Annotated in this window: 45 protein-coding genes, 1 other RNA gene and 1 pseudogene (2 of these 47 running past the window's edge); 14 read left to right on the plus strand and 33 right to left on the minus strand. The window is 50.9% G+C overall.

Annotated elements, in window-relative coordinates:
- The 16 genes from SK35_RS05925 to SK35_RS06000 form a co-directional block, all read right to left on the minus strand.
- A protein-coding gene (locus SK35_RS05925; RefSeq protein WP_032642912.1) for a DUF932 domain-containing protein crosses the window boundary here: on the minus strand, positions 1 to 805 show its 5' portion. It extends 17 nt beyond the left edge of the window; only the first 805 of its 822 coding nucleotides appear in the window; its start codon is at positions 803 to 805; the stop codon falls past the left edge of the window.
- Between the two features lie 220 nt (positions 806 to 1,025).
- Entirely contained in the window at positions 1,026 to 1,466 is a 441-nt protein-coding gene (locus tag SK35_RS05930; protein WP_135695985.1) for a YgiW/YdeI family stress tolerance OB fold protein, read from the minus strand.
- A 160-nt stretch (positions 1,467 to 1,626) separates the two neighbouring features.
- Positions 1,627 to 2,769, minus strand: a complete 1,143-nt coding sequence (locus SK35_RS05935; protein WP_029602872.1) for a nickel/cobalt efflux protein RcnA — start codon at positions 2,767 to 2,769, stop codon at positions 1,627 to 1,629.
- Between the two features lie 12 nt (positions 2,770 to 2,781).
- Positions 2,782 to 3,051, minus strand: coding sequence for a metal-sensing transcriptional repressor (locus SK35_RS05940; protein ID WP_009653703.1), 270 nt, complete (start codon positions 3,049 to 3,051; stop codon positions 2,782 to 2,784).
- Positions 3,052 to 3,154: 103 nt separating this feature from the next.
- Positions 3,155 to 4,453: an MFS transporter gene (nirA, locus tag SK35_RS05945; protein ID WP_029602873.1), complete on the minus strand. Its 1,299-nt coding sequence runs from the start codon at positions 4,451 to 4,453 to the stop codon at positions 3,155 to 3,157.
- A gap of 235 nt (positions 4,454 to 4,688) precedes the next feature.
- On the minus strand, positions 4,689 to 5,447 hold the full coding sequence (locus SK35_RS05950; RefSeq protein ID WP_029602874.1) for a hypothetical protein: 759 nt from the start codon (positions 5,445 to 5,447) through the stop codon (positions 4,689 to 4,691).
- A gap of 151 nt (positions 5,448 to 5,598) precedes the next feature.
- Positions 5,599 to 6,420, minus strand: coding sequence for a class I SAM-dependent methyltransferase (locus SK35_RS05955; RefSeq protein ID WP_232079140.1), 822 nt, complete (start codon positions 6,418 to 6,420; stop codon positions 5,599 to 5,601).
- A gap of 63 nt (positions 6,421 to 6,483) precedes the next feature.
- On the minus strand, positions 6,484 to 6,846 hold the full coding sequence (locus tag SK35_RS05960) for a hypothetical protein (protein ID WP_232079141.1): 363 nt from the start codon (positions 6,844 to 6,846) through the stop codon (positions 6,484 to 6,486).
- 149 nt (positions 6,847 to 6,995) lie between these two features.
- A complete protein-coding gene (locus tag SK35_RS05965; RefSeq protein ID WP_029602877.1) occupies positions 6,996 to 7,685 on the minus strand; it encodes a hypothetical protein in 690 nt (229 codons plus the stop codon).
- A 13-nt stretch (positions 7,686 to 7,698) separates the two neighbouring features.
- Complete coding sequence (locus SK35_RS05970; protein WP_009654087.1) at positions 7,699 to 8,436, minus strand: HupE/UreJ family protein; 738 nt, start codon at positions 8,434 to 8,436, stop codon at positions 7,699 to 7,701.
- A 44-nt stretch (positions 8,437 to 8,480) separates the two neighbouring features.
- Positions 8,481 to 8,846 (minus strand): hypothetical protein, encoded by a 366-nt coding sequence (locus SK35_RS05975; protein ID WP_029602878.1) that lies wholly within the window; start codon positions 8,844 to 8,846, stop codon positions 8,481 to 8,483.
- 343 nt (positions 8,847 to 9,189) lie between these two features.
- Positions 9,190 to 9,552 (minus strand): hypothetical protein, encoded by a 363-nt coding sequence (locus SK35_RS05980; RefSeq protein ID WP_032642906.1) that lies wholly within the window; start codon positions 9,550 to 9,552, stop codon positions 9,190 to 9,192.
- Between the two features lie 35 nt (positions 9,553 to 9,587).
- Positions 9,588 to 10,028 (minus strand): hypothetical protein, encoded by a 441-nt coding sequence (locus SK35_RS05985; RefSeq protein ID WP_032642904.1) that lies wholly within the window; start codon positions 10,026 to 10,028, stop codon positions 9,588 to 9,590.
- 8 nt (positions 10,029 to 10,036) lie between these two features.
- On the minus strand, positions 10,037 to 10,723 hold the full coding sequence (locus SK35_RS05990; RefSeq protein WP_032642901.1) for a WYL domain-containing protein: 687 nt from the start codon (positions 10,721 to 10,723) through the stop codon (positions 10,037 to 10,039).
- Positions 10,724 to 10,742: 19 nt separating this feature from the next.
- Positions 10,743 to 11,480 carry a DUF3944 domain-containing protein gene (locus SK35_RS05995; RefSeq protein ID WP_048215744.1) on the minus strand — a complete coding sequence of 246 codons (738 nt, stop codon included), beginning with the start codon at positions 11,478 to 11,480 and terminating at the stop codon, positions 10,743 to 10,745.
- 141 nt (positions 11,481 to 11,621) lie between these two features.
- Positions 11,622 to 12,200, minus strand: a complete 579-nt coding sequence (locus SK35_RS06000) for a hypothetical protein (protein ID WP_032642897.1) — start codon at positions 12,198 to 12,200, stop codon at positions 11,622 to 11,624.
- A 483-nt stretch (positions 12,201 to 12,683) separates the two neighbouring features.
- On the opposite strand from SK35_RS06000, the gene SK35_RS06005 reads away from it, so the two are divergent.
- A complete protein-coding gene (locus SK35_RS06005) occupies positions 12,684 to 13,316 on the plus strand; it encodes an inovirus Gp2 family protein (protein ID WP_048215745.1) in 633 nt (210 codons plus the stop codon).
- A gap of 135 nt (positions 13,317 to 13,451) precedes the next feature.
- Here the strand turns inward: SK35_RS06005 and SK35_RS06010 are convergent, their stop codons facing one another.
- Positions 13,452 to 14,891 (minus strand): YfjI family protein, encoded by a 1,440-nt coding sequence (locus SK35_RS06010; protein WP_045370402.1) that lies wholly within the window; start codon positions 14,889 to 14,891, stop codon positions 13,452 to 13,454.
- A 92-nt stretch (positions 14,892 to 14,983) separates the two neighbouring features.
- Positions 14,984 to 15,199 carry an AlpA family phage regulatory protein gene (locus SK35_RS06015; protein WP_032642895.1) on the minus strand — a complete coding sequence of 72 codons (216 nt, stop codon included), beginning with the start codon at positions 15,197 to 15,199 and terminating at the stop codon, positions 14,984 to 14,986.
- 156 nt (positions 15,200 to 15,355) lie between these two features.
- Here SK35_RS06015 and SK35_RS06020 point away from each other — a divergent pair, with 156 nt between their 5' ends.
- Complete coding sequence (locus tag SK35_RS06020; RefSeq protein ID WP_032642893.1) at positions 15,356 to 16,609, plus strand: hypothetical protein; 1,254 nt, start codon at positions 15,356 to 15,358, stop codon at positions 16,607 to 16,609.
- Positions 16,610 to 16,918: 309 nt separating this feature from the next.
- Here the strand turns inward: SK35_RS06020 and SK35_RS06025 are convergent, their stop codons facing one another.
- On the minus strand, positions 16,919 to 17,674 hold the full coding sequence (locus tag SK35_RS06025) for a hypothetical protein (RefSeq protein ID WP_127348427.1): 756 nt from the start codon (positions 17,672 to 17,674) through the stop codon (positions 16,919 to 16,921).
- A gap of 391 nt (positions 17,675 to 18,065) precedes the next feature.
- Positions 18,066 to 20,690, minus strand: coding sequence for an AAA family ATPase (locus tag SK35_RS06030; RefSeq protein WP_032642889.1), 2,625 nt, complete (start codon positions 20,688 to 20,690; stop codon positions 18,066 to 18,068).
- Between the two features lie 474 nt (positions 20,691 to 21,164).
- Between SK35_RS06030 and SK35_RS06035 the strand changes: the two genes are divergently transcribed.
- Positions 21,165 to 22,250, plus strand: coding sequence for an SIR2 family protein (locus SK35_RS06035; RefSeq protein ID WP_032949838.1), 1,086 nt, complete (start codon positions 21,165 to 21,167; stop codon positions 22,248 to 22,250).
- A 1-nt stretch (position 22,251) separates the two neighbouring features.
- Complete coding sequence (locus tag SK35_RS06040; RefSeq protein WP_048215746.1) at positions 22,252 to 23,997, plus strand: ATP-binding protein; 1,746 nt, start codon at positions 22,252 to 22,254, stop codon at positions 23,995 to 23,997.
- A 326-nt stretch (positions 23,998 to 24,323) separates the two neighbouring features.
- Here SK35_RS06040 and SK35_RS06045 read toward each other — a convergent pair whose 3' ends face one another.
- The gene (locus SK35_RS06045) at positions 24,324 to 25,361 is read right to left on the minus strand and encodes a restriction endonuclease (protein WP_032642883.1); all 1,038 of its coding nucleotides are present in this window, start codon (positions 25,359 to 25,361) and stop codon (positions 24,324 to 24,326) included.
- 477 nt (positions 25,362 to 25,838) lie between these two features.
- Here SK35_RS06045 and SK35_RS06050 point away from each other — a divergent pair.
- Positions 25,839 to 26,947 (plus strand): IS3 family transposase gene (locus tag SK35_RS06050; RefSeq protein WP_101677551.1). Its coding sequence is split into 2 segments (ribosomal slippage): positions 25,839 to 26,100 and positions 26,100 to 26,947, totalling 1,110 coding nucleotides; the frame shifts between segments, so codons are not numbered across the junction.
- Positions 26,948 to 27,054: 107 nt separating this feature from the next.
- On the opposite strand, the gene SK35_RS06055 is transcribed toward SK35_RS06050, so the two are convergent.
- From SK35_RS06055 to smpB, 7 genes are all read right to left on the minus strand, one after another.
- The gene (locus SK35_RS06055; RefSeq protein WP_032642877.1) at positions 27,055 to 28,296 is read right to left on the minus strand and encodes an integrase; all 1,242 of its coding nucleotides are present in this window, start codon (positions 28,294 to 28,296) and stop codon (positions 27,055 to 27,057) included.
- Positions 28,297 to 28,500: 204 nt separating this feature from the next.
- Positions 28,501 to 28,864, minus strand: a transfer-messenger RNA (tmRNA) gene (ssrA, locus tag SK35_RS06060).
- Between the two features lie 72 nt (positions 28,865 to 28,936).
- Complete coding sequence (locus SK35_RS06065) at positions 28,937 to 30,100, minus strand: HlyD family efflux transporter periplasmic adaptor subunit (protein ID WP_156174806.1); 1,164 nt, start codon at positions 30,098 to 30,100, stop codon at positions 28,937 to 28,939.
- Between the two features lie 7 nt (positions 30,101 to 30,107).
- Complete coding sequence (locus tag SK35_RS06070) at positions 30,108 to 32,294, minus strand: type I secretion system permease/ATPase (protein WP_048215748.1); 2,187 nt, start codon at positions 32,292 to 32,294, stop codon at positions 30,108 to 30,110.
- Positions 32,291 to 33,700, minus strand: coding sequence for a TolC family outer membrane protein (locus SK35_RS06075; RefSeq protein ID WP_048215749.1), 1,410 nt, complete (start codon positions 33,698 to 33,700; stop codon positions 32,291 to 32,293). Before SK35_RS06075 ends, SK35_RS06070 begins: the two co-directional genes overlap by 4 nt.
- Before the next feature lie 100 nt (positions 33,701 to 33,800).
- Positions 33,801 to 44,990 (minus strand): BapA/Bap/LapF family large adhesin, encoded by an 11,190-nt coding sequence (locus tag SK35_RS06080; protein ID WP_048215750.1) that lies wholly within the window; start codon positions 44,988 to 44,990, stop codon positions 33,801 to 33,803.
- 583 nt (positions 44,991 to 45,573) lie between these two features.
- Positions 45,574 to 46,056 carry an SsrA-binding protein SmpB gene (smpB, locus tag SK35_RS06085; RefSeq protein ID WP_003031211.1) on the minus strand — a complete coding sequence of 161 codons (483 nt, stop codon included), beginning with the start codon at positions 46,054 to 46,056 and terminating at the stop codon, positions 45,574 to 45,576.
- A gap of 154 nt (positions 46,057 to 46,210) precedes the next feature.
- Here smpB and ratA point away from each other — a divergent pair, with 154 nt between their 5' ends.
- Together ratA and SK35_RS06095 are read left to right on the plus strand one after the other, a co-directional pair.
- On the plus strand, positions 46,211 to 46,654 hold the full coding sequence (gene ratA / locus SK35_RS06090; protein ID WP_003826396.1) for a type II toxin-antitoxin system toxin RatA: 444 nt from the start codon (positions 46,211 to 46,213) through the stop codon (positions 46,652 to 46,654).
- Complete coding sequence (locus SK35_RS06095; RefSeq protein ID WP_008785525.1) at positions 46,638 to 46,934, plus strand: RnfH family protein; 297 nt, start codon at positions 46,638 to 46,640, stop codon at positions 46,932 to 46,934. The genes ratA and SK35_RS06095 overlap by 17 nt, the downstream gene beginning before the upstream one ends.
- Positions 46,935 to 46,984: 50 nt before the next feature.
- On the opposite strand, the gene bamE is transcribed toward SK35_RS06095, so the two are convergent.
- From bamE to nadK, 3 genes are all read right to left on the minus strand, one after another.
- The gene (bamE, locus tag SK35_RS06100) at positions 46,985 to 47,329 is read right to left on the minus strand and encodes an outer membrane protein assembly factor BamE (protein WP_008785524.1); all 345 of its coding nucleotides are present in this window, start codon (positions 47,327 to 47,329) and stop codon (positions 46,985 to 46,987) included.
- Between the two features lie 149 nt (positions 47,330 to 47,478).
- Positions 47,479 to 49,140 (minus strand): DNA repair protein RecN, encoded by a 1,662-nt coding sequence (recN, locus tag SK35_RS06105; RefSeq protein WP_048215751.1) that lies wholly within the window; start codon positions 49,138 to 49,140, stop codon positions 47,479 to 47,481.
- An 85-nt stretch (positions 49,141 to 49,225) separates the two neighbouring features.
- Positions 49,226 to 50,104: an NAD(+) kinase gene (gene nadK, locus SK35_RS06110; protein WP_032944608.1), complete on the minus strand. Its 879-nt coding sequence runs from the start codon at positions 50,102 to 50,104 to the stop codon at positions 49,226 to 49,228.
- Between the two features lie 122 nt (positions 50,105 to 50,226).
- Here nadK and grpE point away from each other — a divergent pair, with 122 nt between their 5' ends.
- Positions 50,227 to 50,820 carry a nucleotide exchange factor GrpE gene (gene grpE / locus SK35_RS06115; RefSeq protein ID WP_003826408.1) on the plus strand — a complete coding sequence of 198 codons (594 nt, stop codon included), beginning with the start codon at positions 50,227 to 50,229 and terminating at the stop codon, positions 50,818 to 50,820.
- Between the two features lie 49 nt (positions 50,821 to 50,869).
- Here grpE and SK35_RS06120 read toward each other — a convergent pair whose 3' ends face one another.
- Together SK35_RS06120 and SK35_RS06125 are read right to left on the minus strand one after the other, a co-directional pair.
- Positions 50,870 to 52,159, minus strand: a complete 1,290-nt coding sequence (locus tag SK35_RS06120) for an HlyC/CorC family transporter (protein ID WP_008785520.1) — start codon at positions 52,157 to 52,159, stop codon at positions 50,870 to 50,872.
- Positions 52,160 to 52,177: 18 nt separating this feature from the next.
- The gene (locus SK35_RS06125) at positions 52,178 to 52,969 is read right to left on the minus strand and encodes a cytochrome C assembly family protein (RefSeq protein WP_003031224.1); all 792 of its coding nucleotides are present in this window, start codon (positions 52,967 to 52,969) and stop codon (positions 52,178 to 52,180) included.
- Between the two features lie 165 nt (positions 52,970 to 53,134).
- Between SK35_RS06125 and ffh the strand changes: the two genes are divergently transcribed.
- The 6 genes and pseudogenes from ffh to SK35_RS06155 all read left to right on the plus strand — a co-directional run.
- Positions 53,135 to 54,496 carry a signal recognition particle protein gene (ffh, locus tag SK35_RS06130; RefSeq protein ID WP_003031226.1) on the plus strand — a complete coding sequence of 454 codons (1,362 nt, stop codon included), beginning with the start codon at positions 53,135 to 53,137 and terminating at the stop codon, positions 54,494 to 54,496.
- Positions 54,497 to 54,745: 249 nt separating this feature from the next.
- Complete coding sequence (gene rpsP, locus SK35_RS06135; protein WP_003031228.1) at positions 54,746 to 54,994, plus strand: 30S ribosomal protein S16; 249 nt, start codon at positions 54,746 to 54,748, stop codon at positions 54,992 to 54,994.
- An 18-nt stretch (positions 54,995 to 55,012) separates the two neighbouring features.
- On the plus strand, positions 55,013 to 55,561 hold the full coding sequence (gene rimM / locus SK35_RS06140; protein ID WP_003031230.1) for a ribosome maturation factor RimM: 549 nt from the start codon (positions 55,013 to 55,015) through the stop codon (positions 55,559 to 55,561).
- A 44-nt stretch (positions 55,562 to 55,605) separates the two neighbouring features.
- Entirely contained in the window at positions 55,606 to 56,373 is a 768-nt protein-coding gene (trmD, locus tag SK35_RS06145; protein ID WP_003031232.1) for a tRNA (guanosine(37)-N1)-methyltransferase TrmD, read from the plus strand.
- A gap of 39 nt (positions 56,374 to 56,412) precedes the next feature.
- A complete protein-coding gene (gene rplS / locus SK35_RS06150) occupies positions 56,413 to 56,760 on the plus strand; it encodes a 50S ribosomal protein L19 (RefSeq protein WP_048215752.1) in 348 nt (115 codons plus the stop codon).
- 710 nt (positions 56,761 to 57,470) lie between these two features.
- A pseudogene (locus SK35_RS06155) lies at positions 57,471 to 57,671 on the plus strand (tyrosine-type recombinase/integrase) (its annotated part continues 219 nt past the right edge of the window); the annotation flags it as partial.

The raw sequence follows: 57,671 nt of genomic DNA on the forward strand, positions 1-57,671 counted from the left end.
GCATATTTTCAGCCATCACCCACAGAGCGCGATTGAGCTTTACGTCTCCGTCGATACCTTTGACAGCACGGGTTTGAGCACGCTGACCTTTCGTCGTTCGTCCTGACAGTCCGCCTTTTATCAAGTTCTCCTGAATGCGTTGGTAAGTGGTCCATAGGTCGTTGCTATCATCCTGCCAGCGGCGCGGGGAAAGGATTTGCGATTCCGTCACCGGCTGATGCTCTTCACCAAAGCGATAGGTTAATGCCGCTTTTGCCATCGCCTGCTGTGCTGGTGGAGGTAACAAAAGCGACTGCATGGCATCCCGCTTCTCCTCCACCCGGTCAAATATCCCCAGCACTTCGTAAGCCCCTTCAATGACTTTCTCCACCACATTGCCTTTATGTGGCACACGTACCTCACCAAAACTCTCACCGCAAATCAGCCCGTTCTGGCAGACTGCACGAAATAGCCCCGGCAACATCTGATATGAGCTGGAGCCGTCATGGCTGTTGAGCAGAATGATTTCCGGTACCTGCTTACCGGTTATTTGCCCTACCCGGCGCAGGCGCAGCATGTGTTTCGTGTGCTCTCGCTTGCTCTGGTCACGCACTCGGGTCTGGCAGGCAAAGAACGGCTGAAAGCCTTCACGCTGGAGGCTATCAAGCAGGGTAATGGTCGGGATGTAGGTGTAGCGATCCGAGCGGGATTCGTGCTTGTCAGTACTAAATACACTGGGTACATGGACCATCAACTCGTCATTTGTCAGTGGGCGGTCGCGGCGAATCTGGTTAATCCGTCCGAAGCGGCTGGCTAATTTCATGATAAAACTCCTTTGTGGTTAATGGCATAAATGCAGAAAGGCCGCGCTTCCGGTAAAGAAGCGCGGCCTTTCTGCATTGATTTGGTGTTGCAGGGGAAAACTCTTTGTTGTTGGGGGATGCAACAGCTAGCTAATGTCTGCTATGAGCGATCAACGGACATTCAAATGACGAACTACATATGAACTGGACAATGTAGTTCGTCATACTCATGATCCTTCAAATTTAAGGCTTTTTGATCACCTCAACGTTCAGGCTCGTAGTGCCATTCTCACGGCTTATCTGCCCGCTCACACGCACCAAATCCTGCGCATCGAAGTGCTGCCCGTTCCAGACTTTCTGTGGAATACGAACTTTGATGGTTCCGGTTGGATCGCGGAACGTATACCACTCTTCCTGCTGCTGGCTGATGACATTGCCTTCCAGTGTGATCCACGCCCCTTCGTGCATCGACGGCACGGCCTGAATGCGGCTTTGACTGTTTTCCTGCTGAACCTTATGACCGGCATACATGCGTTCAGTGGCGACTGGCTCTTTCTCTGCGGAGAAACCGCCTTGCGCTGCCAGGGCTGGAATGACGATGAATGAAGCGAGCAACACGCCGGTGACGTTGACGAGCTGGCGACGAATCTGACTGAAGTATTGTTTTTGCATAGCAGGTTCCATTTATGATTTCACATCCTCCCAGGGGGGATGCCTTTATAATAAATGAGCGGCTATAAAAGCTCAATTGCAATCCCCTGTGGGGGATGAAAATGTGACAGGCTTCAGAGATAAAAAACCCACCAATTGGTGGGTTCAGGCATGTGGCTTTTACAAGAGAAAATCAGCGGGTAACGCCGATCCAGCCATGGTAGCCCATGTAAATGCCGACCAGGGCTATCAGTACGCTTGAGAAGTATGGGGCACGGCGTGCCAGAGTATCCAGGCCACTCCAGCGTTTGGTTGCCTGGCGAACGCTAAACGCCGCAGCTGCACCCACAGAAACCAGCGTAATTGCTAAGCCGATGCTGAAACACAGTACCAGCGCGGCACCGAGCGTAAATTCCTTCACCTGGATGCAGAGCAGCAGAACGGTGATGGCCGCCGGGCAAGGAATAAGTCCGCCGGTCAGCCCAAACAGGATAATCTGCCCGGTGGTTACGCTGCGATTGGCAAAACGTTTCTTGATGTCGTTCGCATGGGCTTTTTCGTGAGCGTCCTGGTATTCGCGGGAATTAACATCCAGCCCCTCCAGTGCGGAGTGATCGTGGTCATGGTCGTGACCGTGCTCATGCTCGCGAAACTCCACATCATAATCGTGTACATGCCCACGATGGCCTAAAGACAGGCGCACATCAAAACTGTGTGGCTCAGGGATCGCCAGGGCTGATTCCATAAACCCGTCTTTTTCAACGAAGTCGAAAACCTGAGAATAGGTTCCATTGCCCCGCCTTGTGGCTACAGAAATGTTGCTGGCTTCCCACTTTCTGCCGCTGAGCGTACGTAAACGCCAGTGAGGTGGCTGTCCTTCCTCGAAAATAGAGAGTTCAACGCTGCCGTGGCCGGTATCTATAATCCGGGTTTCATCATGTTCGTGATGACCGTGGGAATGCTCCTCTTCCTGCTCCATTTTCCATAGCTTCTCACCGCGCCAGGTACGCCAGAACATCCATGCTGCCGTGGCAAGAATGATGATGGCCGAAATTAACTGGAACCAGGGCTCCGCAGATTCAGCGGTGAATTTCTGACTGACATACATCCCACCCATGGCAATGAGCCAGACCACAGAGGTGTGCGAAATGGTCGCCGCCAGTCCCAGCAGAACCGCTTGTTTCACCGTTCCACGAATAGCCACAATAAACGCCGCCATCATCGTTTTGGAGTGTCCTGGCTCCAGTCCGTGCAGCGCACCCAGCAGGATAGCGCTGGGAATAAACAGCCAGGCATTGGCTACGCCTTGCTGCAGAAGAGCAGAAAAATCAGTCATGTTTCGCTTGCCTTAAAGATATTTGGTGATCTCTTTAAATTCGCTTAGCGTTGTTTCAGTTCCGGCATGATCGGCATGAAGCGCATCCTCCAGGCAGTGATCAAGATGGTCATGAATTAAGGTACGCTTTGCATTCGTTATCGCTTTTTCAACCGCATGCAGCTGTTGGGCGATATCCAGACACGCTTTTTCATCTTCGAGCATCTGGATGGTACTTTTCAGGTGCCCGGCGGCACGCTTAAGTCTTTTAATAATGTCAGGGTGTGATGCGTGAACAGTCATATCTTATCCTCTCCAGGTGGAGGGGATAAGATAATGTGTATCATCGCTATGGTCACATTTTTTATCGGCTTATCCTCTCCTGCCTGGTTGTCTTTCAGGGAAATTACTTCTCTTTCTTCGGCCATGACGGATGTTCATCGTCGATGACGAAATCATGTTCATGAGTGGATGCATTATTCGTTTCGGCGTCGGTATGGCTGTGCAGCTGAACATATTCTTCATGCTCAGGACGCCAGATAAGCACGGCGGTGAGCAACGACAGCGCCGCTACGATGGTCAACGCGATGAACGAAGCCTGTGTGCCCCATGTCGCGCCGACCCATCCGGCCAGCGGATAAGTCACCAGCCAGCATGAATGCGACAATGCAAATTGAGCGGCAAATAGCGCGGGTCTGTCTTCCGCCGTTGATGAGCGGCGCAGCAGGCGGCCACTGGGGGTTTGAGAAAGTGAATATCCGACGCCCAGCAATGCCCAAAGCACAACCAGAGTGAAGTAATCCATCAGGAAAATACCCAGCCCCAGGCCAATCACCAAAAGCGCGGCCCCCACAAGCATCGGCATGCGGTCGCGCATTTTGTCGAGGAGTCTCGGGAGAACCAGTGCAGACACCATCGACCCGACACCGAAGAAGGCCAGCGCAATGGCAGTCGAGCGCTGTGATAAACCAAAGTCAGCCTGTACCAGAACAACGGTATTGACGATAACCATCGCGCTTGCCGCTGCCACGGCCATATTGAGTGCCAGCAGACCACGCAGCCTTGGTGTTTTCAGGAAGATGCGCATGCCTCGCGTCGTTTTGTCATAGACGCTGCGTTTGACGGTTAACGCTTTCATTTTTGGCAACGACACGGAAACAACCAGAGCCGCAGAGGCGAGGAATCCGACTGCCGTACCGGCAAACAAATTATGGAAACTCATGACTGTCAGCAGCGCCGCCGCCAGCATCGGGCTGATAACGCTTTCAAGATCGTAGGCCAGGCGTGACAGAGACAGCGCCCGGGTATATTCACGTTCGTCAGGGAGAATGTCCGGGATCGTCGCCTGGAAAGTCGGTGTAAACGCTGCCGAAGCAGACTGCAGGAAGAAGATCAAGATGTAGATTTCCCAGATCTGAGTGACAAAAGGCAGCGCGATCGCCACCAGAGCGCGGACTAAGTCCAGCGTCACCAGCATGGTGCGACGCGGGAATTTATCGGCAAAGGCCGCCGCTACCGGCGCAACCAGAATGTAGGCGCTCATCTTGATAGCCAGCGCGGTACCCAGCACAGCACCAGCCCTGTCTCCGGCCAGATCATAAGCTAGCAACCCCAGCGCGACGGTCGCCAGACCGGTGCCGATAAGGGCGATAACCTGTGCCATAAACAGGTGGCGATAGGTACGATTAGAAAGAATATTGAGCATCAGGAATTCTCTTGGCTTAAATTTACATCCCCCCCGGGGGGATGATGAAAGCATAGAGGGACCTGGAAAAAATGACAAGCATTATCCTGGTGGGGAGGATGAGTGATTTACCAACCAACTGATATGTTGAATAAAAAAAGCTTCAGGTATCCCAGCGTTATACCTGAAGCAGCATAAAAAGTGTCGAAGGTGTTATCACCGCTTCCTTGCGAAGCCCCTTCTGACGAGAAAGGTGTTAACTCAGAAGTCCCAGGCAGGTTTTCAGACTCAGCCGTGTGGCTTCAACATCGCTATGGACGATGGTGCACCAGTCATCACGGTTAGCCCGAACGTCGTCCAGCCAGCTATTCAGCGCCTGATTGAAGGCCATGGTTTTCTCGCGCTGAGGCCAGCTCATCTGGTTAGCGCTGTAAATATCCTGCCCGGGCTGTGGCATCTGTACGGTTTGCTGCGTCGACATCCGGGAAGTCACCGACCAGGTATCAGAGTTGCCATCCCAGGAAGGCATCACCGGGAAGCCCGCGCCGCGCAGGGCTATATCCCAGGTGGCATCAAACAGGCATGTTTTCCCGTTTAACTCAAAAGTCACGGTGTCATGAAATCCCTGGGTTTGCGGCAAAATAGCCAGTATTTCCGGAGGAACGGGCAAGTCAGCCCAGTCAAACTGCACCAGTTTTCGCCTTGCTGTAATCCCACCGGCAACCAGCAATCGTTCGGCCGCGGCGGCTTTATGACGACAGTCGCCAAAACCCTGCTCAAACAGGCTCATGCTTTGGTTATTCCATGACCCAAGCTGATAGGGCATTCGCCTGACCAGTTCAAAAATGGCTCTCCGCAGTTCCGTTGAGCCCGGTTGAAGCCCGAGCGACTGTAAAATCCAGCCCGGCGTTATCGTCTCCTTAGCAGTGCGGCGAGCGATAATTCTTTGCCATGTATCACTGACTTTTTCGGCCAGAGAGGCTGCCAGGGTTTCCCCCGGCAGTAATGTTGTCATCAGCAACGCTCCTGTGGTGGTGAGAAAATGTCTGCGCGTCAACATATCGGGCGTTACACCTCCACGCTGCGACGAAGTGCCGACATAACCAGTGATTCACAGACCACTTCATCGTCCTGTTCACGGTTTACCCCAGGGAAAACCATTTGACTCACCGGGGTGAACGAAGCCGGTGATAACGGGCAATCGCGCCATTCATTCCGCCCATTTGCTTACGTCGAACCAGCCGGAGTCCTTGCTCCCACGCGACTTCATCCATCGCGCTCGCCAGAACAGGATCATGATTGAAGATTAAGACGCCATCCCCTTTCAGCAGACGGGCTGCGCTGCGAAGGAATGCCGTGTAATCCTGTTCGAAATAGGCTGCGGCCTGAGAGTAGATAATATCGACCTCACCGGCCCAAACTCCCTGCTTCTCCAGTACGCACAGCCCGGCAGCCGTCACGTAGGGATGCTCAGTCACCCCCTTTGGCAGCGATTCGTGCCATGGCGTGAGATTGGTGAAATGCAGGAATGCGCTCTCCCCGAGCTGCTCCCTGAAGCTCTGGGCAAGTCCGGAAATTGCCGCCTGATGGCTGGTCGCTTCTTCAGCACGAAAACCTGCCCAGGCAGCACCAATTTCAAGGAAGGTGACGGTACCGTTTTTGTGATGAATGTTTTTTGCATGGTGGGCAATATCGAACCCAATTTCTCGCGCCAGACGAAACGAACCACCGCTGGAGGTCCAGGGGCCATCGAAACCAAAGGCAAGAATGGCTTTCAACATCGAGCCCGTTTCTTTGTGCATCATTTTCAGGAACGGAATGACCTTACGTCGTGAAGGAACAGGGACGTTCGGACGCAGTTTTTTGGCCTGGAGATCGCGATTAACGCCCATGCACAGTGTCTGCCAGTGCAGAGGGGTAATTCGATAATTAAGTTCAGTAAAATTACGCGCAATCTCGCGACGCGCCTGTATGGAGTCTGTGTACATAGCCTCTCCGCTAAATCTGAAGTTGGTAAACGCCAGGCAGCAAACTGCTACCGGCAACAGCCATCAGATCTGGCGGGTGCTTGGAGGGCGGTAAATGATGTCCGTGGCCTTAACCGGGCTGTGAAGATCGGCAAGCGGCAACCATCTGTCTGCTACAGGAGAGAGGGAGATCTCCACAGAGGGCGGCTGCTGAGGGGTTTCATGGAAATGGTCTGTCTGATGATGGCCTGCGTGACCAGACTGAGGGATATCCGAGTCGTGGGAGTGATCCTGCACTGTCATGGTGACTTCTGCATCATGCAGATTCATCTCGTAACCAGTCAGGCCGTTGGTACCGTGTGACGCAAACGTGCCCATCGACGACATCATCATGCCAACGGCCATGATGACAATCATCAGAATATAACGGGGTGAACGTTTAAACATCAGATACATCGCTGGCGTTTCTCTCAGGCAGTCTTCATAACATAGAGAAAAGATTAGCATCCCCCCGGGGAGGATGTAAGAGGCGAAAGTGTAAAGTCTTGTATTGCCGGAATGAATAAGATGGGCCCGCATTATACGGGCCCGATTAATCAGATTACGCGCTTAATGCTCTGGTATTCGCCATTGGTATCAAGCTGGATAGTAATCGTCTTTGAACCACGATTTCGCCAGAACCAGCCATGCTTACCGTCAAAGGCCGCCTGCAACACACCATCCTTTGAGGTTATCTGGCGGCCCTTACCATAGCCGTGGTAAAACCCTTTCGGTGCGTTAACCGGATCGCCGTGTGCATCCACGTTGACAGGTCCAGAGCTTGTCCACTGGTAAGTCACCCGGGCATCCTTACGCATTTCCATCTTAACTTCAGCCGCTTCATTCGGTTTCAGAGTAATTAACAGCTGATTGCGCTGAGAACCGGCAGTTGGGGCTTCTGGCGCACGAGTTGTCGCCGGAACGCTCAGCTCCGGGTAGTTGTTTTGCGTGATTGTCGGCGGGTTATCCGCCACCGGGCGCTCATTCGTCGGAGTGGTTGACTGCCCCCACTGGCTCGTACTCGCCTGTTTGTCCGTGGCGGCTTCCTCCGCCAGCTGCGTTTTGATTTCGCCCATCTGTTTAAGGCCCAGCAGGCGGCCAACGCCCGTTGGATCGATACCATATTCTGAAGGCATCACGATGGTTATCAGCAGCGTTAAAGCAACAATAGCCGCCAGGATAGTGGACTGCATCAGCTTCATCGCAGATGGCAGCTCTGCGCGGGTCGGTAAATCGGTGTTATACATTCTCTTTTCTCCCTCAGGCTAAAACGTAGCCACAAATCTGGTAACTCATTAACAGGAAACCGGCGCTCATCATCACCACATTGGCGGTGTAGGCATGGCGGAAAAAGCTCGCCGTCTGCCGCCAGTAACTCATGATGATAAGGATGGCGCTCAGCGCCAGAAGCTGACCTATCTCGACCCCGACATTGAAGGCAATCAGGTTGACGAACAGGCCATCGGGGGAAATTTCGAACTCCTTGATTTTGGTCGCCAGGCCAAAGCCGTGGAAGAAACCAAAGATAAGCGTCGCCATCTTCGTATTAGGCTGAAAGCCAAACCAGCGCTGGAACGCGCCAAGGTTATCAAGGGCTTTGTAGACCACAGACAGTCCGATAATGGCATCAATGAGATAAGCGCTTACGCTGATGTCAAAGAACGTCCCAATGAGCAGCGTTGTGGAGTGTCCGATAGCAAACAGGCTGACGTACAGCCCGATATCGCGCATTTTGTAGAGAAAGAAAATCACGCCGAACAGAAACAGCAGGTGATCGTAGCCGGTCACCATATGCTTCGCGCCAAGGTAGATAAACGGGATGATGTTAATCCCGGTGATTTCCTGGATGTACCCTTTGTCGCCTTCGGCTACGCCATGTGCGGCCGCACCCTGGCTGTAGAAAAGCAATAACAATATGAAAAACAGACAAGCCGAACGCGCCTGAGTCGAAAACAGGCCACCGCTCAACCGGCCTTGTAAATTAAGGCAGGTGTTCATACAAAATCCTTACAGTTTGAATAATAACGAATTAACAGCAGTTATTACGCAAACAGGGATCTCGGAGGGCGTTCGGGGGTGGCCTGTGGCATTCGCAGAATTTGTTCTGAACTCAGCGCAAAGGTCGCCCGTATGCCCGCGTTCCAGGCCTGCAAAGCAGTCAGGGTGAAGAGTTTGTTCAGATCGTGGGAATGATCGGCATTGAGGTGGTGCACATTACCGTGCGAGTGGAACAGCAGCGGATCGTGCTCATTCAGCGGTTCATCGCTATCGTGCTGATGGTCACTGATGGTCGTTGTATCCTGGACGTTGTAGACAGCCTGTGGTTTTGCCATAAGCGAACTGCTCAGCACGGCAACAGCCATGATGATAAGCACGATTCTGGAAATGACTTCACGGCTAAAAAACACAGTCAACGGCATCCTGATGATACAAGGTAACAACGTGCGTAATGTATCTGTTTTGCTGACCCCATTTCAACAGGTCTTTTGGGGTTGGGGGTTTAATCACTGCGGAATCGTAGCGTCCGCTTTTGGCACAAAGCGGTCAGACAAGCAGTGGCAGGACGCTAACATAATGAAGTAATGAGATATATAGTATGGCGAATCCTTCATAAGGGGAGGGACCTTACGGGGGAGGGGTTTATAATGGCTATTAATACGCAGTATTAATACCTGATTTTTTTGATATTACGACTGATAGCACAACAGGGTCTGACAACTGATTGTCAGACCAGATATTGTTCAGACGAAACTAGTACTTCATCAGCCAGTCCCCCTGACTGGTGATGACGTTAATCTCCGCCACACTGCATGGGCCTTTAATGTAGACGGCAATCTCTTTCCCGTAAGGCAACGTTGACGGTACCAGCGGGACAGGCTTACTACCTGCGTAGACCGTGGGCATCTTCTGAATCGGGCAGTTCCCCCGGTTAACGACAACATCCTTAATGGTGACGCTGTCCGTGAGCGACTGAACGTGAACACGCTGCTGATGCAGATTCGGGTAATACGGATTTTTAACCTGCTCCAGACCAATCCTGACCGGGGCCTCTGCTGCGTGCAGCAGAGGTGAAATTATCAGTGCCACGGCGAGGGCACTCATTGCTGTTTTCATTATTTTTTCCTTATATTTGCTGGAGTCGTAAAGGTTCACATACGGGTCAGACAGCCTGATTTATCAAACTCAGGCAGGGTCCGGGCGGCATTGCTGAAGGTGAACGTTGTGGAGGTCAGGCCGGTCGCAGTGATATGAATCCGCTGTGATTTTCTGACTGCATTCCAGAAGGCCTCGAAGTTACTCCCCCCTGCATCAGACAGTGTGTCGTTTATAAGAAACGTGTCGCTGTTGTCTGTCTGCGCCTCAAGACTGCGACCATCATCATTGCCGCTGGTGAGCGTTTTGCCATCAGGCGCGGTGTACCGGACGAACACATTGTCGTGCGGTGAACAGGTCAGAAGCAGTTCAGCACTCTGTTTATTCTGTATCCGGTATTCCGTGCCCCCCTGAACCCAGGTACGGGTCCACTGGTTTACGGCTGCGCTGGCCTGCGCTGAAGAAAGCAGCGCCAGTAAAAATGCGATTTTTTTCATGATTATCCTTAATTTTCCGTTTCTGCCAGTACAGTGCGGATGTACTGGAAGTGCGGCAGTGAGTGAATGAAATGTGGGTCGGCGGTCAGGGCATCGATGTGTTTTCTGCGCAGAAACTGCCTGGGTGTCAGGCAGACATCGGTAATGCTTTCCAGCAGAAAGACCTGCAGTTGCCGGGCGTACTCTCCGACCAGATACCAGCCGTTCTCGAAATAAATCAGGCGATAAGGTGCGAACCAGCGGTACTGCTGCCCCTCTGCGGTCAGATCCAGCAGAGTTCGCTCCAGAATGGCCTGTGTGATACGCCAGAAACTGCCGAAGGGACCGGGCTTGCGCTCCGGTGGAGACTGCCAGACGATAAAAGGTGGCTCTACGGAGCTGTCAGTCAGCACAGATATCAGACGATTATCCATCGCCGGGAACAGCTGCTCCGTGCGGGTTACTCGTGCAAAGTGCAGAATATGCCGGTTGGTGCGCAGGCCTTCGTGCTGGTGGGCCAGTGACCAGCACCCCTGCTGGTATGTCAGTTCCAGGCAGCTCAGGCGTTCACGAAAATCCCGGCGCAGAGTGCGCTCCGAGATACGAAACTCCTGAGACAACCCACTAACTGACAACCGTTCCCCCATCAGCAGGCGACTGATGATGATCGCCAGCCGTGATGCCATGCGATCGTGCTGTTTTTCTTCCGCAGACATATTGAAGGGTTTCCGTTGATTACATTGATTTGTACAGATACTGCTGACGCAGACAAGCAATCAGCAGGCAGGCCGGAACCGTAACCCGCCGTGCCGGGCCTGCCATATCGGCAATCAGCCAGCCGGTGCTCAGGGCGATACCAACCGGCCCGGCCAGTACACTGATAGAGCGGGTCAGGGTCAGATAAGTCACGATGGGGAGCGTGCGCCCCAGTACAACCTTCGCAAGCGTACTGAGCATCACGACCGACAGACGGTAGGCTGCAAAACCGGAAGACCGGACGGCAGTCTGTATGGCCATTAAAATCAGCGGTGCTGTCGGTGCGGTCAGTTCCGTACCCATGCTGTCAGCAAACTCCTGCAGCTCAGTCGGGGACATTTCGCTGAGGCTTTTTTCGAGCATCTTCATCAGCAGGGAGAGCTCAACGGTTTCGGTTGCCTCCTCCTTCCTGTATTTCACGCCCGTATGGTCACAGACATCGCATAACACTTCCCGATACAGCACGCCTTTCCCACCCCTGAATACACTGGCGATACTGCTGGCACCAAAGGTCTGGATTTCAGCGGCAATCTCCTGCCAGTAATTACGGTGCGCTGGATAAAAACGTTTGTAGTTGTCGCTGCCGGACAGCGTTTCCGTCCAGCGTAGGGTTTTGTCCCGTGGGTCATGGGTAATGAGGCTGACCAGTAAATCCAGGTCCTCATTCTCACAACGCCCCAGAAACCGCAGGTCAGCATCTTCGCGATAAACGGCCATTAGCCCTCCATTCAGGTCTGTATCGTCAGGACAAAAACGATAACAAACCCGCCTGTAAGGACATGGCCGATGCGTCAGGAAAATCAGCGTGTTATACGAGTAATGACGGACAGGTGATGTCCGAAAATGAAATACAGAGGATTATGCTGCACAGGGCGGAGTTACCGGTGGAATAAACAGACGAATGGCGAGTTGCCCCGTCAGGCGGGTGACGAGCCAGGCGGCACCACCGTTGATTACCCCGCCCAGTAACGGGAGCAGCAGGCTTTCCCTGAGTAACACTTGACTGCTTTTCAGCAGTAATGCGTCGCGAACCACTGTCAGCAGAGCGGTCTCGGCCTGAGACTGGCTCAGTGCGCGGGTCAGTAACCGGGTGATGATGCCACTGATGGCATCCGAGCAGGCATCCCCGGCCAGCGCGCCCCAGCAAAGCAGGCGTACCCGTGGGTCTGCAGTGTCATGGCCTCCGATGATGGCAACGGCCGCACACAGCCGCATCTGGATGAACAGCGAAGAGCAGACGTCGGCGGTGACGGTCAACGGCAGCAGCGCGCCACCGGTAAGACCACAAGAAAAGCCGGAGCCGCAGGCTTTCAGGGACTCGTACAGCACCAGCGATTCAGCCGCATCATTACGACTCATGTCGTTCTGAAGGTAACTGTCGGCCAGCACTGCGGCAGAGTCCGTGACGGCGGTACCTTCCACCGCCAGGGCATACATCCCGTCAAAGAGATGCTGTAATACAGTAATATCCAGACTATCCTCCTTATCGACAACTCCAGATGGTTGTCGTTAAGGTGATATATATCTGTATTTTTTTATTTTCAGTTTTTGCCGCAATCTCATAGTAACCGACTGTGTATTCTTTATGTAATTTTTTACGTGTCTTGCATATGAGATGAGTTAGTATCAAAAAAATGCCTATGAGTAAATGGTTAGCTTTCTCTTGTGATTTATTTTATTTAAGAAATAACTCCAGAAAATAAAATGATGTGTTCTACGATGGTTTTGCTTGCTTCTATTGCCTCCGGTGGCGGTGTTGGGTAATAAGTCGCTCCGTATTGGTATTATTAAATAAAAAGAAGGTGAGTGTGTAATGCAGAAAATATATTGAATTCCGTTGGGGGTTGTTATTATAAAATGAATGATATTTGTCTCTAACTTATTCGGGATACAGATGTAAATTATACTAAGGCTAAAGTTATGAATTCGAAATATACATACGATCCGCGATACACTGATGGCGTAGAACGAACACTGGCAGCAGCGACTGATCAATACCCCAGGCTTTCTACATTTCGTTTTGATTTGCGGTTTCCGACTGACGGTACTGGTCGTCGTGATGAGCGCGTTATCTCGCGCTTCTTTGATTCGCTGAAATACCATGCAAATGCTCAGATGACTGCCCGAAGGCATGCAGGACTTACCTGTAAGAATCTGACGTCCATACGTTATATTTGGTGCAGAGAATATGGCCTGGTGGATGGCAACCGGCATTACCATGTGATGCTATTGGTAAACAAGGACACCTTCCATACGCTGGGAGATTATCAGCCTCAATGCAACGATGGTATAGATTCACTGGCGAATGTTATCCAGAAAGCCTGGTGCAGTGCGCTGAAATTACCCTGGGAGGCCTATGCTGGCCTGGTTCATTTTCCGGAACACCCATGTGGCTGGATAGAAGGTAAACGTCCTGAGCATGAAGAGCAGTATGTTACAGCACGTCAGAGAGCAATGTACCTGGCAAAAGAGTACACAAAGCACTATGGAGATGGACGTTCTTTTGGATGCAGCCAACGGAATCCGTCAGTGATTGGAACCGGCCAAATGTAACGCAGGCAGAGGGCTCGTCCCTCTGCCTTTCATATAGTTTAACCTTAGGTCTTAGTTAATGCAGGTCCTGGCCGGTAAGGCCATATAACACGCAAGAAAAATATATAATACCTGCCTTTCCTTAACCAAAAAGAGTCAGAAGCGGCTGAAGGTTTGACCTGTATAGTTGGGGGTGGATGCCCAACTCGGGTAAACCAAAGTTTTATTATCTTGCTTAAAGATAATTATTTTACGCTGACTTTGAAGCCAGTCCAGTAACATGTAAATTTTCCCTCCAGTCCTAAGTCTGTTAGGGCCATAGCGACGAATAAAGTTTTTATCAAGAGCAACTGAAAGGCGCTCGCGATACTTAACCTCAATCCAGGTCAGAAGTTCCATTGCATCCTGTTCTGGTGTTTCAGCAGTATCTACTTTGGTAAAGAGGCGCTGATGCTCAAAGCCATACCAGCTAAAAATTTCTATGGCTGATTGAGTTGCACATTCAGAAATATCTCCCGTATTGCCCTCAAAGTAATGTATTAATGCAGCAATACGCGCAATATTTTCAGCTGACTTTGACGCAAAATCCTTGAAGTCACTCAGCCCATTTTTGCCCTGAATACCGATACTGGTTTCAATTTGATTATAATAATTGATCCAACTTTTTTCAGCTTCAGGTGAAAATTTAAGAGAAAGGCGCTCGCTAATGTTAGTGGCCAGGCTTTCGTTAATAATTTCCATGAGACGGTCGTGAAATTTAGGAATGTGTTCCTGCGATGTCACTGGTACGGTGATCAGGCGTGAACCCTGTGTGGATGTCGGAAAACTAATCAGACACCGGGCAAAAAAGCCGACACCTTTAGCCATGCTGCCTTTACGCTCAAGGTAATCACGGAAGGCTTCAGGCTGAACCATCAATGATAACGTCATACGGGCGTCGCTAATAACCGCGTCGGGTTCGTTTTTACGTTCGACGCTAAATCTCTCGCCATCCCACATTGTGTTGATAAACGGCAATTCGCTAAGTGCATGACCACCAAAAATTGTTCCTGCCTCATCGGACATCACACCCACAGCATTCCAGCCACCGCAAAGGAATGCTTTAATGGCAGCCGGTGTGGCATCGTTGAACGTCAGTTTGCGTCTGACAGGGGGGGCCGGAGACTGAAGGGCCATTATTGCTGATTTTATTTCAGTAATATCTTTATCCCGATTAATATGTGCTTTAAGCTTGTTTTCCAGCGCTTTTCTTACTGAGACAGCTATCTGGTTTTGTTTGTAATAAATCTGATATTCCCGATTATGAATATTTTCTAGCTGTTCTTCTTTCGCGCGCAATGGTTTTAGCAACAGTTTGTCAACGGTGCTTTTGCGCTCACCTGATTCAGCGATAGTCAGGACAAAAAGTGATACGGGGCCACGATGGTTCCCTGGGCGTATAACATCAATACGATTCTGGCAGGCCAGAGAAATTGCCCCCAGAGCGGACGCCGCAATCAGAGCGATTGGGGCTTTTGTTACCTCGTGTGCTTCACAGATTGCGTTTTTGATGAGTGGCGGAAACGCATCAACAGGAAAATCATCATGTTTTGGCATTGGGGGGCTCCAGAATGCACAAAAAAGTTAAATTTTCCGCATCAGTCGTGACTCTCTGTCATAGCTGATGCAGAGTCAGAATAAAGGCGCTATTAAACCTGAGGGCAATTCTCCTCTATCCATTTATCAAGTTCAGATTCCACCCAGCCGACAGATTGCATACCCAGGCGGCGTTGTTTAGGAAACGTGGCGTCATAGCGTGGTGACTTTGGGTTAAGCCAGTCGTAGATGGTGGCACGGGCGATACCGAGTTTGCGCACCACAGCAGGCATACGCAGGATTTTCACTGTCTGAATAGTTGTATTCATTTTTCCTCTCTTAACTATATGAAATTACTTTTTGATTAAGTTATCGATTACTACTGCTCGGTGATTGCCTGCAGTCTGGTAAGAGGAATTGATTGTAAGTGAGTATTTTGGTGTAATCTAAGGTCATTAATATATTACTTTTTTTGACATTGACATATGCCTGCGATAACTCCGATACAAAAAGCCGCGTTTGATGCCATTGATAATCTTCACTTTAGTCAGATTGTGATGAATGAGGTTTGCAAAGATCCCATCGCAGAGTGGTATTCCCGCATTATTCTCAAAATCAATAAGATCTTACGGGAAGCCAACATGTCGGAAAAAAAGACTGCGATAGCAAAGCACTACCTGCTGGGAGCGCTGGAAATTATTCTGTCTGTTGATGGCAAACTTTCTTTAGCGATGACTGAGTATGCTGAACAGTCCGGAGTAAGTACGTTTTTTGATGAGGGGACTGACTATGGCGAGAGTACTCAAACAGCGAGCAATTTTGGTCTCACATTGCTTTACACTGCTGCGGAGAACAATGGTGTGGAGGGGGAATTCATTGATCAAACCATTAAAGATCTCATGAATGATGAAGATCTGGCATTATCAGCAACACCGTATCTTATCCGGTATCGTCTGACCGAATGCTGCTATGCACTGGAGTATGCAGATGCTCCTCTTGAGTTTTATCGGGAGCTGGTAGGTTATGGGGTCATTTCATGTGGGAAATACTCTCGAAATATTGATAAGCATGCGAAGGAATCTGGACCTGGAGAATTGTTACAGCTTATACGCACTGGTTTGCTTTTCGAATTTAAGATGCTGCAACGAGTAGTGGCGGTAATGCTGTCACTAAAAAACAATAATACGATTACTTTACCCACGCCTGACCTAAAAATGTCCGCCGTAGAACAAAAAAATATTTCTGATTACTATAAAAGATTAGTCGATAACTGGTTTATGGGAGCGGAACGGAAAGTTTTTGTAAGCTTTCAATGCAAAAACGGTGTTTCTCGGGAGAATGTTATAGCCCTTCTTGAAAATATAAATAAATACTATCTTCATAAACGCATGTTTAGTGGTACCCAGGGCAGTTGGCTGGGAACCCTGGGGGCCTTTGATATTGCATGCGAACATGATGAAGACCCTGTAATTGCAATTTATAATGAGGAGAGTAATAGTCATACCATTTCAGAAAAAATAAGGTTGAAGTATTTGGGGCTTGGTTTTAGTGTATCAGCTAGGAGCCTTTATCTCCGCTATAAATCTGTAAAAAAAGAACGTTACTCTCAAGTGAGGTATTATTGCTTTCTTTTATTGAATCAGGGGTTTATCATCCCTTGGCATCTTGATAATAATTATTATTACGATATGGCTTTGAGATTCTGTAGTACAGGAACTAACGAATGTAATTATCCATAAAGCAGAGGTGGCAGGTATAGTGTTCATTTGGCGATGTGAAAGATAATTACCTTTAGAGGTGGTTTTTATATTTCAAAAATAAGAGGTGTGTCGCTTCATTAAAAATAGTAATCGGCACGAAGAAGAACTCCGGAATATTAGTTCTTTGCCCACCTGACCAGACTGTTCTTATCTCTTTTGTATAGTTCTGGAAAAAACAAATTTTTAACAAGCTCATCTTGAGAAAATTCCATTTAAAAATCGATCTTATGCCTAATTAGTCCTAAAAATCCTTACTCGAATAACAGTAACTTCAATAGTTTAGAAAAATTATACCCCCAGTGATTTTGCTGCCTTTTTTATCAAATTTTCACGGCACTTATAGCAAACTAAAAATAAAAGAAAGGATAATATCGTGCTGACTATTTTACGTAATAATTCATTAGCTTCTAGTTGCTCTTGATAAGAATCTGCAAGTTCACTATATGTTCTCGATAACAGTTGTATCGAAGAAAAATATGACACCATTGCACTATCGCAAATCTCTGATGGAGAATGCTGATCTTGAGAAATATTGCGCATTATTACTCGGGTTTGCGCAACCAAGGCAGCAGATACTTTATCGCGAGATGATGGTGCCGCCAGTCCCGAAACTAATGCCATATAATCCTTAGCCGCATTTTGATTACACTTCGCAAGTTTGGGATAAACCTCGTGTAGATTATCTGCTATGTTGTTAACCAGTTTTCGAGTTTCTTGAGGAAGGTGTACATACCAGCTTCTATATTTTGGCTCTTCAAAAGGCTTCAACATACCAATAATAATCGGTCTCTCTGCTACCCAAAAATCCAGATATCGGGATTCAAATATGTTTAATTTTAATGCAATCCTAGCTACTTCTATAGATGCATGCTCTTTGGACAGCATTTCACTCTTCATTTCATGTTGCTGATTATGATACTCGTTGCGCAGGTTCGTGAATAATTGCAGGTGTTCGATGACAATATTTTCATAATATCCTGGAGGAGTTTCAGGGATTTTCTTTAAACTCAGCCACCCCAAATTAAGCAGTCCAATGCTTATCATGAGTAGTACTGCAGCTATTTCATATCTGTTTCTTTTTATTTGGTAAAAAAATATCATTGATATAATACCATTGGTGATGTTATTTATAAGTAAGTTGCTCGCTTATTTTTTTAATGAAACTTTTAATTTGCGACTGGAGTTTGCAGGTTTTTTGATGCCATTTTGTGATGAAAATATCATTTCCCATTTGTTGTCCCTGTACTCCATTAGCAATTCGGTCATTGCTGTTTTTTCCGAATCCAAATAATCAGGTGCTCGCTAGCTTCCAGTTGAACCGTGGGGCTAACCCGATTCAACTCATCGAGAAAGCCAGCAAGCATCTGAACGGCTAAAGCTACGTTTAGGGAGGCTGATTGCGACACCACCCGGCACCAGTTTCACTGTGTATCACTTACTGATTTCTCATGACGCTAAGGGCTGCATCAAGCGACACAATCGACTCCACTATTGTTCTTACTGTGGAGCGGTCGAATTCGTGGTCTCGCTGTGAATCGTGCACGCCGCTGTTCAGATATCCCCATTCAATGCTGGAGCCGTTGACTCCGAGTAATCTTTCTAATGCAGCAACTGCAGCCGGGGCCCCGGGATGCTGCCCTGAAATGCGATTAACGGCCGATTTCAATTTAGAGCATTTATTATTCAATTCCCAAGGCGAACGTGGTCCACTGAGTTTAATATCAATGCGTCCGTCACCGCGTCTGCCCATCCACGACCAAAGGCTATCGGTAAGGCTTTCCAGGGCGGGACGTGACTGACGAAGAGCTTCACGCTTTTCATCCCCATCTAGAGCCTGCTGCGCAAGCAGAACGTAATTCTTACTCGGTGGATTGCTGTCTACCCGCAGTTCGTGTTCACCATCGTGTGGTAGGAATTTGTAGCGCTTAATGGCTCCTGCCCTTGCTGCACCTAACTCCTGTTGAATTCGGATGAGGAATTCTTCGGCATGGGAAGTCAAGATTACCTGTTTGTCGTCCAGTAGCCCATCTTCAAAGAAGGTACGCCATATACCGTCTCGATGCTCATCATCAATCGCATTAACCACATCATCAAAAATAACCACCGGGCATCCTTGGACAATATTTTTGGCCAACAGAATTGCGAGGCCAAGACATTTGATATGTCCCTCACTGAAAATGATTAGCGCATCGTAACGAATGCCCGGTTCACCGGCGAATTCGACTTCAATTTTGCCATTTTCAGCAACTGGCATATGAAGTGCATGCAGCAGATCGCTAGGTGCATCGCTTCGGTTAAAAGCGTTATACAGATCCCGAGCCTGTTCACCCAATCCCTGAAGCAATATGCCAGGTAGTGCGGCCATGTATCTTTGGATTTCCGGTAGGAATCCGTCGTAAGCTACCTTAATTCGTTGATTTAACTTTATGACAGTTTCTTCTTCAGCAATGGCTTGGAGCAGATCTCGATTATTGTCATTGAACTGGGTCAGATTAGATTGAGCTGCAGCTAGTTCAACGTTGGCGGCTGTGCGCTGCGTACGTAGTCTTTCAATTTCGAACCGATACTGAATCAGACGGTCCCGCTCCTCGGTCAACGCACCACGTTGATTATGTACTGCGAGGGACTGTTTATCGATATGCTCAATCTCTTTGGCAATGCACAGGAGTGTGTTCCAGGGCTGTTTCTCTCCTTCAACCCAGCACTCAAGCCACGCTCCAACTGATGTCTGGGGTAATTCCGGCAGTACTGCAGCATGAAGGGTTTCCGGGCATGCGGCGATTGCTGCCGTTACGGTGCGACGTATTTCCTCCAACAGTAGCTGGAGAGACTCGTTCAGCTCTGTTCGTAATGTTTGCTCCCGCAACTGAATCTGTGCCAACTGCGCCAGGGCTTCAAGTCCCGTACGCGCTCGTATAAAAGGATCCTCTGCTACGGTATCAAGATTTGTACCACAAGCAGGGCAGGTAGTTGCTCCGACAGCCAAGGCCTGCACTGCTTCATACAGTTTTGCATACGATACCTCGGTCGCACGTGATGCAAGTTCCCTTGAGGTCTCTTGCCAACTCCCATGTAGACGGTATGCTTCAGCGAGAAGCGCTTCCAGTCGGGATTGCGTAATCCTATAAACCAGTGGTGGGATAGCATCAAGTTGAGATTGAATATATGGCAGACGTCCCTGCTGAAGTTGTGTACCTTCCAGCCATTCAACGCATGCCTGATAGGTCGCTTCGGGGGATATGCGCTGCGCAAGCGCATTTTCCTGCAATTCAATCAAAGCTATTTTCTGCGGATGTGCTGCAATTACCTGCTCTGAAGCTGCTACCTGCTTTCTCCGTTCGACCAACTGAGCTGCCATTGGTCCGGAAAGCATCAGATCTTGATCGAGTGATGGGTTAAACCCACGGACAAATTCACTGAACTGATCTACACCAAACAACGTTGCGATTAGCTGTCGCTGATCGCTAGGGGTTCTTGCAGCAATACGGGCAAAGTCATCAAGCCGGTTCTTCTCAATGAAACAAAAACGATACTCTGATTCATCAGGCTGGACGGGCCGTAAGTTCTGAGCCTCACCGGCAAGAAGCACTGGCGCATCGTGGTGCTTGAGACGAGCGTTATTGCAATAAAGCCTTTGCTCCACCCGCTTTAACTGCGCTTCACTGATAGTGCCCAGCATTGACACTTCGAGAGCCTCAAAGAAGCTGCTTTTACCTGTACCGTTTGCACCGTAAATGAGAGTGATATCGTGGGAGAGGTCAAATATCTCCTGCCGCATGAATCCACGGAATGGACCAACCTCAAGCTGATGCAATCGGCCCAGAGCAGAACCTGCTTCAGGGGCGTCAGAATTGCCTTCGTAAGCGATGGGCTGATCAATTAGATGTCTTAGGGCTAGGGGGGCAAGACGAACTGAACGCGCCCGGCGAGTCGAGCCGACTTCAGCGAGAGGTTGGATATGATCGAAGATCAGATACGCAAGTCGCCGGACATCATCAGGAACGTCCTGCTGCGTTAAACAATCGAGAAAGCGTTGGTACTCCGAAACAATGCTTGCCATGTATTCTCCTTTACACAGTCGGACGCTGTAGCGCATCCCTGCCTTGGTCATTGTCGTTTGTCGTTAATTTGCTTGGCACAACGGGTCTCAAAGGTTTTCGACATTCAACGCAGTTTGTCCCTGTGAGAGTGACGCGGAAACATCAGATTCATCTTATCTAAACATTATCGGCATTGTTCATCAGAACCTTATGATCCCCTAAGGGGCCCCAGAAAACTGGGACGTCAACCCAATTGTGCTTGCTAACCGGCAAAATTAGCAAGCTACGTTGAATTGTGAGAGGAAGCGTTTCGGGGCTGATGGCTTGGGTCTGAAACCTCCAATTGGCAGAAACTTGATATAGCTCTACAAATGAGAGTTCTGGATAATTGCTCTGCAATAAAAACTTGAAGCCTTAAAGTAAGAGAATAAAGTACTAATGATGCGGATGTTAGGCGGTAAGCGCGGAAATTAGATGTCTTAAGTGGGGGATGCATGGAGTTGACAAAGGAATCTGCATATCAAGCGATTGCAGAGTTTTTTACTGAGAAGCCGTTTGTATTATTTGGTACAGGAACTTCATGTGCACTTGATCTAAATTTTGGGATGCCAGCTCTAGAGCGTCACCTTCGAGCCGAGTTGACTAGTAGTATGACAGATGCTCAGGCGCAACAATGGCAGCAAGTGGTGTCCGCTCTCGATGGTTGTAGCCATGACTTTGAATCTGCTATGGACTTCATCAAGGATGAGACTCTGACTACTCGTATAGTCGAACTAACTGCAAGCTTTGTTGCGTATCACGATAACGTTCACGCCCACCAAATCATTTCAGGATTACGCGATTGGCCAGCTGGAACACTACTGAAAAAGCTTGTTGAAACTCTGCCACAGGCCGATAAACAACTTCACGTTGCAACACCGAATTACGATTTATTAGCTGAATACGCCTTTGTTCGGCACAAGATTCCATATATTACGGGATTCTACGGAGGCTTTCTTCAACGTTATGATTGGAGTGAAGCAAAAAAAATAGTTCAATCTATTCATAAAGGCTTTGGCAAGCCGAGACAACCACCAAGAATCATAGAATGCAAACATATTCGACTGCACAAACCACATGGCTCTTTAAATACCTTTGAATGGGAAGCTCATCTTATCGAATGTAATAGCTGGATTCTCAACAAACCTGAAGGCGTTGTGCGGGCGATGATCACTCCAGGTACGGCTAAATATCAGAGATTACATAAAGACAGGGCCCAGTTGGCTGAATATGATAATGCGGTTGGAAACCATACAAGTTTTCTATTTTTAGGTTTTGGCTTTAACGATTCCCAGCTTGTTAATAACGTATTTAGGCAAAAACTTGAACAAGATCAGTGCCGAGCATTAGTAATTACTCGGGATTCAAACCAAAGAATCGAGGAGTGGTTATCTAAATGCCCAAATATGTGGCTTATCTGCAAACAGACAAATTCAGATAAAAGCAGGATTTACAATTCAAAGTTTGAAAACTGGCTGCATGTAGATGACAAGGAATTATGGCGTTTTGAGGTTTTCACTAATGAGTTCTTAGGAGGGTAATATGGCTCTTTTTACTTTTAATGATGACAGCTACATACTTGGAAATATTCGTGAAGTAGACACCAGAAAAGTAACTATTCTGGTAAACACTGATAAAGATCTGCGGAAGGCTAGAGTTGGACAGCTTGTAGCAGTCCAACTAAGCGGAGCAACTGAATGTTGGCTCATTGGCATGATTGATAAAGTAATAAAAGCAGTAGTCGCTCCGCTCCCTGCCCTAGAAGTGCAAGAAGATGAAGCAGACGAGATAGACGCTTTTGAAGATATTGTAATTAACACAGTCAAGATTACTTTAATGGGCGGGGCCCGATGGGATGCAATTGAGCAAAAATATAAGTTTTCAAGGTCACTAGACCACGTCCCGGAAATAGACTCAACCTGTTATGTACTTAAAGATGCCCATCTCGAAGAGTTCATGCGTGTGATTTCTGAATGTGGTGATGGAGAGCACTCACTGGAGCTAGGCTCTTATAAACTTAATGAGAATGCACGCGCTTATGTTGATGGCAATAAATTGTTCCAGCGACATGCTGCTCTACTTGGTAGCACGGGATCTGGTAAATCATGGACGGTTGCCTCGATTCTGGAAAGGAGTTCGAAACTGCCATCTTCAAACCTAGTTGTATTCGACTTGCACGGTGAGTACAAAGAACTTTCTTATGCCAAACAATTGAGAATACCAGGGCCGGATGAGGTTGATACTGATGATGACTCACTCCTCTTCCTGCCTTATTGGTTACTTAATTCGGAAGAAATTCAGTCATTGTTCGTTGACCGAAGTGAATTCAGTGCACACAACCAAGTAGTTATCGTGCAAGATGCGATTACGGAGCAAAAGAAAGCTTTCCTACAAACGAATGGTCGTAGCGATCTGTTACAAGCTTTTACACTTGACAGTCCAATTCCGTATTCTTTGGATAATGTCATTGGAAAGTTGAGATTTTTAAATGAAGAAAGAATCCCAGGGGCACAAGCTGGAAAGGAAAAAAATGGCCCTTTTAACGGTGAGTTTTCTAGATTGCTGGTCCGAATGGCTAGTCGCTTACAAGATCGACGTTATGGGTTTCTTTTCAATAGTCCGGATAAATACAATCAATACGGTTCGTTAAGTATGATTGCCGAAACACTGATGGGTTTTGGTAACCAAAAAAAGAATATTAAAGTAATTGACTTCTCAGAAGTTCCGGCTGATATATTGCCAGTAATCATTGGGTTGGTTGCCCGCATCATATATCAAGTTCAATTTTGGACGAATCCTGAAAGTCGTAGGCCAGTTGCTTTTGTATGCGATGAGGCTCATCTTTACCTGCCAAGAAAAGAAGGTAACCCAGTTGAACGCAGAGCGGTTGAAGCATTTGAAAAAATCGCTAAAGAAGGCCGCAAATATGGGGTTGCGTTAATGATTGTAAGCCAAAGACCTTCAGATGTAAGTACCACTATACTCAGTCAATGTAACAACATCATTTCATTGCGTTTAACTAATGCGGATGACCAGGCAACAGTACGAAAATTACTACCCGAAAGCCTGGAGAGTCTCTTAGAGGCACTTCCCATCATGGATGTTGGGGAAGCTATGGTTGTGGGTGATTTGGTGCTCCTGCCAAGCAGAATAAAAATTGACCCTCCAACTGAGACACCGTTAAGTGCAACAATAGATTTTTGGTCTCGTTGGCAGGAAAACGTTACCAATACAGACTTTGCATTGGCAGTAGAAAACATGCGTCGACAAAATAGAACAAAGTTATAATCCGAAGCAGCCCCTCGGACGACGGACTTTAGTAGGCTAGGCATGCTCAAGCCCGTCTTCGGATTGTGTCGCATCTCTCAGATCATTTTGAAGAATAACAAATTCTGATAACTCTCTCGTTGATTAATGCATTGTGCTGCCAGCAGATTTTATTTCTGGTATAAGTGGTCTATTGCAACATCATCAGGCTGCGATCAATAAGAAGCGGATGTGCATAACATCCGCTTGGAGTCCATTGATTAAATTTACATAGTGTTACGAGCTTTAAATGAAATCTATGATGATTCAATTTTTACATTTTTACTATTTGGTGTGTTTATCATGAGTTAACGAGGGAGTGTCAGTAAAAAGTTATCGGCAATTTCGAAAAGGCAATCAGTTGGATCTTCCCCTCGTTCCTTCATATGAAGCATTTCACATACTTTTTCATCGTTTACAATGAGTATAAGTTTACCTTGTTCTCTCATAGCTCCTTGCGTCATAGCTAATGCATGTGCCTCTGCTCCCGTCCTTGTCATAATAATTGCCATACGCCTGAGTCCTTTTTCCAAAAGATACTTCTCCGTGGTAAGTATCTGGCCTTGCTTGATTTTCCCTAAATAGTTTTTAAACTCAAAAAGAACATAACGGCTATTTAGGTGTTCAATAACAAATTTCCAAAATTCAGTAGTGGGTCTAATTCGACATACAAAATCATAACGGTTTAAACCATCATCAGTTCTTTTTTGTGAATGCCAGCCGTGTAGATCATTAGGAAACAGATATTTAAGGATTTCCTCGCATTTTTTTTCATATTGACGCCAAGATGCTTTCCCTTTTTTAATACTCTTTAGTTCAAGGCAAAGTTTTGTTCCTTTATTTTTTTGTCGCTCAATCCGGTTACTCTTATTAAGAGCCATATCTCTAATGATAGAGTTACTCTCTTTACGAGAAAGGTGCGTCGTAAGAGCTTCATCTAGATTTACTTCTAATAGTGCATCCAATGATTCCGCTAGTTCAGGATGTGAACTACACCAAATTCTTAAGTCAGCCTGATCCACAAAAGTAATACTGAATTTATTTTCCAGAGCCTCTCGCAACTCAGGTGTGAGAAAGCATGAAACAACTAACATTCCTTTGTTAACACCTGCGGCTACGCCATTGCTGGTAATGCGAGTCGCAGCTGCATCAATAAGTGAGGGCTGAGCTCGAGCTGTGCGGTAGAATTTAACTTCAATAGCCCATCTTTCTCCTCCAAAATCACCGAGAAAATCAAATCCTTCGTCTCCTCTGCAACTATTTCTATTTATTTGAAAATTGTTTGCCTTCAGAATGTGACAAACGAGTTCCTCGAATAACTGCCATGTTGGTTTTAATTTATTCATGTTTTTAACAACCTCATCCAGATATAATAAATCAATATAAAAAAGGAATATATTTTAAACTTTACTTAATGATTGTTTTGTAAAGTTCAATTGTAAACATTAAAATATCTTCACTGTAGGTTTTCATGACTTACAATGTAATATTATAATTATTAATATCAAATAACTTTCTTAGTCAAAAAATTAAGTAAGTTATTAACTATTTCCTGCCCATTCCCTCTGGTTTGATATTGAAAATATACCCACTTTATAGATAGCCATCTTTCCGTTTGTGTTGCCTTATCATATTGATTTTATTGGTTTTTTGCAATGGCCAAATCTAATTTGGTGGCACTGATATCACATTATTATGTACTCATAATTGATAAATAGTCCGCTCCTAGCACTTGTGGGTCTGATGACCCTGACCCGAAATCCTGCGCCATTCAGAAACAGAATTCCGGCATGATCTACACTCCCTGAACGGAGGTGGTGCCGATGAAAAAATCACGATTCACCGAAGAGCAGATTGTTTTTGCCCTCAAACAGGCTGAACTGGGGATGTCCGTGCCGGACGTCTGTCGCAAACTGGGTATTTCCGATGCCACGTTTTATACGTGGCGCAAGAAATACGGTGATATTTCGCCCTCTGAGCTGAAGCACATGCGCCAGCTTGAGGAAGAGAACCTCAGGCTGAAGAAGCTGGTTGCCGATCTGAGCCTCGACAAGGCCATGCTGCAGGATGTGCTGGCAAAAAAGAACTGACGCTGGCACGCCTGCGTGAATGGGTCCGGGACCTGCAGGCACGCTACGGGGCCAGCGAGCGGCAGGTCTGCTTTGCGCTACGGATCAGCCGCAGCTCTTTCCGCTACCGTTCTGTGGCGGCAGACGACAGCGCGCTCCGCCTTCGTATCAGGGAGATCACCGAAACCCGGGTCCACTATGGCTACCGCAGGGTTCACGTTATGCTCAGGCGGGAGGGCTGGCGCGATAATCATAAACGCATTTACCGGCTCTATCGCGAGCAGGGGCTGTCCCTGCGTCTCAAGCGTCCGCGTCGGAATAAATCGGCCCAGCGGCGACAGCCCCAGCCTCAGGGGCTTTATCCGAATCATGTCTGGGGCATGGATTTTGTTTCTGACGCCCTGTTTGACGGGCGTCGGTTACGCCTGCTGACGGTCATTGACCTCTACACGCGCGAATGTCTGGGGATCTGCGTGGGCCAGAATCTGCGCTCAACGGAGGTTGCCGAAATGCTGAACAGTATTGCGCTCAGACGCCCCTTGCCGCAGTTACTGAAAACCGATAACGGCTCTGAATTTGCAGGGATAATGCTGGACAAATGGGTGTATGAACGAGGGATCCGAATAGACTTCTCACGGCCGGGAACACCGACGGACAATGCCACGGTGGAGTCGTTCAACGGCAGGCTGCGACAGGAATGTCTGAACGAGAACTGGTTCATGTCCCTGGAGGACGCACGGTGCAAAATCGAGGCCTGGCGCATACACTATAATCAGAGGCGTCCCCATTCTGCGCTGGGATGGATGACCCCGTCCGAATTTGCAGAAAAATCTGTCGATTGCCAGAATATGCAGCCAACATGAAGCCGGTTATTCCTGATTATGACTGGAGCATATTCGGGGTCAGGGTCACTGACATTTAAAGCCTCATTCATCGCGGCACTAAAGTCGGGGTCGTCATTAGTTATCCGTCACCCTACTAACCTCATTCCTTTCATACCGCCCTCAACCATACTTCCACGATCAGCAGCCATCACAAAATCAGCCCACCACTGCATCATGGGCCGCCGCTGCTCAAGATAATCACTGCGGTTATAGGCACGACGGACCTCATTCTTATCTACATGCGCAAGGGCCGCCTCAATAACATCAGGTGGGAAGCCTTGTTCATTTAGGGCTGTACTGGCGATAGATCTCAGACCGTGTGAAACGAGCACCCCACCAAAACCTGCGCGTTTCAGCGATGCGTTAACGGTCTGACTGTTCATCGGCTGGTTTGGCTTGATGCGGCTGGGAAAGATAAATTCTCGATTTCCACTTAACGGCTTCATCATCTCCAATATCGCAATCGCTTCATCTGACAATGGAACAGTATGGTCACGGTTCATTTTCATGCGTGCTGCAGGAATCTTCCACTCTCGCGCTTCTATGTCTACCTCTTCCCAGCGAGCTTCAGCCGCTTCGGCAGGGCGGGTAATAGTAAGAAGTTGCCACATGAACAGGCAGCGTGTGGAAAGGCTAATGCTGGCTGTTCGCATTGTCTGCATCAGTTGAGGTAGCTGGTCCGGTCGAATGCTGGGCATGTTCTTTTTCTGAGGCTTCTCGAAGGCTTTACCGATATTAACGCTGGGAACAGCATCAATCAGCCCTGTGTTTTGGGCATAGATCATGACCTCATTAATGCGTTGGCACAGTCGACGAACGGTTTCCAGTGCTCCTCTGGCCTGAACAGGTTGAACGGCCTGAACCAGTGTGTGAGCTTTAATATCTGTAACGCTAACGTCCCCAATTGCAGGAAAGACATCTCTCTCAAGAGAGCGCCAGATATCTTCTGCATAGTCCACTGTCACGCTTGCTTTCTTCACATTCCACCAACGTTCAGCTACGAGCTGGAAAGTATTGGTTTTGGCTTCAATTGAACTGCGCAGTTGTTCCTGCTGATGTTCCTGGGGATCAATTTGTTTCGCCAGAAGAGAGCGGGACTCTGCCCGATAGTTTCGGGCATCGGCAAGGGTAACTGACGGGTAGGGGCCTATGCTCTTCTTCGCACGTTTCTTAGTGACAGGGCGAATGTAGCGAAACTGCCAGATTTTACTTCCGCTGGATTTGATGAGTAGCTCAAGGCCATCACCATCATAGAGAACGTAGTCCGCTTCTTTGGGTTTGGCGGATTCGATTTCTTTAACGGATAGAGGTTTGGTTTGTCTTGCCATTGCTGGGTTTCCATAGTTTTAGGCACCTCAAAAACAATAAAGCTTTATGAGGTGCCTAACAAGGTGCCTAAAAGGTTCGGATTTAATTAGTTCTCTTCGGACTTCGCGGGACAAATTGAGGGCGCAAAAAAGCCCGCAGGGCTTGCGCCGTGCGGGCTCTTAGGACTTCATCGGATGACTCTGGTAATCACCGATGGAGAATTTTGGTGGAGCTGGCGGGAGTTGAACCCGCGTCCGAAATTCCTACATCCTCGGCACTACATGCTTAGTCAGTCTTTACATTCGCCTGGCACCTGCGGACAGACACGCCACTACCAGACTAGCCTGATTAGTTTTAACGCTTCAACCCCAGGCAGGGCCTCCACGCGATCTCTTTTGGGTTTGACCTCTCTTTGATCCCCGTCTTAAGAGCGGAAGCTAGGGAGAGAGGGCTCAGAGCAGGTTATTAAGCTGCTAAAGCGTAGTTTTCGTCGTTTGCGACTATTTTTTTGCGGCTTTTTACGAGGCCAACCGCCCCTCGGCATGCACCTTGGGTTTCGCGAATCCCGTCGAATCCAGAATCAGCCCCAATGTGTTAGAGCAAGTATAACAGACTTGTGACACGCGTGACCAGCCCCCGCAACCCCTAATCCTCAAGGATTTAGCGCTCGCGCAGCGCTTCTTTTGCGCGATTAAACGGTTTGATTAAATAGTCGACGATGGTTTTTTCACCTGTTTTTATATCCACTGTGGCAATCATGCCTGGTACGATGGAGAAATGGCGTCCCAGTTTGTTCTGTAAGAAGTCCTGATGCGTGCGGATAAACACGCGGTAATAGAAGATTTCCGGTTTCACTTTGTCCTGAATGGTGTCCGGAGAGATGGTTTCGACTACGCCTTCCAGACCGCCGTAAATGGCGTAGTCATAGGCGGTAATCTTCACCAGCGCCCGTTGTCCAGGATGGATGAAAGCGATATCACGCGGTGACAGGCGGGTTTCTATCAGCAGATGATCGTCCAGCGGCACAATCTCCATCATCTCGCCGTTGGGCGGGATAACGCCGCCGATGGTGGTGACCTGGATGTTTTTCACAATACCGCGCATCGGCGCGCGTACGGTCAGGCGGGTGACGGAATCCTCACGTCCTTTTAAAATCGCCGCCAGCATATCCACTTCGGCGTTGGCCTTTGACAGCGCTTCCCGCGCCTGCACGAAATATTGCGAGCGCAGATCGGTGATTTTTAATCCCAGATCGCTTTTTTGTCGTTGCAGGCGCAGCACTTCTACGTGGCTGGCGGCACCGCTTTTCTCCAGCCGTTGGGTGATGGCCAGTTCTTTATTTACTGAGATCAGCGCATCTTGCAGTTCTGCCATTGAATCCGCAAGCTGCGCGCGGCGGCTTTTATACAGGCGAGTTTCGGAGGCGATGAGATCCGGCCAGGCGCGCAGTGAATCGGGAAAGACCAGCGGCAGATCGTTAACTTCGGCATTAAGCCTTGCGCTGGAAGCCAGTGAGGCGCGATAACGGGCGGCGCTCTCCCCAACATTGGACTCAGAACGGGTGGGGTCGAGGCGGGCGACTATTTGATTGGCCTGCACTTTATCTCCCTCGCGTACCGTAAGCTCGGCGAGAATGCCGCCATCCAGCGACTGCAAGACTTGCTCTCGCGAGCTGGGGATCACTTTTCCGCTGCCGGTTGAGACTTCATCCAGCTTGCCAAAATATGCCCAGATACCCAGAACGACAAACAGCAGGGTGCTGAGCAGAATAATGCGGCTGGCCCCGGAAAAACGGTGCTCGCGGCGGATATCGAGGTCGTCCATGGCGGCATCATGCGGATTGGTTTTCATTTTTCCACTCCCGACCGTGAGTTGGGGCGGGTGCCCGGCTCGCATTTAATGCCTGCGCTTTCGGGGCATCCATGACCAGTTGGCCTTCTTTTAATACCACCACGCGCTCGACCAGCTCCAGAACCGGTACGCGATGGGTGGCGACAATCAATGTGCGGTTGCCCAGCCACTGGTTCAGGCGCTGAATAAACTCCCGCTCGGTATGTTCATCCAGCGAGGCGCTGGGTTCGTCGAGCAGCACGATATTGGGCGATCGCAGCAGCATTCTTGCCAGCAGGATCGACTGCCGTTGTCCACCGGACAAACCGTTGCCGCCCTCCATAATGGGATGCGCCAGCCCTTTGGCGAGCTGTTTAACGAAAGCTGCCGCGCCGCTGACCTCCAGCGCTTCGAAGATCTGCGCGTCGCTGGCATGCGGTGCGCCGAGGGTCAGGTTCTCGCGCAGGGTGCCGAAAAACAGCCGAGCGTTCTGGCTAAGAAAACCGATGTTGCGGCGTAAATCAGCCATATCGATCTGCGCCAGACTCAGGTTGTCGAGCCGGACATCGCCCTGGATAATCTCCACACCACCCGCCATGGCCTGCAGCAGGGTTGATTTCCCGGCACCGTTACGCCCGAGGATTGCCACGCGCTCGCCGGGCATGACCTCCAGGCGCGAGATGCGCAGCGGAACGCGCTGATCGTCGCTGTGGTAGCGAAAGTGTGCGTTCTCAAACAGATAATGACCGTGAAAAATCTCCTGATGCACCCGGTCTTCATCGTACTGTGTTTCAGTGGGGAGCTGCATGATGCTATCCAACCCCATCTTCGCCGCCTTAACCTGTTGCCAGCGGGCTAGCACGCCGCACAGATTAGCCATTGGGGCAATCATTCTGGAACCGAGCATCGAAGCGGCCACCACGGCCCCGGTGGTCATCGTGCCTTCAATGACCATCGGCGCGCCGAACATAATGATGGCGGCGTAGACCAGACTTTGTACCGACATGCCCCAGCCAATCAGCCCCTGAGTCAGCCTGCGCGTGCGCAGCCCGGACTCTCCGGTAATGCGGATGTAGCTGTTCCACTGCTGTAAAAAGCGGTTTTCCGCCTGCATCAGCTTGATGTCTTCCAGCCCCTGAACGCTCTCGACCAGCACCGCGTTGCGCAGGGTGGATTCATGGGCAGCCTGGTTGGCGAGCACCGCCAGTTTCTTCTGTAACAGCAAACCGGGCAGGATCATCAGCAGGGCAGCGACGGGAGCTATCCATGCCAGCGGCGGGGCGATAAAAGCCAGCACCACGATAAACAAAAAGAAAAACGGCAGATCGACAATGGTCGACATGGTCGAGGAGGTGATCATCTCGCGAACCTGTTCCAGCTCGCGCAGTTGAGAAATGAAGCTCCCCGTCGAGCGGGGGACGGCGCTGTTGCGCAGGCGCAATGCATGGCTGAACACGCGATCGGAAATGCGCATATCGGCGCGTTTGCCGAGCAGATCCATGATGTGGGTACGCGCTTCACGCAGCAAAAAGCCAAACAGCACTGCCACCAGAACGCCGGTGGAGAGAACATACAGTGTTGGATAAGACTGGGCGGGGATCACCCGGTCATAAACCTGCATAGAAAAGATAATCCCGGCGAGCGACAGAACGTTAATCAGAAAGGCAGCAATCATGACCGGCAGATAAGGACTAATGTCTTTTAACACCAGTTCGCGCATCCAGTCGGGCTTGAAGCGCGAAATATAGCGGTCTACCCGACTGTCCTTCAGCGCCGACAGCGGGCGCAGCGCGGTAATACTCACGATCTCCGGCAGAAGTTCTGCAATCGTTAACCGGTTACGCTGGCCTTCTTCGGCGATGATAAAAACATCTAACGTATCTTCTCCGTTGAAATGTTCTATCACCATCAGCTGGCCGTCGCGCAGCTCCGCCACCACCGGTAAACGCCACTGGCCGAACGCCTGCGTGGCGGTATTCAGCGCATGAAATGACAGTCCAGCCTGACGCGCCAGTTGCGACAGGGCCGTTGCCCGGCTTTTTCCCGCAAACCACGGGGCGTTGGCCTGGATTGCGCCGGGAGAACAGGCCACGCGATAGTGATTGGCAATATGCGTCATCGCCTGCGCCCACTGGCTAAGAGCGTGTTCGCTAATCGCATCTTCTGCATGTGAATCGAGGTCGCTCATAGCTTGATCTCCACCGATTGAATGCTGCGATTATTTAAGGCGAACGCCTGGCGAAGCGAGCCAGTGTTATAGAGGCAGTTCAGCTGGAGCTGGCGCAGCTGGTTTTGAGTCTGGAGTTCGGCAAAACGGGCCTGATACACCTCTTGCTCGGCGTTAAGCACGTCGAGCAGCGGGCGCGAACCGAGGTCCAGATACTGCTGTTGATAAAGCTCGCGCGTTTGTTCACTCAGTCGCTGCTGGCGGCGCAGAATCTGCAGGGCGGTGGCGAGGCTAATTGCCTGGCTGCGGGACTCCAGTAATTTTTGTCGTACTTCGAGTCGGGTGCGCTGGATGGAGTATTGTGCAGACTCTACCGCATGGCTGGCGGCGTTGCGCCTGGCGGTGAGTCCGCCCCCCTGATACAGCGGCATCTCAACTTTTACCCACGTGGAGTACTGGGTTTTGTCGAGCACCTCATGGCTGGGGTATTTGTCGTTGAGATAATGCTGAACCGACGGTTCCAAAGAGATGGTGGGCGTCATCTGCGCGTTGGCGTAATCGAGATTTGCCTGTGCCACATTCGCTTGTGCCCAGGCCGCCAGTACCGCGGGGACCAGTTTATCTTCCGGTTTGACCACATCGCAGCTGCTGTCCAGTTTGGCCGGGAATTCGTTGCTGATGCCGTTAAGTGAGTTCCAGCCGAGGTAACTCATCAATGTGGCCTTACTGCTGTCGAGATTGGCCTGATACTGCGCCAGCTGAGAACGTGCAGACTCGATACGCGCATCGGTTTGTACCACGTCGGACAGCGAGGTTGCCCCTTCATCATTGCGTTGTCGGGTCAGTCGACCAATGTCGTTTAAGGCGGTGAGCTGTTCTTCGGCGGCGTCCACCATTTGCTGCCACGTCTGCACCTGGACTATCGCGTTGGCGGTTGCGTGGGCGATGGTATCAATACTGAGTAACACATTCGCCTGCTGTTGTGCGGCTCCGGCTGTCTCGGCGCGGACCTGGCTTGCCACTTTGCCGAAGTCGTACAGCATTTGTGACACCGAAATAACCAGAGCCGGGCTAAAGCCGTGGTCGGTATAGGTATTGCTGTAACCGTTATTCATTCCGGCAGAAACCTGCGGGTAATATTTCGATTTCGCCACGTCGATCTGCTCGTTTTGCGAAAGCAGTTTGCCGATCGATTCACGAATAGAAGGATGCCAGCTCACGGCACGACTTACCGCGTCGTTGAGCATCAGGTTGCCGGGGGCGGCAGCGCTCAGCGGCAGATCGGCAACCGCGCCGTCCAGCGAGGGAAGCATCTGGCTGGTGGCCAGTCCTTCCGGCGTAATAATTTGCGGTTCATCTTCGGCATTCACCCGCAGGGTACAGAGCGTTAATGCCAGAAGTAATGCAACAGGCGCGATATTTCTCATAGTTTATCCCTTACAAAATACGGCAGCGACGACTGTTATTGCCCCGGACGTCATGGCATCCGGGGCTGTAGTTATGGCGCTTTAACGCATTGCGTTAACGTCAGGGCACGATGTGATTTTGTTGCACCAGCTCATCGAGCGTGGTGTGTACGTTCTCCAGCGTTATGAGATTGGTTGAGTGATAAGTGTTGCCCGTACCGTCGCGGTCGATGGCAATCACCGTGTTGTTACCGCTGGTGGTTACGGTGAGGTAGTTGCCGAGCGTAGCGTTCTGCCCGTTCCAGCCCACCAGCAGGTCGCCGATATCGATTTTGTCACCCTGGGCCAGTGAGAAGTTGGTCCAGGTGTCGGTAGCACCATTGCTAATGTTGCCGCCGGTAGCGTCGTTGGCGTTGAGCAGGTGATAAATCAGCGTATCGCCGTAGGCGCTGCCAGTCAGGCGATCGGCATCGACGGTACTCACCACTTGCGGATTCATATTGATGGTCAGCGTAGCGGTATCGGTATGGCCATTCTGGTCGTTAAGGGTGTAGGTAAATGTCTCTTTGGTGACAATGGTGGAGAGCGAGACATCGCTGTTGAGGGCATAGGTGTAATGACCATCAATGCCAATGGTCAGTTTGCCGTACAACCCGTTAAGGATGGCGCTGGTCGTGCTACTCAGCGGATCAAGCGTGGCGGTACTGCCGCCCGTGCCGTTCACCGTCAGCAAGGTATGCACGCTGGCAATATGGTCTCCGTCATAAATATTGCCGGTGACACTGTTCGCTGTGGAAGTCTCGAAGTTTTGCAGGTCGATTATCGTACCTTTCACGCTGGGGGTGATGGTGATATTCCCCAGCCCCAGCCCCCCGACGCTTCCGGTATAGTCGAGGCGATAGTTGCCGGGGTGCAGTACGATCCCGCTCAAGGCTATATCGATATCGCCGCCAACCAGCAATCCGCCATTGAAAGAGTTACCGGCAATCTTGATGTTGTTGCTGTCATACAGCGCCCAGGTGACGGTCAGCCCGCCCAGCGTCAGACCTGACGCGACGTTAAAATGCAGTATGGCGTTTTGCACTGCCGTTCCCGTAGCGATTTCAATGACGCCAGTACCACTTTTTGAGGTGGGTGAAAGGAGTTGGGCACTCCAGCTGGCGTTCCCGACGCTGTCGTCGGTAAACGACCGGGAAGTATCCGCCTGGGTACTAACCGCCATCGTGCTGCTGACGTCATTTACTGCATCCAGCGCCTGTGGGGTTGGTTTGATATTCAGCGATGCACTGCCGGTATCGCCGTTTGGCGCTTTGACCTTATACACGAAACTGTCCGGCGTATTGATACCGTCTGCGCCCAGTCCGCTTCTCAGCGTGTAGGTGTAGTTCCCTTTCGCATCAATAGTCAGCGTGCCGTACTGCCCGTTAATGGTGGTTGTACCCGTTCCGTTTACGGTGACACCGTTAACTTCGGTGATAACGGTATTGGCCGGAGCCGAGTCGTTGACCAGCAGGTTTCCATTGGTTGTCGCACTCAGGCTGTCGACGGCGTAGGTGTGATCGGCCTGTATATTCAGGGTATAGCTGGTCAGCAGCGTCAGACCGCCGGAGGCGTTAAGCAGGAACAGATAGTCACCGCCAGGCAGGGTGATGGTGTAATCCGTTGAGCTACCTCCTAGCAGCGCTGTGACCCAGTTGGGCTTCACGCGGAACTGCTCATACTGCTGAATGGACTCGTTGAAGCGATAAACATAGAGATCAAAACCGCCAACCGTGACGCCGAGAACGTTGGCCTTGACGGTCAGCGTGCGGGTTGCACCATCATCCACATTAAATTTGATCGGATTGGTTAAACCGTTAACCAGACTGACATCCAGCACATTACCCAGTCCGACGTTGGCGAGGGTGAAGCCGGTTTGCTGTGATGTGCCATGATCAACCGCGATGACCTGCGTCCCGTAAGTCAGCGCAGCCACATCGTCTGCCGCGGTTACCGTACTGGTAGTGGGTGCCTGACCGAGCGTTACCACCAGTTTTGCCGAGGAGTGATCGCTGCCATGCGTCAGCGTGTAGGTGAAACTTTCGGAACGGCCATACACCGAGATTGACGTATTGGTCAGGGTATAGGTGTAACTACCGTTCTGATTGATATGCAGGATCCCGTATTTCCCCTGCACATCAATGCCGCCCGCCGGGATGTTCACGACGTTGCCGTTACCGTCGGTGATGGCGGTGACCAGCGTGCCGGAAGGGGCATTATCCTGCCCGTTGGCGGGATCGGTATCGGTGATGATATTGCCAGACTCGGTAGTACCGCCGGTGATAGTTCCTGCGCTGGCTTTTACCACTGAGACATCAAGGCTGGTGTATGCCCCGGTCGCCAGCAGGTTGGTGTTGTAGCTGACCACGCGGTAATCACCATCAGTCAGTCCGCTGTAATTGAGCGTTACGCCTGAGGCGCCCAGAGTGAGGAGGCTGGCAAAGTCTGGTTTTCCGGTATCCACCACCGTCACCCAGGCATTCAGCGCGGTGTCAAAGCGCTGGATGACGACTTCAAGTGTGTTTAACAGCGACAGCACTACGCCGGTCGCTGCGGCATTGATTGTAATGGATCCGCTGCCGCCAGAAGCGATGCTGAAATTCACGCTTGCCGTATCGTTCCCCAGCACGTTGGCGACATTTCCCAGCGCATTGACCAACAGGAAACCATAATCGCTTTGATGCTCGGTGCTGACGGTGACATCGGTTTGTAGCGGCAGGCTGGTGACATTGTCTTCAGCCAGTAGCGGCAATACTGGTGCGAGAGCGTTTGTCGGCGATGAGGTATTTCCCGCCGCATCGGTCGCCGTGGCGGACAGCGACTGCCCTTCAATCTGGCGAACCGGCAGGTTGACGCTGTAGACACCGCTGCTGTTGGCGATTGCCGTCACGCTGGTGCCGCCGGGCAGAGAAATGGTGACCGTGCTTCCCGCTTCGGCGACGCCGCTGACGGTACCGCCATCGGCGCTGATCAGGAGCGTTGGCGCGGTCGGTGGCGTGGTGTCCACAATCACGCTGAACGAACCGGACAACCCACTTGCGCCGTTGGCGTTGGTTGCCGTGGCGGTAAACGCATGGTTACCTTCGCTGAGTGCACCGGATGGGGTAAAGCTCCAGATCCCGTTACCGTCTGCGGTCGTGAAGCCCATTAGCACGCCGTTGTTGTACAGATTGATGACGGCGTTAGCCTGCGCCGTTCCGCTGAGCGTTGGCAGGGTGTCATTGGTGGTTTTACCGGGAGCGACGGGTCCCATGATAGTGCCGACGTCATCGAGCACGCTGGAAATAACAGGCGCAGGTGGTACGCCGGTAAACGGTGCCAGCACGTTACCCGCTGTACCGATGTTGCCTGCGGCATCCTGTGCGCTGACCAGCAGAGTTTGCCCACTGATTTGCGGTGGGTTCAGAGTGAAGGTGAAATTACCGGAGGCGTTGGCGGTTGCCGTGCCGAGCACCGTTCCGCCGCTGGAGGTAATAATGACCGTGCTGTTTGGTTCGGCAACGCCGGTGAGCGCGGTGCCGTTGGCGTTTACCGCCAGCCCGGTTGGGATACCCGGGGCAACGGTATCGACCACGATCGCTGCCGCAGACGATATGCCACTGGTATTACCCGCACTGTCCGTTGCAGTGATGGTAAACGAGTGGGTACCTTGTGCCAGCGGGGTAGTCGGGGTGTAGCTCCAGTTGCCGCTGCCATCCGCCGTTACGCTGGTGACAAAGCTGCCGTTATCATAAATATCAACTCGCGCGTTGGCTTCCGTGATGCCGTTTAACGTTGGGCGCGCGTCATTGGTCGGCTGATTGCTGCCAATCGGCCCGGTGTTTGGCCCGACATCGTCAGTAATGCTGCTGATTGAAGGCTGCGTCGGCGCCGTGGTGTCAACTACCACGCTGAAGCCTGCCGTCGCGCCGCTGGTGTTGCCCGCCGCATCAGTGGCGGTGACAGTGAAGGTGTGCGATCCATTCGCCAGCGGTGTGGTTGGGGTAAACGACCAACTGTTATTGCTTTGCACCAGCGCGGTACCCAACAGGGTGCTTCCGTCATAGATGCTGATGGTGCTGCCTGCCTCGGCGGTGCCGTTCAGCGTCGGGCGTGCATCGTTGGTCAGCTGTCCGTTGCTGAGCGCTGCATTGAACACGCCGCCTGCGATATCATCCACCACAGAGACCAGCAGCGGGACGGATGGTGCAATGGTGTCGACATTAATCGTAAACCCACCTGAGACAGGACTCACGTTCCCGGCGGCGTCGGTGGCGATGGCGGTAAACACATGCTGACCGTTGCCAAGTGTGGTGGTCAGATATTCCCAGGTGCCGTCTATCGTCGCAGTCACCGTTGCCAGCAGCGCGCCATTATCGTAGATGGCTACCCGGGCACCGGCTTCCGCTGAACCGCTGAGTACGGGACGGGTGTCGTTGGTAAAGGCTCCGTTCGATAGCGTTCCGGTTCCCGGCTGCACGTCATCAAACGCCTGGATAATCGTTGGCGCAAGCGGGGCGACGGTATCAACAACGATGTTAAATCCTGCAGACGTCGGGCTGATGTTTCCGGCCGCGTCGGTGGCTGTTACCGTCAGCGCGTGGTTACCATTGCCAAGTTGGGTTCCCGGTGTGAAGATCCAGGCGCCCGTACCATCCGCTGTGGTAAAGCCGATAAACGATCCGTTATCGTAAATTCTCACCGTGGAATTGGCTTCAGCCGTACCGCTAAGCGTCGGGAGTGGATCGTTCGTGGCCTGACCGTTGTTCAGATTACCGATCAGCGGGCCGACATCATCCGCAACCTGAGTAATCACTGGTGCTGTCGGTGCCATAGTATCGACGGTGTAGGTAAAGCCACCAGAAGGCAGACTGGTATTGCCTGCGCTATCTGTAGCCGTGACGGTCAGAGTATGCTGGCCGTTACCCAATGCCGCGGAGGGTGTAAAACTCCAGCTTCCGCCTGCGCCGACGATGGTGGTGCCAATGGCCTGACCATCGCTCAGGACGGTAATCGTCGCGCCAACTTCACCGGTACCGCTGAGCGCCGGGCGACTTTCGTTGCTGATTTGCCCGTTGGAGATAGGCCCGGTTGTCGGAGCGGTATTGTCCTGAACGGTCAGAATTACCGGTGCAGACGGGGCAATTGAATCCACCAGTACCGTGAACGAAGAGGAGGCTCCGCTGGTGTTGCCAGCCGCATCCGTCGCCGTCACGGTAAAGATATTTTCCCCCTGCGCCAGCGCGTTTGTCGGGGTGAAGCTCCAGTTACCGGAGATATCGGCATTTGCGGTGCCAATGATCGTACCATTACTGAGAATAGTGACAATGGCATTGGGTTCGGTAATGCCATTCAGCGTGGGTTGGGCATCATTGGTCAGTTGACCGTTGGTCAGCAGAGTGCTTCCCGGCTGATCGTCGATGACTGACACAATCGTTGGCACTACTGGTGGGAGTGTGTCGACCAACAGCGAGAATGGCGCTGTTGCCTGGCTGACGTTACCAGCGGCGTCCGTGACCGTGGCGGTCAACGCGTGATTGCCCTCGCCGAGCGCCGGAGAAGGCGTAAAGCTCCAGTTGCCGCTTCCGTCGCCGGTGGTTGTGCCAATCACCGTGCCGTTATCGCGGATGGTGACCACGCTATTCGCTTCGGTAGTACCTGCCAGGGTTGGCGTATTATCGTTGGTAGTCTGCCCGGAAATGAGCGTGGTTGTTCCACCTACATCGTCGGTTACTGACACAATAACTGGCGCACCAGGCAGGCCTGTGTCCACCGTTATTGGGTACGATGCGGATGGGGCCCCCTGATTGCCAGCCGCGTCAGTGGCGCGCACGGTAAACGTGTGAGGGCCGTCATTCAGGGCATTTTGCGGGGTAAAGTTCCAGTTTCCGCTGTTGTTAACGGTAGTGGTGCCGATGGACACGCCGCCGTCATAAACCGTAATGGTCGCCCCAATCTCGCCAGTACCACTCAGTGTTGGGCGCGTGTCGTTAGTGCTTTGTCCACTGCCGACATTGCCCGTCACCGGAGCCACATCATCAGTAACGGCGGTGATGCTTGGCGCGAGCGGCGCGGTGGTATCGATGGTAATGGCATAGTTTGGCGACTGGCCGCTGGTGTCGCCATTCACCGTTTGAGAGACAGCGTAGTTCCAGGTCGTGCCGTCCGCCAGCGCGCTGGGGATGGTGTAGCTCCAGGCTCCGGTGCTCGCATCAGCCGGGACGGTGATCAGCAGGATTCCGTTTTGGTAGATATGTACATCAGCTCCGGCTGTTGCCACGCCTTGTAAGGTTGGCTGCGTATCATTGGTGGTTTTTCCGTTTGCAATGATGCCAACAGTAGGGGCGAAGTCGTCAAAGATTTCAAGAGTGGGTGGAATAGGTTGCCCTGAGTTTGATGCCGTAAACGAAGTCTCAACGCTTTGATTACCCGCAGTATCCTGCGCGATAGCTGTTAGCAAAGCACCTGAGGTCTGTCCTGGAGAGAGCGTGACGGTAAATTGACCTGTCTCGGCATCAGCGATTGCGCTACCTAATACCGTAGAGCCCTTCGAGATAATCACAGTACTTCCAGGTTCTGCTGTTCCCTTAACGTTTGTTCCGTCAGGGTCAACAGTTGTGATCAATGGTGCATTTGGGGCATTAGTATCAAGGTTTAACGTTACTGGCGTTGCAGCGGAGATATTGTTTCCATTGCTGTCTTTTGCGATAAAAGTGAGATTATTCACGCCTTCACTTAGTGGCACGTTGATACTCCACGTGCCGTCAACACCGACCTGAACAGTTGCTATGGCGTCAGGAAGACCATTGTCATAGATGTATACAGTACTGCCTGCAATGCCGGTCCCGCTGATTGTTGGGAGGGTATCGTCCGTTACGCTACCGTTGCTTAGTGAGCCAGTAAAGACACCCTGATCGTCTTCGATGTTGCTAACGACCAACGGTGTCGAATTCACCGTAAACGAAATGCTGTTTGAGGTGCCGCTGGGGTTGCCTGCAGCATCGGTGGCGACTGCCGTCAGCGTGTAGGTGCCGTTGGGCAGCGCCGTCGTCGGTGTGATGTTCCACAAACCATTCACTACGGTCGTGGTGCCGATAACCGTCGTGCCGTTATACAGCGTAATGATCGAGCCGCTTTCTCCTGTTCCTCGCACGGTCGGCGTACTGTCATCGGTTGTGCCGTTCTCTGCAATATCTCCCTGAATAGTGCCTGCGTTGTCATCTGCCGCCTCGATCGTAGGCGTTGCGGGAGGCGTAATATCAATGTTCAGGGTGACGGCAGTCGACGGCTGGCTGACGTTGCCTGCCGGATCGGTTGCGGTGATGGTGACCTGATAACTGTCCGGGTTAATATCCGTGGTCGGCGTAAAGCTCCATGTGCCGTCTGCACCAACCTTGGTGGTGCCCAGTGGTGTGGTATTGCCGTCGAGATACACCGAAATAACATCCCCCGACGTACCGGTGCCGCTAAAGGTTGGCGTGGTGTCATTGGTATTGCCATTCGTGACCACGCCCGTTACCGGAGCCACATCGTCGGTAATGACAGGCGCGCCAGGCTGCACGGGGGGCGTATTGTCAACCGTCAGGGTAAAGCTCGCCGACGGGATCCCCGTATTGCCTGCTGCGTCAGTCGCTGTGGCGGTGAATTTATGCGGTCCTTCAGGCAGCGCATTCGGTGGCGTAAATGTCCATGTACCGTCAGGCTGGACGGTGGTGCGACCCAACGTTGTGCCGTTATCAGCAACGGTGATGGTTGCTCCCGGCTCGCCAGTACCAGAAAGAACAGGGGTGGTACTTTTCGTACTGCCGCCGTTTGCCAGGGGGAGGGTAGCGCCGCCTATCAGTCCCTCTCCGGCGACAATAATCGGAGCAGCAGGTGGCGTGGTATCGATGGTTAACGCAAAGCTTGCGGGTGTGCTGGCATTACCTGCGGCATCTGTCGCCACGGCGGTCAGCGTGTGCGGCCCTTCGCTTAGCGGTTGAGTCACCTGAATGCTCCAGTTACCGTCCGCCGGTACCAGCACGCTGCCAACAGGCGTCGTGCCGTCATACAGCGTGACGGTTGAACCGGCAACACCCGTGCCGTTAAGTTTTGGTAGCGTATCGTCCGTACTCTGGTTGGTAAGTAGATCGCTTTTAATGCTGCCGACATCATCCGTCATGCTGAGAATGACTGGCGTGGCAGGCGCTTGTGTATCAACCGTGATCGTCACAACCGTTGGCGAGGTGGTGACGTTACCTGCCATATCCGAAGCCAATACCGTGAAATTATGCACCCGGTCAGTGAGCGGAGCGCCATCGGGCACTGTATAGCTCCAGGTCCCGGAGCTGGTGACGAGGATAGTGTCCAGTAAAGTGCCATTGTCAAACAGGCTAACTAACGAACCTGGCTCACCGGTGCCTGAAATCGTCGGCGTGTTGTCGTTGGTGATGCCACCGTTGTTCGCAACGTCGCCGGTTATCGTACCGACGTTATCGTTCACCAGCGTGATTGCGGGAACTGTGGGCGCAATGGTATCGACAATGATTTTCCAGCTTGCCGCGCTGCTGGTGTTATTCGCGGCGTCTGTGGCGGTCACCGTGAAGATGTGAGCACCCTCGCTCAGCGCCGAGGCTGGCGTATAGTTCCAGTTACCGTTGATATCAGCGACAACGGTCGTCAGCAGGGTGCCGTTATCGTAAATTTTGACCTGAGAACCTGCTTCGGCGGTGCCTTCCAGTTTAGGTTTGCTGTCGTTAGTGACGTCGCCGTTATCGAGAGGGCCCTGGTACATGGGCTGGTCATCCGTCACGGCGGTGATGATGGGCGTTCCAGGGGCGGTAATATCCGGAGCCACCGCAGAAGTTGGCTGACTCTCGTTATTGCTGCTGTCCGTTGCGGTAACTTTTACTGTTTCGCCGTTCATTTTTGACGGCGTAATCGACACCGTGAAGTTGCCGCCGCTGTCTGCCTGGCCTGTGCCGATCTGATTACCATTGCTGTCTTTTACAGTGACGGTGCTTCCCGCTTCAGCATGTCCGCTTACAGAACCACCGTCCCCGGCGACGGTGACGCCGGTTGGCGCGTCAGGCGCCGTGGTATCCGGGGCGGTAATCGCGCTGTTGCCGCTGGTATTGCCAGCCGCATCCGTCGCGTTGGCGACAAGATGTTCTCCATTGGTCTGCGGCGGAACCAGCGTGGCGGTGAATTCTCCGTTCGAGCCGGCGGTTACTGTTCCAATTATCGCGCCACCAGGATCCAGAATATGTACTGTACTGTTGGGTTCCGCCATGCCGGTAACCTGATCGCCTGTAGGATTAATCACCAGATTAGCTGGCGGCAGCGGGGCCGTGATGTCTGGCGCGAGCGCGGTTTCCGGTAGGCTTGGGTTCCCGGCAGGATCGGTGGCGATAGCGGTAATGGTTTCACCATTGGTCTGAGGCGGGTTAATGGTGATGGTAAATGAGCCATCCGTTCCGGCGACGCCGCTGCCGATCTGAAGACCGTTATTATTATTGATGGTCACGGTACTTCCTGGTTCGGCTGTACCGGTGACGACAGAGCCGTCGGCAGATACGTTCAGATCGTCCGGCGCTGACGGTGGCTGAGTATCGATAGTGATATTGAATGCCGCTGACGTTCCTCCCGTGCCCAGGTGGTTGGTTGCTGTGGTGGTGAAGGAGTATGAGTCGTCCTGCAAGTTGGTGTTGGAGGTCCAGGTCCAGTTGCCGCTGGAATCGGCAAGCACGCTTACAACAAGCGCGCCGTTGTTATAAATGTTAACCGTGCTGTTGGCGTCTGCGGTACCCGAGATCGTAGGCGTTGGGTCGTTGGTGGCCTGATTATTGTTCAATGGCCCAGTTGAGGGGGTAACATCATCCACAATGCTGATGATAACAGGCACGCCCGGGTAGCCAGAGTTGGTGGCATTGAAGGACGTGTCTGGCCCGACGTTGCCTGCCTGGTCCTGAATCTTCGCGATCAGCGCTTCACCGTGCGTCTGTGAAGGTGAAATCGCGATGACGAAATTGCCGGTTTGATCAACGGTAGTTGACCCCAAAACCTGATTATTACTACCGATGATAATGACCTGGCTTCCTACCTCAGCACTACCGGTTACCTCGGTGCCTTGCAAGTTTACGGAGGAAATGACCGCGCCTTCAGGCGGGGTAGTATCGACGGTGAATGTCGGTACACTCGTTTCCGCGCTCACGTTACCCGCATCGTCAGTTTGCGTCAGCGTCAGATTATGAACACCGTCGCTAAGCGGCGTGTCAGGTGTAAACGTCCAGTTACCATTGTCATCCACCTGAACCATGCCAATCAGAATGCCATTATCAGAAATGCTGATGTAAGAGCCCGCTTCACCAGTGCCTGTGAGTGTTGGCGTGGCATCGTCGGTTACACCGTTATTACCTATCAAGCCTTTAATGGAACCTGAATCGTCAGTTACTTCTGTGACCACTGGGGCGTCGGGGGCAAGCGTATCGACAATAATCTCCCAACTGTCCGACATGTCGCTGCTGCCCGTACCGTCTGATGCACTGACGGTAAACTTGTGGGTACCGTCTGCGAGTGGAGAGGATGGCGTAAACGACCAGTTGCCGTTGGCATCGATAGTGACCTGGCCTATTTCGACGCCGTTATCAAAAATATGCAATGTGGCATTTGCGGGGCCGGTGCCCTGAAGAGTGGGCGTATTGTCGTTGGTGGATTCCAGCTGATTAACAGGGCCAGTAATCAGCTCCTGGTTATCGATTACGCTGGTGATAATGGGTACGTCAGGCATGTTAGGGGTTGTTGTTGGCGGTGAACCACCATCCCCATTACCACCGTTGCCATTTCCGCCATTTCCGTTGCCGGCGTTATTATCACTCCCGCCGCCACCACCGCCGCCACCTCCACCACCCGCCGCGAGGCCAATTCCGCCTGCGACCGCGATCCCACCAAGAACCCACGGCCAGACGGCGCCGCCTTCATGGCTTCCCTCGGCAGTCATTAGCGGAGTGAGATCGTCCAGATGCTGGAAATGGAATGCCCCATCAGTATCCTGAACCCACCACAGCGCGCCATTACTGTCTTCCAGAACAAGCTGGTTTTGCGCATCACCTTTTCCGACATAGAAGTTCTTAATGGTGATGGTTTCACCTGAGCGGAGTGTGACAACCAGATCCTGATTCACGCGAGTCAGTTGACTTACCTCCTCACGTGACACCGACAGTTTCACGATAGAAGGCGAACTGAGCGTAACTTCAGAGGATTCAACATTTGTGGAAACGCCAGTTAATTTTGATACAACGGCGAGTAGACGCATATGTTCACTCCTGATGGCATGTCGGGAGTATTAATCCGCAACAGCGCGCTGGGAAAATGAGCAGACAGGGGCCCCGTTCACCATAAAGATGAATTTACACATGTAATTACATTGATTAGGTCATGCAGAGGTTCATTTACTTATCAAATACGTTCGGGCCCTGTTAGCTGAATAGTTCTTTCGTATTAGATGATATAGTCAGAAAGAATGTATTCTGCAACTTATCCATATTAAAAATATATTTAGCTAATTGAAAAGTATACTTTCCGGTGTGTATTTAATGATTTGTTTTTGGTTAACTTGTTGTATTTAAAGATTTTGTATTTTAATCGAAATGAGAGGTGATATAATAAACAACAGTAATAATAGTGTTATTAAATAAGTTTGAATATAGGTGGCATGGTCTTGAAGTTTTATTTTATTAGACTATGGGGCGCTACGGTAATGCCAGGGGAGTTTATTTCATACCTGAACGATTCAGCACAAATAAACCATAAACCTGATGAATGTATTGAGTGGATTTCAATAACTAAAAAATAAGAACCAGTCTCAGGATCAGAGACTGGTCACAGGAGAATAGCGTTTAGCGACCAGCATTTTTCATAATACGCGCTTTATCTAACTGCCATTCGCGTTCTTTCACATCGGAGCGCTTGTCGTGCTGTTTCTTACCTTTCGCGACGCCAATTTTCACTTTGCACCAGGCATTTTTCCAGTACAGTGAAAGCGCAACAACGGTATAACCGTCACGATTCATTCGACCATACAGGGAGTCGAGCTCACGTTGGTTTAACAACAGCTTGCGGGTACGGGTGGGATCACATACCACATGCGTTGAGGCAACAGCCATTGGCGTGAAGTTGGCGCCAAACAGGAATGCTTCGCCGTCTTTAAGGATGACGTAGCTGTCGCCGATGTTAGCTTTACCCGCGCGCAGGGATTTGACTTCCCAACCTTGCAGAGCGAGTCCTGCTTCGAACTCTTCTTCAATAAAGTATTCGTGTCGTGCGCGCTTGTTAAGCGCGATTGTGGCTGAGCCAGGTTTGTGTGCTTTTTTCTTCGTCATAATGCCGCTCAGTATAGGTAATCTGGAATCGAAAAACACCCCATTTCATCCAGCGGGGCGCAAGGCGCTATCTTAGCACGAGTTAGGCTATAGCGTTTTTTTTAGCGGGGGATAAATGGTATTATTTGTGTGATTGATATTGATGGAAATTGTTATGCCTCAGATTAGCCGGACCGCTTTAGTACCTTACAGTGCGGAACAGATGTATCAGCTAGTGAATGATGTTAAATCCTATCCCCAGTTTTTACCGGGATGCACCGGTAGCCGTGTGCTGGAGTCGACTCCGGGACAGATGACCGCGGCGGTGGATGTCTCGAAAGCAGGGATTAGCAAAACGTTCACCACGCGCAATCAATTGACCAGTAACCAGAGCATCCTGATGCATCTGGTCGACGGACCGTTCAAGAAACTCATTGGCGGATGGAAGTTTACGCCACTGAGTCATGAAGCGTGCCGCATTGAATTTCATCTCGATTTTGAGTTTACCAATAAGTTAATCGAGCTGGCATTTGGTCGTATCTTTAAAGAGCTGGCTTCGAACATGGTGCAGGCCTTCACGGTCCGCGCGAAAGAGGTTTACAGTGTCAGCGTCAGCTAAAATTGTCGTTGAAGTGGCGTATGCGCTACCCGAGAAACAGTATCTACAGCGTGTGACGCTGCAACAGGGCGCTACGGTGGAAGAGGCTATCCGCGCTTCCGGGCTGCTGGAATTGCGTACCGATATCGATCTCAGCAAAAATAAAGTGGGCATTTACAGCCGTCCGGTAAAGCTTGCTGATGTTCTCCAGGACGGTGATAGGGTGGAAATTTACCGGCCACTGATTGCCGATCCGAAAGAGCTGCGCAGACAGCGAGCAGAGAAATCCGCTAAAAAATAGCAGACAATAAAAAAGGTGCTCATTGAGCACCTTTTTTTGATCTGTTAATCCTACTTGTTGTCGGTCAAAGCAGGTTTGTTATCAATGTTCGTCAAAATGCCGCTGCTGTTAAAGGTCAGCGTCAGTGTTTGCTGGGTTACGCCTTCATGACCAGGTTGCTGACGGAACACATAAAACCAGGTGTTAGTGCCAAAAGGATCGGACATCATTGGTGTACCCAGAGCATAAGCAACCTGCTGTTGCGTCATACCCGTGCGCACTTTGGCGACATCGGTAGGTGTCAGATAATTTCCCTGGTTGATGTCAGGGCGGTAAACCACTCGCTCCAGAGTGGAACAGCCTGCAGTCAACATCAGTAGTACTGCTGCAGCAGCAGTCAGCGTTTTACAGCGCATAGTGATTTGATTCCTTTTCGGGCCCGAGCAGTACGCGGCTCATATGTAATATGCCGATGATAATAGACCTTTCACCACTTTAAAACCTTTTGCTGTCGGGTCGGTCGGCGATTTTATGTTGAACTCAGACCTTAACAAGGTAAAAAAGTTTATGCCGCCAGCAGTTCTTTTGCATTTGCGAGGGTATTGCGCGTCACTTCGCTACCGCCAAGCAGGCGGGCTAATTCCTGCAGGCGAGCGCGTTTATCAAGCGGCTGCATGTGTGTTTCGGTCATCGCGCCATCCGTTTCTTTGCTGACGTAGAAGTGTTGATGACCACAGCCAGCAACCTGCGGCAAGTGAGTAACGCACATTACCTGAGTTGACTCGCCCAACTGACGCAGCATTTTTCCCACTACCGCAGCAGTCGGGCCGCTGATACCGACATCCACTTCATCGAAAATCAGCGCCGGTGTTTCCATTTTGCGTGCGGTAATAACCTGAATAGCCAGCGCAATGCGCGACAGTTCCCCACCTGAAGCCACTTTCGCAATCGGCTGCAACGGCTGGCCTGGGTTAGTGGTCACTTTAAACTCTACGCGATCGGCACCGTCTGCGCTCAAATGATGTTCCTCAAATTTCACATCAATGCAAAAGACACCGTGCGGCATTGAGAGAGTATGCATGCTCTCTGTAATCAGTTGTCCCAGCTCCTGAGCATAATGCTGGCGCTGTTGGTGCAGCATTTTTGCCGTTTCCAGAGCCTGCTGGTGGTGATTGTTCACCGCCAGGGTTAAGGTTTCGAGCGAGTCGGCCTGATCGTCTAACTGCTGTTGTTCATCCAGTAATGACTGATAGAACTGTGGCAGCGCTTCAGGGGCAACATGATGCTTGCGGGCCAATGAGATTTGTTTGGAAATACGCTGTTCAAGTTCAAACAAACGGTTAGGGTCCAAATCCAGACGATCACAATAGTGGCGCAGCTCGTCGCTGGCTTCGCTGAGTTGGATCGTGGCCTCTTCCAGCATATCCAGGATACCGGAAAGTTTGCCGTCCATGCCTGCCAGTTCAGTGACCAGCTGCTTTGCAGTGTACAGCTGGCTTTGCAGGTTGATGTCTTCGCCATCCGCCAGGATAGCCAGCGCCTGTTGGCTGGTGGTGAGCAATTGCCCGCTGTTAGCCAGACGCTTGTACTCTTCATCAATTTGCTCAAATTCACCCGGCTGCGGGTTGAATTCGTTCAGTTCTTTTAACTGGTATTGCAACAGTTCCGCCCGGGCTGCGCGTTCCTGACTCTGTTGTTGATGATGCGCCAGGTCACGGCAGCTTTGGTGCCACAGCTGGTAGCGCGCAGCCATTTCCTGAGTCAGGGACGCTTCATTGGCGTAACCATCCAGCAGAGACTTTTGGTGCTCTGATTTTGTCAGGAGCTGATGCGCATGCTGACCGTGGATTTGAATAAGCAACTGGCCCAGCTCGCGCAGCTGTGACAACGGTACGGCAGTGCCGTTAATGAAGCCGCGTGAACGTCCGTCGCTGCTGATAACACGACGCAGCAAACATTCACGGCCTTCCTCAAGCTGGTTTTCTTCCAGCCAGCGCAGAGCCGCGGGGGTGTCTTTTAAGGCGAATCGCGCGCAGAGGTCGGCTCGCGTGGCGCCTGCACGTACCATGTCGGCGTCTGCGCGTCCGCCCAGGCACAAACCGAGAGCATCAATGGCAATGGACTTACCCGCACCGGTTTCACCGGTAATAACGGTCATTCCGTTCTGGAAATCGATCTCAAGTTCACGAACGATAGCAAAATTGCTGATGGTCAGTTGTGCCAACATAGCTGTTTTCCTGTATGAAAAACCATAACTGTAATTACATACAGTATAAACTGGTTTTTTATACAGTAAAGAGGTTGGCGTTAAATTAGAATAATTTTTTTGACCAGCCTAGTTTAGTGCTTAATGTGTTGAAATAGCTGTAATCTTTTGGGTGTATCAGGTTCAGATGATAATCACAGCGGCGAATTAATACGTCTTCACCTTCCTGTATAGGCAGGGCGATCTGGCTGTCGCAACTGATTTCCAGATCGTTACGGCGATGAGAGAAGCGCAGGCGAATGGTGCTGCTACTGTTGATCACCAGCGGTCGTGCGGAAAGTGTATGCGGGAACATCGGGACCAGCGTAATAGCATCCAGCGAAGGCGTCAGGATCGGACCTCCGGCAGAGAGCGAATAGGCGGTAGAGCCGGTCGGTGTGGAAATAATCAAGCCGTCCGAACGCTGGGAGAAGGCAAAAATTTCATCGATATAGACTTCAAATTCAATCATGTGCGCCACTTTTCCGGGGTGCAACACAACTTCATTGATCGCAGTGCTAATACGCTTCTGGCAATCCTGTTGGCACACCTGGGCTTCAAGTAAAAAGCGCTTTTCGCTGATGTAGTGGCCTTCCAGCACGTCAGCTAACTGTTGTTGAGCATTGTCTGGGTCAAGGTCGGTCAGAAAACCAAGATTACCGCGGTTAATGCCAATAACCTTGATATCATAACGTGCCAGGGTGCGTGCGGCGCCCAGCATATTGCCGTCGCCGCCGACTACCACGGCGAGGTCTGCCTGCTGGCCAATCTCTGCGAGCGTACCGGTTTTCACATTTTTCAGCTGCAGCTCGTGGGCGATTTGTTGCTCAACGATAACCTCATAACCTTTGGCGCACAGCCAACGGTAGAGCATTTCATGTGTGGTCAGTGCAGTGGGGTGACGTGGATGCCCCACAATGCCAATACACTTGAAATGTTTGTTCATTTTCTCGAGGTCCTTGTAACGAAGATTAGTGACAATGTGAGTACTTCCCTTGAATCCCTGAATCTGATCCCCATAATAAGCCAAGTTAGCGAGATGAATGCGAAAAAAACGCGGAGAAATTCATGAGTAGTAAAGAACAGAAAACGCCTGAGGGGCAAGCCCCGGAAGAAATTATCATGGATCAGCACGAAGAAGTTGAGGCGGTTGAACCAGACGCTTCTGCTGAGCAGGTGGATCCGCGCGATGAAAAAATTGCGAATCTGGAAGCTCAGCTTGCTGAAGCCGAAACGCGCGAACGCGACAGCGTGTTGCGTATCAAAGCGGAAATGGAAAACCTGCGTCGTCGTACCGAACTGGACGTAGAAAAAGCGCATAAGTTTGCACTGGAAAAATTCGTCAACGAACTGCTGCCGGTGCTGGATAGCCTGGACCGTGCGCTGGAAGTTGCGGACAAAGACAATGACGCTATGGCGGCTATGGTCGAAGGTATTGAGCTGACCCGTAAGTCAATGCTGGATGTTGTGGCGAAGTTTGGCGTACAGGTGGTTGCGGATATCGACGTGCCGATGGACCCGAACGTGCACCAGGCGATTGCAATGGTAGAGTCTGATGACGTTGCTGCCGGTAATGTGCTGATGGTTATGCAGAAAGGCTATACCCTGAACGGACGTACCATCCGTGCGGCGATGGTCTCTGTGGCGAAAGCCAAAGGCTAATTAGCCTCAGACCGGGTAATGCTGATGCGCTACCCGGTCTGGATTACACTCACTGGTCCGATACGCTTTCCCGCAGCGGTTTGACGGGCAACACCTGCACCTGTTTAATCATATTGTCCTGCACGTCGAGAATATCGATATCGTACTGCCCAATACGCACACGTGTGCCGGCAACCGGGATCTCTTCCAGCGCTTCAAGAATAATACCGTTCACGGTACGTGCGTCATCTTCCGGCAGGTGCCAGTTAAACGCCTTATTGATTTCACGAACGTTGGCGCTACCGTCAATGATCACCGAACCGTCATTCTGCGGTGTGACTTCTTCGGCAAGCGTCGGTGACATTGAGGTCGTGAAGTCACCAACAATCTCTTCCAGAATATCCTCGACCGTAACCAGTCCTTGAATATCGCCATATTCATTAACGACCAGGCCCACTTTCTTCTTATTGCGCTGAAATTTAATGAGCTGGGTGCTGAGCGGTGTGCCTTCCGGAACGTAATAAATTTCGTCGGCGGCGCGTAACATGGTCTCTTTGGTGAACTCTTTTTTCTCGGCCATCAATCGCCAGGCTTCACGTACGCGCAGCATACTGATGGCATCGTCGAGCGAGTCGCGATACAGCACAATACGACCGTGCGGGGAGTGCGAAAGCTGACGCACGATTGATTTCCAGTCATCGTTAATATCAATGCCGATAATTTCATTACGCGGGATCATGATGTCATCGACGCTGACTTTTTCCAGATCCAGCACTGACAGCAGCATATCCTGGTTACGGCGTGAGATTTGCGAGCGCGATTCATTCACCAGCGTTCGCAGTTCATCTTTACTCAGCGAACCGCTCACTACGATATCTGTTTTGATGCCCATCATGCGCATCAGAAGCCGCGTGATGGTGTTGAGTAGCCATACTAACGGCATCATCAGAATCTGCAGCGGAGCCAGCAGGACGCTGCTCGGATAGGCAACTTTTTCCGGATATAGTGCGGCAATCGTCTTTGGCAGCACTTCGGCAAAAACCAGCACCACAAACGTCAGTACCCCGGTGGCAATGGCGACGCCAGCATCGCCATACAGGCGCATACCGACAATGGTGCCGAGTGCGGAGGCCAGGATATTCACCAGATTATTACCGATGAGCACCAGACTTATCAGGCGATCCGGCTTGCGAAGTAACTTTTCAACCCGTTTTGCCTGACGATTTCCCTGTTTGGCCCGATGGCGTAGGCGGTAGCGATTCAGGGTCATCATTCCGGTTTCAGAACCGGAAAAATAGGCGGAAATGACCACCATGATGAGGAGCGTGATAATGAGCGTGGTGGTGGAGATGTGTTCCACGTAGGGTTCCTTAAAGATTTAACTCACGAACTGCTGCAGGATACGGCTGCCGAAATAGGCCAGCGTCAGAATGCCAGCGCCTGCGACGTTAAACCATACGACGCGACGTCCGCGCCAACCTTCATGGTAATGCCCCCACAACAGAACGATATAGACAAACCATGCCACGATAGAGAGAACGGCTTTATCAATGTTCTCGGTACTGAACAGGTTATGCATGTAAAACAGGCCAGTGCACAGGGTGAGCGTCAGCAGAACCACGCCAATTTGGGTGATATGAAACATCTTCCGCTCAATACTCATCAGTGGCGGCATCTCATTGCTGAAGGCCAGTTTTTTGTTTTTCAGTTGGTAATCGATCCATGCCAACTGTAGCGCGTAGAGCGCGGCGATAATCAGCGTGGCGTAAGCGAACAGTGATAGCCCGATGTGAATCATCATGCCTGGAGTAGCTTCGAGATGGGTGATGAACTCGTTAGGCATAAACGTGGCGAAGGCCAGGTTTATCAGCGCAAAGGCGTAGACAATGGGCAGCAATAGCCAGCCACGATTGCGGGACGCGACGATGGTCATTACCGTACAGATCATCAGGCTTACCAGCGAGCCGACGTTCAACAGACTCAGGTTTTGTCCGCTTTCACCGCCGGGTAGGATACGCGCTTCCAGGGCGATAGCATGGCTTACCAGCGCAACGACCGCAGAGAGAATAGCCATACGCCGCCAGCCGCTGTTTTTTTGCAGCAGAGCGGGAATAATCAGCGCGAGGCTGACTGAGTAGGCGACAAGGGCGAGCAGAGCAAAAACGGGCATATAGGTGTCGACAGTTGGCCAGTGATAAAGAAAAGCAGTATAGCGTTACGTGACCGCTGCTCCAACCGTTGCATAACAACAAAGGCGGCTTCATGTTATACTGCGACAAATTTCTGTTGATGTGTCGCTGTCGCGACCGACCGTTTCCATCCCAGGCGAGAGACAATGTTTGATAATTTAACCGATCGTTTGTCGCGCACGCTGCGCAATATCAGTGGCCGTGGACGCCTTACTGAAGACAACGTTAAAGAGACGCTGCGCGAAGTGCGCATGGCGCTGCTGGAGGCTGACGTAGCGCTGCCAGTAGTGCGTGAGTTTATCAATCGCGTAAAAGAGAAAGCGGTTGGTCATGAAGTTAACAAAAGCCTGACGCCGGGTCAGGAGTTCGTCAAGATTGTCCGTAACGAACTGGTTGCGGCAATGGGCGAAGAAAACCAGACCCTGAATCTGGCTGCACAGCCGCCAGCCGTGGTGCTGATGGCGGGCCTGCAGGGTGCGGGTAAAACGACCAGCGTCGGTAAGCTGGGTAAATTCCTGCGCGAGAAGCACAAGAAGAAAGTGCTGGTGGTCTCTGCGGACGTTTATCGCCCGGCGGCGATCAAACAGCTGGAAACGCTGGCCGAGCAGGTCGGTGTCGACTTCTTCCCGTCGGATGTCGGCCAGAAGCCGGTCGATATCGTTAACGCCGCGCTGAAAGAAGCCAAACTCAAATTCTACGACGTGCTGCTGGTGGATACCGCCGGTCGTCTGCACGTTGACGAAGCGATGATGGACGAAATCAAACAGGTCCACGCTTCTATCAAGCCGGTAGAAACGCTGTTTGTGGTCGACGCCATGACCGGTCAGGATGCCGCAAATACCGCAAAAGCCTTTAACGAAGCGCTGCCGTTAACCGGCGTAGTGCTGACAAAAGTTGATGGTGATGCCCGTGGCGGTGCGGCGCTCTCTATTCGTCATATTACCGGTAAGCCGATTAAATTCCTCGGCGTCGGCGAGAAAACCGAAGCACTGGAGCCGTTCCATCCGGACAGGATTGCTTCGCGCATTCTCGGCATGGGTGACGTGCTGTCGCTGATCGAAGATATCGAAAGCAAGGTTGACCGTGCGCAGGCAGAAAAATTAGCCAGCAAGCTGAAAAAAGGCGATGGCTTCGATCTCAACGATTTCCTTGAACAGCTCAACCAGATGAAAAACATGGGCGGTATGGCAAGCCTGATGGGCAAGCTGCCGGGCATGGGTCAGATCCCTGACAATGTGAAATCGCAGATGGACGATAAAGTGCTGGTGCGTATGGAAGCCATCATCAACTCGATGACGATGAAAGAACGCGCTAAGCCGGAAATTATCAAAGGTTCCCGCAAACGCCGTATCGCTGCCGGTTGCGGTATGCAGGTACAGGACGTAAACCGCCTTCTGAAACAGTTCGACGACATGCAGCGCATGATGAAGAAAATGAAGAAGGGCGGAATGGCGAAGATGATGCGTGGTATGAAGGGGATGATGCCCCCAGGATTCCCAGGCCGCTAATCGGCCTGGCTTGTTTGCCATTTCGGCACCGGGGTGTGCTCGCCATCCTCACATACTGCGTGTACGCTCCGGTGGCTGCGCGCACGCCGGCACCGAACTGACGGCACCGCCAACGGCCTTTTATAGCAGAGTTATCAACTGCTGATTGCATTTTCCCCAGAAATCAGTAAAATTTTCGGGCTTTTAATATGACACCCGGGCTCCGTTCCTCGATGGGGCCTGGGTGTTTTATTCACACAAGAGGATGTTATGGTTACTATTCGTTTAGCTCGTCACGGCGCTAAAAAGCGTCCGTTCTACCAGGTTGTTGTTACCGACAGCCGTAATGCACGCAACGGTCGCTTCATCGAGCGCGTTGGCTTCTTTAACCCAATCGCTAGCGAAAAAGAAGAAGGCACTCGCCTGGATCTGGATCGCATCGCTCACTGGGTTGGCCAGGGCGCGACTATTTCTGATCGCGTAGCTACGCTGATCAAAGCAGCAAACAAAGCAGCTTAATCTGTCACGGTGGTCATGATGAGCAAGCAACTCGCCGCACAGGCTCCTGTGGAACCCATCGTTTTGGGGAAAATGGGGTCTTCTTACGGTATCCGTGGTTGGCTCAGAGTGTTTTCTTCCACTGAAGACGCCGAAAGCATTTTTGACTATCAGCCCTGGTTTATCCAGAAGGCGGGTCAGTGGCAGCAAGTACAGCTGGAAAGCTGGAAGCACCACAATCAGGATCTGATCATCAAGCTGAAAGGCGTTGACGATCGTGATTCGGCGAATCTACTGACTAATTGCGAAATTGTCGTGGATTCCTCGCAGTTGCCAGCGCTGGAAGATGGTTCCTACTACTGGAAAGACCTTATGGGCTGCCAGGTAGTGACTACTGAAGGCTACGATCTCGGTAAAGTCGTCGATATGATGGAAACCGGTTCGAATGACGTCATCGTCATCAAGGCAAACCTGAAAGATGCGTTTGGTATCAAGGAACGTCTTGTGCCGTTCCTCGATGGGCAGGTTATCAAGAAAGTCGATCTCGCTACTCGTACTATCGAAGTAGATTGGGATCCTGGTTTTTAAACCACCGGATAAACGGTAAAAGTCGGCGTTATGGGGATTGGCTTGTGTTTATAGGTATCGTTAGCCTGTTTCCAGAAATGTTCCGCGCAATTACCGATTACGGGGTAACTGGCCGGGCAGTAAAAAATGGCCTGCTGAACATCCAGAGTTGGAGTCCTCGTGACTTTACTCATGACCGGCACCGTACCGTGGACGATCGTCCTTACGGCGGCGGACCGGGGATGTTAATGATGGTGCAACCTTTACGGGACGCCATTCATGCAGCAAAAGCTGCGGCTGGTGAAGGCGCAAAGGTGATTTATCTGTCACCTCAGGGACGCAAGCTTGATCAAGCGGGCGTTAGCGAACTGGCCACGAATCAAAAGCTGATTCTGGTATGTGGTCGCTATGAAGGAATAGATGAGCGCGTGATTCAAACCGAAATTGACGAAGAATGGTCAATCGGCGATTACGTACTCAGCGGTGGTGAGTTACCAGCAATGACGCTGATCGACTCCGTGTCCCGGTTTATTCCGGGGGTACTGGGTCATGAAGCTTCGGCAATCGAAGATTCGTTTGCTGATGGGTTGCTGGATTGCCCGCACTATACCCGACCTGAAGTGTTAGAGCAGATGGAAGTACCGGCGGTGTTACTGTCGGGGAACCACGCTGAGATACGTCGCTGGCGTTTGAAGCAGTCGCTGGGCCGGACCTGGCTTAGAAGACCTGAACTTCTGGAAAACCTGGCTCTGACTGAAGAGCAAGCAAGGTTGCTGGCGGAGTTCAAAAAGGAACACGCACAACAGCAACATAAACATGATGGGCAGGCGTAAGCCCCCAATATCAGTTTACCCAGGATAAGAGATTAAATTATGAGCAACATTATTAAGCAACTTGAACAAGAACAGATGAAGCAGGACGTACCTTCCTTCCGTCCGGGTGATACCCTGGAAGTGAAAGTATGGGTTGTTGAAGGTTCCAAAAAACGTCTGCAGGCATTCGAGGGCGTGGTTATCGCTATTCGTAACCGCGGTCTGCACTCTGCATTCACTGTTCGTAAAATTTCCAACGGCGAAGGCGTTGAGCGTGTCTTCCAGACTCACTCTCCGGTAGTTGACAGCATTGCTGTTAAACGTCGTGGTGCTGTTCGTAAAGCTAAACTGTACTACCTGCGTGAGCGCACTGGTAAGTCTGCTCGTATCAAAGAGCGTCTTAACTAAGATTCGCGCAAGCGACATCCTGTTAGAAAAGGGCTGGCCGAAAGGCTGGCCCTTTTTTTATTGATGCTGCCCATAATATGTCGAAATATTGTGGGGTGTGGTTAATAAATAAATTATCCGATATTTTGGCGGGAACTGAAGTTCAGAAAGCATTGTTTATTGTTGTTACGGTTGTAATGGTGGATGCTGTGCAGTTGATTACATGTTGATGGTGATTATAATAAAAATAATTATATTAATATGGTTGCGTCGTCTTGTTTTTACTACATATTAGAAACGGATCACAAACGGTAAACATTTTTTTGATAGTATATGGTCTGTAATTGCGAAACTCAATGCATCTATATTTACCAGAATTATTGTTTGGGTGGTTATGCTGGGTTTAGTCTTGTAACTGGCTAGTGTTCGATAAGGATTTTAGTACCAAATTGGTGCTAAACCGTGCGAGGAATGTCAGGCAACAACAATAAAAACCATGAGTAATATTTGATGTTCTCTATTTAAGGATAATACTAATGAAAGTATGCTTTTCTTTTCTAATAATAGTACTGCTCTCAATTTCATCTTCTACTGTATCTGCAAAAAATTACCCATGTTCTAAATCTAAAGGTGGAGTATCGCATTGCACCGCTGACGGAAAATTTGTTTGTAATGATGGTAGTATTAGTCGCTCTAAGAAAAAGTGTTCTTAAAAGTATCGTCTCGTGAGGCGTACTAGATGGGGTGAAGCCAAACGTCTGATTCGTTCACATCTTTTACCCCACAAGCTGACCTTCACGAAAACTAAAGGTAAGAAGAATCGCACGGTGCTGATCCCTCGGTGGCTGTATGACGAGCTAGCTCCTTTGCAGGGGAAAATGTTCCATCCCTGCTATCAGGAGTTCAAGAAAATGCTCGCACTGACCGATATT

This window comes from Citrobacter sp. MGH105 (assembly GCF_001037485.2).
Taxonomy (GTDB): domain Bacteria; phylum Pseudomonadota; class Gammaproteobacteria; order Enterobacterales; family Enterobacteriaceae; genus Citrobacter; species Citrobacter portucalensis.

What these genes read in the sequence shown, in the direction of transcription:
- SK35_RS05930 (WP_135695985.1), bottom strand. Translation starts at nt 1,466, where the DNA reads ATGGAACCTGCTATGCAAAAACAATACTTCAGTCAGATTCGTCGCCAG.
- SK35_RS05935 (WP_029602872.1), bottom strand. Translation starts at nt 2,769, where the DNA reads ATGACTGATTTTTCTGCTCTTCTGCAGCAAGGCGTAGCCAATGCCTGG.
- SK35_RS05940 (WP_009653703.1), bottom strand. Translation starts at nt 3,051, where the DNA reads ATGACTGTTCACGCATCACACCCTGACATTATTAAAAGACTTAAGCGT.
- nirA (WP_029602873.1), bottom strand. Translation starts at nt 4,453, where the DNA reads ATGCTCAATATTCTTTCTAATCGTACCTATCGCCACCTGTTTATGGCA.
- SK35_RS05950 (WP_029602874.1), bottom strand. Translation starts at nt 5,447, where the DNA reads ATGACAACATTACTGCCGGGGGAAACCCTGGCAGCCTCTCTGGCCGAA.
- SK35_RS05955 (WP_232079140.1), bottom strand. Translation starts at nt 6,420, where the DNA reads ATGTACACAGACTCCATACAGGCGCGTCGCGAGATTGCGCGTAATTTT.
- SK35_RS05960 (WP_232079141.1), bottom strand. Translation starts at nt 6,846, where the DNA reads ATGTTTAAACGTTCACCCCGTTATATTCTGATGATTGTCATCATGGCC.
- SK35_RS05965 (WP_029602877.1), bottom strand. Translation starts at nt 7,685, where the DNA reads ATGTATAACACCGATTTACCGACCCGCGCAGAGCTGCCATCTGCGATG.
- SK35_RS05970 (WP_009654087.1), bottom strand. Translation starts at nt 8,436, where the DNA reads ATGAACACCTGCCTTAATTTACAAGGCCGGTTGAGCGGTGGCCTGTTT.
- SK35_RS05980 (WP_032642906.1), bottom strand. Translation starts at nt 9,552, where the DNA reads ATGAAAACAGCAATGAGTGCCCTCGCCGTGGCACTGATAATTTCACCT.
- SK35_RS05985 (WP_032642904.1), bottom strand. Translation starts at nt 10,028, where the DNA reads ATGAAAAAAATCGCATTTTTACTGGCGCTGCTTTCTTCAGCGCAGGCC.
- SK35_RS05990 (WP_032642901.1), bottom strand. Translation starts at nt 10,723, where the DNA reads ATGTCTGCGGAAGAAAAACAGCACGATCGCATGGCATCACGGCTGGCG.
- SK35_RS05995 (WP_048215744.1), bottom strand. Translation starts at nt 11,480, where the DNA reads ATGGCCGTTTATCGCGAAGATGCTGACCTGCGGTTTCTGGGGCGTTGT.
- SK35_RS06000 (WP_032642897.1), bottom strand. Translation starts at nt 12,200, where the DNA reads ATGTATGCCCTGGCGGTGGAAGGTACCGCCGTCACGGACTCTGCCGCA.
- SK35_RS06005 (WP_048215745.1), top strand. Translation starts at nt 12,684, where the DNA reads ATGAATTCGAAATATACATACGATCCGCGATACACTGATGGCGTAGAA.
- SK35_RS06010 (WP_045370402.1), bottom strand. Translation starts at nt 14,891, where the DNA reads ATGCCAAAACATGATGATTTTCCTGTTGATGCGTTTCCGCCACTCATC.
- SK35_RS06015 (WP_032642895.1), bottom strand. Translation starts at nt 15,199, where the DNA reads ATGAATACAACTATTCAGACAGTGAAAATCCTGCGTATGCCTGCTGTG.
- SK35_RS06020 (WP_032642893.1), top strand. Translation starts at nt 15,356, where the DNA reads ATGCCTGCGATAACTCCGATACAAAAAGCCGCGTTTGATGCCATTGAT.
- SK35_RS06025 (WP_127348427.1), bottom strand. Translation starts at nt 17,674, where the DNA reads ATGATAAGCATTGGACTGCTTAATTTGGGGTGGCTGAGTTTAAAGAAA.
- SK35_RS06030 (WP_032642889.1), bottom strand. Translation starts at nt 20,690, where the DNA reads ATGGCAAGCATTGTTTCGGAGTACCAACGCTTTCTCGATTGTTTAACG.
- SK35_RS06035 (WP_032949838.1), top strand. Translation starts at nt 21,165, where the DNA reads ATGGAGTTGACAAAGGAATCTGCATATCAAGCGATTGCAGAGTTTTTT.
- SK35_RS06040 (WP_048215746.1), top strand. Translation starts at nt 22,252, where the DNA reads ATGGCTCTTTTTACTTTTAATGATGACAGCTACATACTTGGAAATATT.
- SK35_RS06045 (WP_032642883.1), bottom strand. Translation starts at nt 25,361, where the DNA reads ATGAATAAATTAAAACCAACATGGCAGTTATTCGAGGAACTCGTTTGT.
- SK35_RS06055 (WP_032642877.1), bottom strand. Translation starts at nt 28,296, where the DNA reads ATGGCAAGACAAACCAAACCTCTATCCGTTAAAGAAATCGAATCCGCC.
- SK35_RS06065 (WP_156174806.1), bottom strand. Translation starts at nt 30,100, where the DNA reads ATGGACGACCTCGATATCCGCCGCGAGCACCGTTTTTCCGGGGCCAGC.
- SK35_RS06070 (WP_048215748.1), bottom strand. Translation starts at nt 32,294, where the DNA reads ATGAGCGACCTCGATTCACATGCAGAAGATGCGATTAGCGAACACGCT.
- SK35_RS06075 (WP_048215749.1), bottom strand. Translation starts at nt 33,700, where the DNA reads ATGAGAAATATCGCGCCTGTTGCATTACTTCTGGCATTAACGCTCTGT.
- SK35_RS06080 (WP_048215750.1), bottom strand. Translation starts at nt 44,990, where the DNA reads ATGCGTCTACTCGCCGTTGTATCAAAATTAACTGGCGTTTCCACAAAT.
- smpB (WP_003031211.1), bottom strand. Translation starts at nt 46,056, where the DNA reads ATGACGAAGAAAAAAGCACACAAACCTGGCTCAGCCACAATCGCGCTT.
- ratA (WP_003826396.1), top strand. Translation starts at nt 46,211, where the DNA reads ATGCCTCAGATTAGCCGGACCGCTTTAGTACCTTACAGTGCGGAACAG.
- bamE (WP_008785524.1), bottom strand. Translation starts at nt 47,329, where the DNA reads ATGCGCTGTAAAACGCTGACTGCTGCTGCAGCAGTACTACTGATGTTG.
- recN (WP_048215751.1), bottom strand. Translation starts at nt 49,140, where the DNA reads ATGTTGGCACAACTGACCATCAGCAATTTTGCTATCGTTCGTGAACTT.
- nadK (WP_032944608.1), bottom strand. Translation starts at nt 50,104, where the DNA reads ATGAACAAACATTTCAAGTGTATTGGCATTGTGGGGCATCCACGTCAC.
- grpE (WP_003826408.1), top strand. Translation starts at nt 50,227, where the DNA reads ATGAGTAGTAAAGAACAGAAAACGCCTGAGGGGCAAGCCCCGGAAGAA.
- SK35_RS06125 (WP_003031224.1), bottom strand. Translation starts at nt 52,969, where the DNA reads ATGCCCGTTTTTGCTCTGCTCGCCCTTGTCGCCTACTCAGTCAGCCTC.
- ffh (WP_003031226.1), top strand. Translation starts at nt 53,135, where the DNA reads ATGTTTGATAATTTAACCGATCGTTTGTCGCGCACGCTGCGCAATATC.
- rpsP (WP_003031228.1), top strand. Translation starts at nt 54,746, where the DNA reads ATGGTTACTATTCGTTTAGCTCGTCACGGCGCTAAAAAGCGTCCGTTC.
- rimM (WP_003031230.1), top strand. Translation starts at nt 55,013, where the DNA reads ATGAGCAAGCAACTCGCCGCACAGGCTCCTGTGGAACCCATCGTTTTG.
- rplS (WP_048215752.1), top strand. Translation starts at nt 56,413, where the DNA reads ATGAGCAACATTATTAAGCAACTTGAACAAGAACAGATGAAGCAGGAC.